We start from the raw sequence: 55603 nt of genomic DNA, 5'->3' as shown, positions 1-55603 counted from the left end.
AACTGGTGACGAGCTTGCGCAACTGGGTCGCCGGCTTCTCCTCGGACGCCAGGACTTCGCCGTAGCGGTAGGTCAGGTCGGTCAGGTAGTCCGAGATGATCGCGTTGACCATCTCGTCCTTGGACTTGAAGTGGTGGTACAGGCTGCCGGAGAGGATCCCGACCGAATCGGCGATCTCGCGGACGGTCGTGGCATCGATTCCCTTGGCTGCGAAAAGGTGGGCGGCGTTGTCGAGGATGACCGAGCGTCGGTCCTGGGTCGTCGACATATGGGTGCTCCCGGTTCCTCGAGCAATGTGTTGGTCAAGCGCTTGCTTTATATCACTTCGATGCCTTCAGCATGATAAAGCCAGCCTCCCTTGACCGGGGTGCTCGCAATGCCTAGGGTGGCGGCCAACCAAGCGCTCGTTCGGTGCCCGGAGCCCGCGCTGCGGATCCCGATCAGCCGAGAGGGGCTGCCCGATGCCCGACCCGATTCCCGCCGCCCCGTCCGGGCATCCGCCCGCCGCCCGGCCCGACCGGGCAGCCGGCCTGCTCGCCGGCCGTGTCGTCCTCGTCACCGGCGCCGCCGGCGGGCTGGGGGCGGCGTACGCGCGCGGCATCGCCGCGGCCGGAGGCCACGTGGTCGCGGTCGACGTCGACGCGGACGGACTCGAACGGCTCAGCGGGCAGATCGCCGCGGCGGACGGCCGGGGCTCGATCCGGGTCGCCGACGTCGCGGACTGGGCGAGCGCGCACGACGTCGTGCGTGACTGCCTCGCCGAGCACGGCAGGCTCGACGGTCTCGTCAACAACGCCGGCGTCTTCGCCATGGCCCGCGCCGGCGCCGAGTCCGAGGCCACTGTGCGCCGGATGCTCGAGGTCAACGTGCTCGGCGCCGTCGCCTGGGGCGACGCCGCCATCGCGGCGATGCGTATCCAGGGGCACGGGGTCCTGATCAACGTCACCTCGGGCGAGCAGATGGGCCGTGCCGAGACGGCCGTGTACGGGGCGACGAAGGCCGCGATCGCCACGCTCACCTACGCCTGGGCGGCCGAACTCGCCGAGGCCGGGATCCGCGTCAACGCGATCTCCCCGAACGCCCAGACCCGGATGGCCGAGGTGCTCGAGCGGTTCCGCGGCGTACCGAGCGGGCAGAACGCGGGCATCGCGCCCGAGGCCAACGTGCCGCTGCTGCTCTACCTGCTCTCCGACCTCAGCGCCGAACTGACCGGCCAGGTGCTGCGCTCCTACGGTCCCGAACTCATGCTGACGACCCACCCGGCGCTCGCCGAGCCCGTGCTGCGGGACACGGCGTGGACCCCGGAGCGCATCGCCGAGGCCGTCACGGCGCGGCTGCGACCGCACCTGGCGCCCCTCGGGGTACGCCGGGCGCGCATCGAATACCTCGACTGACCCGACGTCCGAGGCCGACCCGACGTCCGAGGCCGACCCGACGTCCGAGACCGACCCGACGTCCGACCCTCCGGACGACCGCCGAGCCGACAGGAGCCCGATGTCCGCCACGACCAACCCGGTCTGCGTCAGCGGCATGGCCGCGATGTCCTGGGCCCTGCCCGAGGAGATCGCGATGTACCGGCGTACCGGTGCCGACCTCGTCGGCCTGCAGCGCAGCAAGGTCGCCTCCTTCGGCGTGGCCGCTCTCGGTGACCTGCTCGCCCGGCACGACGTACGGCTCGGCTACCTCGTGCACAGCTTCACCGCCCACCCGGACGACGAGCCGGGCTGGGCGCAGCAGGTCGCGGCGTTGCAGCAGGGCGTCGTGGACGCCGGCCGGCTCGGGGCCGACCTCGTCTACCTCACCTCGGGCCCGTCGGCGCACCTGACGTGGGAGGAGGCGGCCGGCCGGTTCGCCGAGCGGATCGCTCCGGTCGTGGCCACCGCCCGCGAACACGGGGTACGCCTCGCTGTGGAGAACACGCTGCCGGTCAAGTGCGACCTCAGCTTCACCCACACCGCGCGCGACGCCGTCGCCCTGGCCGACCAATGCGGCATCGGCATCTGCCTCGACCTCTACTGCTGCTGGCAGGAGCGGGGCCTGACGGAGCTGATCCGCGACCGGGTCGGTCAGGTCGAGATTCTGCAGGTGTCCGACTTCCGGGTCGGCACCTCGACCTTCCCGAACCGGTGGGTGCCCGGGGACGGCGACCTGCCGATGGCCGGTCTGCTGGCGAGCGTGCTGCGGGCCGGCTACACCGGCGTCGTCGACGTTGAGTTGCTCGGCCCGGCCGTCGAGGCCGAGGGCGCCGAGCCGGCGCTGACCCGTTCGGTCGCGTGGACGCGTGCGCAGATCGCGGCGGCGCGTCCCTGAGCGCTCAGGGCGCGTCCGCCCATCGCGGCGCGCGTTTGGCGACGAACGCGGCCGCGCCCTCGGCCGCGTCCGGGCCGGCGAGCAGTTCGAGGGTCGCGAGCCGGTTGACCGCGGCGAGATCGCCCACGCGGGGGTCCAGGCTCAGGTGCATGAGCCGCTTGGTCGCCCGCACCGCGGCGGGGGAGTGGGTCGCGATCCGGGCGCCCAGCTGCAGCGCGCGCGGCAGGACCTCGTCGGCGGGGACCACGGCGTTGACCAGCCCCAGCTCGTGGGCCCGGGCCGCGGCAAGCGGTTCGGCGGTCAGTCCGAGTTCCAGCGCCACGGCGACCGGCAGGCGACGCGGCAGGTCGGTGCCGCCCTCGGTGGCGGCGATGCCGCGCCCCACCTCGGGCAGCGCGAAGTAGGCGTGCTCGGCCGCGACGACGAGGTCGCAGGCGAGGGCGAGTTCGAAGCCGCCGCCGACGGCGGGCCCGTTGACCGCGGCGATGACCGGCTTGCGGTAGCCGCCGCGCAGCAGCGTCAGCGGGCTGCGGGCCACGTCGACCAGGCGCCCCTCGGCCGCGGCGCGCAGGTCCATCCCCGCGCTGAAGGACAACTCGCCGGTGCCGGTCAGCACGATCGCGCGTACGCCCGGGTCCGCGTCGTACCGGAGCAGGGCGTCGGTCATCGCCAGGAGGGTGTCGGGATCGAGGGCGTTGCGCACCTGCGGCCGATTGATCCTGACGACTCCCACCGCGTTGACGCGCTCGCGCACCACGGTGTCCATCTTCCGCCCTCCTTGGCCACAGGGTCTTGACCCTTCCCCTGGGGCTGTTAGTGTACCAACCAAGCGCTTGCTACATGGCGACCTGGCCGCGGATGCCCGGCACGCGACTCGCCCTTCGCGCTGCTCACCACCGCTCGGGCAGTGCTCCGACAGACGCAACGATGAGGGACACATGGCCGACAAGACTCTGACCGCCCGCGACGTCGTGTCGCGGCTCGAATCCGGGATGACCATCGGCATCGGGGGCTGGGGCTCACGGCGCAAGCCCATGGCCCTCGTGCGCGAGATCCTGCGTTCCGACCTCAAGGACCTGACCGTGGTCAGCTACGGCGGGCCGGACGTCGGGCTGCTCTGCGCCGCCGGCAAGGTCAGGAAGGTCGTCTTCGGTTTCGTCTCCCTCGACAGCATCGCCCTCGACCCGCACTTCCGCGCCGCGCGGCAGAACGGCGCCGTCGAGATCGCCGAGTACGACGAGGGCATGCTCCAGTGGGGGCTGTACGCCGCCGGCATCCGCCTGCCCTTCCTGCCGACCCGCGCCGGGCTCGGGTCGGACGTCCTGAAGCACAACCCCGACCTCAAGCTCGTCCAGGACCCGTACGGCACCGAGCGGCTCGTGGCGATGCCGCCGCTGCGCCTCGACGCGGCCCTCGTGCACATGAACCGCGCCGACGCCCAGGGCAACGGCCAGTTCCTCGGGCCCGACCCGTACTTCGACGACCTCTACTGCCTCGCCGCCGACCAGGCCTTCATGTCCTGCGAGCGGATCGTGCCCACGGCTGAGCTGAGCGCCGCCGGGCACTCGGCGACCATCAAGATCAATCGCCAGCTCGTCGCCGGTGTCGTCGAGACCCCGAACGGCGCGCACTTCACCTCCTGCGCCCCCGACTACGAGCGCGACGAGGCCTTCCAGCGCGAGTACGTCAAGGCCGCCGGCGACCCGCAGGCCTGGGCCAAGTTCGAGCAGCGGTACCTGTCCGGTACCGAAGATGACTACCAGGCGGCCGTCGCCGCCCGAGCCGAGGAGGTCGCATGAGCAGCGCCGCCACCGAGTCCGTGGACCAGCCCACGGGCAGCGCCACCACCGCCGACGCGCCGGTGACCCGCGCCGAGTACTGCGCGGTCGCCGTGGCGGACACGTTCGCCGGCGACGGTGAGTCCATCGCCAGCGCCTTCGGCACGATCCCGGCCATCGGCGTCCGCCTCGCCCGGCTCACCGTCGCCCCCGACCTGCTGCTCACCGACGGCGAGGCCCACTTCGTCTCCGGCTCCTGGGAGATCGGCGCGGACCCGCACGCCACCGAGGGCGTCGTCATCGAGGGCTGGAGCCCGTTCCGCACCATCTTCGACCTCGTCTGGCACGGCAAGCGGCACGTCATGATGATCCCGGTCCAGATCGACGGACACGGCAACACCAACATCTCGGCCATCGGCGACTACACCCGGCCCAAGGTCCAACTGCTCGGCGTACGCGGCGCCCCCGGCAACAGCATCTACCACCCGACCAGCTACTGGGTGCCCAACCACTCCACGCGCAGCTTCGTCCGGACCGTCGACATGATCTCCGGCGTCGGCACCGACAGCGCCCGGGCCGCCGGCCCGGCCGCGATCGCGCACCACGAGCTGCGGCGCGTCGTCACCAACCTCGCGGTCCTCGACTTCGGTGGCCCCGACGGCACGATGCGGCTGCTCAGCCTGCACCCCGGCGTCACGCTCGACGAGTTCCACGCCGCCACCGGCTGTGCCGTGCACGTCGAGGGCGAGGTCCCGGCCACCCGCGAGCCGAGCGCCGAGGAGCTGCGCCTCATCCGCGAGGTCATCGACCCCCGCTCGCTGCGCGACCGCGAGATCCCGGCATGAGTCAGGGCCGCGGGATGCACCCGACGCTGCGTACCCGGGCGACCGACCTGTTCGGGGTGCGGTACCCGATCGTCCAGACCGGCATGGGCTACGTCTCCGACGTACGCCTGACCACCGCGACGGCCAACGCCGGTGGACTGGGCATCCTCGCGGCCGGCCTGCTCTCCTACGACGAGCTCGTGGAGGCCGTCGAGCAGATCCAGGCCGGCACGGACGCGCCGTTCGGCGTCAACATCCGTGCCGACCAGCCGGACGTCGTCAAGCGCATCGACCTGCTCATCTCGGCCGGGGTCAAGGTCGCGTCCTTCGCGCTGGCCCCCAAGCAGGAACTCATCGCCAGGTGCAAGGACGCCGGCCTCGTCGTCGTACCGTCGATCGGCGCGCGCCGCCACGCCGAGAAGGTCGCCGCGTGGGGCGCCGACGCCGTCATCGTGCAGGGTGGTGAGGGCGGCGGCCACACCGGCGGGGTGCCCACCAGCCTGCTGCTGCCCCAGGTCGTCGACGCCGTCGACATCCCGGTCATCGGGGCCGGCGGCTTCTTCGACGGCCGCGGCCTCGTCGCCGCGCTCGCCTACGGCGCCGAGGGCGTCGCCATGGGCACCCGCTTCCTGCTCACCAGCGACTCGCCGGTCCAGCCGTCGGTGAAAGACGTCTACCTGTCCAAGACGGTCAACGACACCGTGCTGACCCTGCAGGTCGACGGCGTGCCGCAGCGCGTGCTGCGCGCCGGCACGATTGACGAGCTGGAACGCACCTCCGCCGCCGGCCGGCTGCTTCGGGCCGTACGCAACGCCTTCGCCTTCCAGAAGCTGTCCGGCACGCCGTGGGGCGACATGGTCCGCGAGGGCCTGGCCATGCGCAAGGCCCACGACCTGACGTGGAGCCAGGTCGTCATGGCGGCAAACGCTCCGATGCTCTACCGGTCGGCCCTGCTGGAGGGCAGGACCGACCTCGGCGTCATGGCCACCGGCCAGGTCGTCGGACTGATCGACGACGTCCCGAGCGTCGCCGAGCTCATCGACCGCATCATCGACGAGGCCACCCGGACCCTCGACCGGCTCGGCGTGCCCGCGCCAGTCGCGTCGACCCCGGCCGGGCACAAGGAGGAGTAGTCATGGGAGCACTGCAGGGACGCGTCGTCGTCGTCACCGGTGCCGGCCGCGGCCTCGGCCGTGAGCACGCCCTGCTCGCCGCCGCCGAAGGCGCCTCGGTCGTCGTCGCCGACACCGGCGCCGCCGCCGACGGCACCGGCAGCGACCCCTCTGTCGTCGAGGCCGTCGCCGCCGAGATCACGAACGCCGGCGGGCGGGCCGTGGCCAGCACCGCGGACGTCGCCACCACCGAGGGCGCCCGCGAGCTGCTCGCGCTCGCCCGCGACACCTACGGACGCGTCGACGGCCTCGTCAACAACGCCGGCATCCTGCGGGACCGGATGTTCGTCAACATGAGCGAGGACGACTGGGACGCGGTCATCCATGGCCAGCTCCGCGCGACGTTCGCGCCGTGCCGGGTGTTCGCCGACCACTGGCGCACCGAGTCCAAGGCCGGCAACCAGCCGGTCGCCTCGATCGTCAACGTCTCGTCGACCTCGGGCATCATCGGCGCCGTCGGGCAGACGAACTACGGCGCGGGCAAGGCCGGCATCGCCGCCCTCACCGTCATCCTCGCCCAGGAGATCAGCCGCTACGGCGTACGCGTCAACGCGATCGTCCCGGTCGCGCGTACCCGGATGACCCAGGACCTGCCCGGCATCGGCGAGATGGTCGCCGCCCCGGCCGACCCCGCCGTGTTCGACGTCTACCACCCGGGCAACGTCTCCCCGCTCGTCGCCTGGCTGCTCACCGCCGACGTGCCGGTGACCGGCGAGGTGTACTACGCCAAGGGCGGCGAGATCCGCCGCTGCGCGCCGTGGAGTTACGACTGGACGATCGACAAGGGTGCCCGCTGGACCGTCGAGGAGATCGCGAAGGAGATGGCCGCCCGTGTCTGACACCGGTCACACCGACTGGGCCGGCCCGGCCCACGGGCTGCTCTCCGGGCGTTCGGTGCTCGTCACCGCCGCGGCCGGCACCGGCATCGGCTTCGCCACGGCGCGCCGCGCCGCGGAGGAAGGCGCGCGTGTCGCCGTCAGCGACCGCCACGAGCGCCGTCTCGCCGCGTCGGCCGACGAGATCGAGCGCCTCACCGGGACCCGGCCGCTCGCGGTGCCCTGCGACGTCACCGACCAGGCCCAGCTCGACCACCTCATGGACACCGTCGCCGCCGAGTTCGGCGGCATCGACGTGCTCGTCAACAACGCCGGCCTCGGCGGCACCGCCGCGGTGCAGGACATGACCGACGAACAGTGGGACTCGGTGCTGTCGGTGACCCTGACCTCGACGTTCAAGGCGACCCGGTCGGTGCTGCGGCACATGATCCCGGCCGGCAGGGGGGTCATCGTCAACAACGCCTCCGTCATCGGCTGGCGCGCCCAGAAGGGGCAGGCGCACTACGCCGCGGCCAAGGCCGGAGTCATGGCGCTGACCCGCTGCGCGGCCCTCGACGTCGCCGAGCACGGCATCCGGGTCAACGCGGTGTCCCCGAGCATCGCGATGCACGCCCATCTGGCCAAGGTGACCAGCGACGAGCTGCTCGCCCAGCTCTCGGCCCAGGAGGCGTTCGGCCGGGCCGCGACGCCGTGGGAGATCGCCAACGTGATCGTCTTCCTCGCCAGTGACTACTCGTCGTACATGACCGGCGAGGTCGTGTCCGTCTCGAGCCAGCACCCGTGACCACCCGCTGCGCGCCGGCGACCGTGCCGGCTCGCAGCGGACCAACGAAAGGAGCACGTCGTGGCCAACCCCGACGCGCAGGGCGTCACCGGCGCCCCCTTCCGGCTCGACGTCGAACGCGGCAAGATCCGCGAGTTCGCGCTGGCCACCGGCGCGGCTGACGCGGACTACCTGCGGGAGGAGAACCCGGTCGTACAGCCGACGTTCCTCACCACGACGTTCTTCTGGCAGGGCGAGGACTCCAACCCGTGGTCCGCGGTCGAGCTCGACCAGCAGCGCGGCCTGCACGCCGAGCAGCAGTACACCTTCTTCGGCGAGCCGCCCCGCGCCGGCACCCGGCTCACCTGCCAGTCGCGCATCGGCGAGATCTACACCAAGGTGGGGCGTCGCGGCGGGGAGATGACGTTCGCCGTGATGTACACCGACTTCCACGACGAGACCGGGCGTCTCGTCGCCCGCGCCAAGCTCACCGGTGTCGAGACGGCCCGCCCGCCGGCCACCGGGGACGGAGCGTCCGCATGAGCGACACGACGGCCACCGCCGGTCCCCGTACGATCGAGGTCGTCCTGCCCGTCCCGGCGACCCCTCCGGCGCGCACGTACGGCCCGGTGACCCGCACCGACTTCGTCCGCTACCAGGGCGCCTCGGGCGACATGAACCCGATCCACCACGACGAGGCCTTCGCCAAGGCGGCCGGGTTCCCCAGCCCCTTCTCGGTGGGCATGTGGCAGGCCAGCCTGCTCGGCACCTACGCCACCGACTGGCTCGGCGGCCCCAACGTGCGGGACTTCCGCATCCGGTTCCTGGCCCAGGTGTGGCCCGGCGACGTCCTCACCCTCGACGGCGTTCCGCTGCGCACCTACGTGCTCGAAAGCGAGGACGGCCGTGAGGGCCGCGTCGACGTCGAGCTGACCTGCCGGCGGCAGAGCGGCGACAAGGCCGTCACCGCGTGGGCGACATTCGTGCTGCCCCTCGACGTCGCCGTCGAGGCCGGCGAGCGGCCCGAGACCACCGAGGAGCAGGGATGAACCCCACGAGCCACCCGTCGGTGACGACGACCGTGCACGCCGACGGGATCGCCGAGATCGTCGTGGACAACCCGCCGGTCAACGCGCTGCCGGTGGCCGGCTGGTTCGCGCTCGCCGCCGCCCTCGACGCCGCCGGCGCCGACGAGTCGGTGCGGGTCGTGCTGCTGCGCGCCGAGGGCCGCGGCTTCAACGCCGGCGTCGACATCAAGGAGATGCAGCACACCGACGGCTTCACCGCGCTGCTCGGCGCCAACCGCGGCTGCTACGCCGCGTTCAAGGCCGTCTACGAGTGCCCCGTCCCGGTCGTCACCGCCGTCCACGGCTTCTGCCTCGGTGGCGGCATCGGCCTGGTCGGCAACTCCGACGTCATCGTCGCCTCCGACGACGCCACCTTCGGCCTGCCCGAGGTGGACCGCGGCGCCCTCGGCGCGGCCACCCACCTGTCCCGGATGGTGCCCCAGCACCGGATGCGCGCCATGGTCTACACCTCGGCCACCGCCACCGCCCAGGAGCTGCACGCGTACGGCTCGGTGCACAGCGTCGTACCCCGGGAGCGGTTGCGCGCGACGGCGCTCGCCGTCGCGACCAGCATCGCCGAGAAGGACCCCACGGTGATCCGCGCCGCCAAGGCCTCGCTCAACGGCATCGACCTGTGGGACGTCAACCGCAGCTACCGCTTCGAGCAGGGCTTCACCTTCGAGCTCAACCTCACCGGGGTCGCCGACCGGATCCGCGACGAGTTCGCCGGCACCGACAAGGCGGCGCGCCCGGGCAGCGAGGGCTGAGCCGTGCGGTCGATGGTGGTGCGCGAGCTCGGCGGTCCCGAGGTGCTCACGGTCACCGACGGGCCGCAGCCGCAGCCCGGACCGGGGCAGGTGCTCGTCGACGTCGCCGGCGCCGGGGTGAACTTTCCCGACGGCCTCATCGTCGCCGGCACCTACCAGACCAAGCCGGAACTGCCGTTCGTGCCCGGCTGCGAGGTCGCCGGCACGGTCGCGGCGCTCGGCGACGGGGTGACCGGCCCACCCGTCGGCACCCGCGTCGTCGGCTTCTGCGGCATCGGCGGCTACGCCACCCAGGTGCTCGTCGACGCGCGCATGGTCCACCCGTTGCCCGACGGCGTCGACCTCGTCGAGGCGAGCACGATCCCCGTGGTCTACGGCACGTCCTACCACGGCCTCGTCGACCGGGCCCGCCTCGCCGCCGGCGAGACGCTGCTCGTGCTCGGCGCCTCCGGCGGCGTCGGCCTCACCGCCGTGCAGATCGGCAAGGCCCTCGGCGCGACAGTGATCGCGGCCGCGTCGAGCGAGGACAAGCGTGAGCTGTGCCTGACGCACGGCGCCGACCACGCCATCGGCTACGACGACCTGACCGCGACGGTGCGCGCGCTGACCGGCGACGCCGGCGCCGACGTCGTCTACGACCCCGTCGGTGGCGACGCCGCCACCGCGGCGCTGCGCACCCTCGCGTGGGCCGGGAGATTCCTCACCGTCGGCTACGCGGCGGGCACGATCCCGCAGGTCAAGCTCAACCGGCTGCTGCTCACCGAGGGCGCGGTGCTGGGCGTCCTCTGGGGCGCCTGGGCAAGGCGCGACCCGGCGGCGAACGCCGCCAACATGACGACGGTGCTGGAGTGGATCGCCGCCGGCCGGCTGAGGCCGCACGTCAGCGAGGTCTTCCCGCTGGAGGAGGCCGCCCGCGCGCTCGGCACGGTGCTGAACCGTGGCGCTCGCGGCAAGATCGCCCTCCGCACGAACACAGGCAAGGAGTGACGGTGGCCGACGCGACCGACCTGACCCGGATGGACCTCGGCCCCGGCCCGCGCGCGAGCGAACTGCTCGCGACGTTGCGCACGTTCATGACCGAGCACGTCTACCCCGCCGAGAAGGTGTACGCCGCCCAGCTCGCCGCCGCGGCCCGCGAGAACGGCGGGGTGTCCCACGTCCTGCCGCCGGTCGTCGAGGAGCTGAAGGCGACGGCGCGCACGCTGGGGCTGTGGAACCTCTTCCTGCCCGACCTGTCCGGCCTCACCAACGTCGAGTACGCCTACCTGGCCGAGGAGACCGGACGCTCGCCCTACCTCGCCCCCGAGGCGATCAACTGTGCCGCGCCGGACACCGGCAACATGGAGCTGCTGCACATGTTCGGCACGCCCGAGCAGAAGCAGCGGTGGCTCGCCCCGTTGCTCGACGGCACGATGCGCTCCGGCTTCTCGATGACCGAGCCGGACGTGGCCTCCTCCGACGCGCGCAACATCGCCACCTCGATCGTGCGTGACGGCGACGAGTACGTCATCAACGGACGCAAGTGGTGGACGACCGGCGCCGCGGACCCGCGCTGCGCCATCCTCGTGCTGATGGGCAAGACGGACCCGGAGGCGGCCGTCTACCGGCAGCAGTCCATGATCCTCGTACCGGTCGACACCCCCGGGGTGACGATTCTGCGGTCGCTGCCGATCTTCGGTTACCACGACCAGCACGGCCACTGCGAGATCCGGTTCGACGACGTACGGGTGCCGGTGACGAACCTGCTCGGCGCCGAGGGCGAGGGTTTCGCCATCGCCCAGGCCCGCCTCGGCCCGGGCCGCATCCACCACGCGATGCGCTGCGTCGGCATGGCCGAGCGGGGCCTCGAGCTGATGGTGCGCCGGACGACGGCCCGCGAGGCGTTCGGCGGTCCGATCTCCGACCAGGGCGTGGTGCGGAACTGGATCGCCGAGTCCCGCATGGAGATCGAGCAGGCGCGCCTGCTCGTGCTCAAGGCGGCGTGGCTCATCGACCAGGTCGGGATCCAGGGCGCCGCGACCGAGATCGCCGCGATCAAGGTCGTCGCGCCCCGGGTCGCCCGCAACGTGCTGGACCGTTCGATCCAGGCACACGGCGGCGGTGGGGTCACCGACGACTTCCCGATCGCCCGGATGTGGGCCAGCGCCCGCATCCTCGGCATCGCCGACGGCCCGGACGAGGTGCACCTGCGCACGGTGGCGCGTACGCAACTACGCCGCTACCGCGACACGCCGGCGACGGTTTCCGCCGGGACGGGACGGGACTGAGATGGATCTGACCTGGTCGGCACAGGACGAGCAGTTCCGTGCGGAGGCCCGCGACTGGCTCACCGCGAACGTACCGCGGCAGCCGCTGCCCTCCGGCGACACCGCGGCGGGCTTCGCCGCCCACCTGGAGTGGGAGCGGGCACTGCACGCGGACCGGTGGTCGGTCGTGTCGTGGCCGCAGGAGTACGGCGGCCGCGAGGCCTCGATCTGGCAGTGGCTCATCTTCGAGGAGGAGTACTACCGGGCCGGCGCGCCGCAGCGGGTGACGCAGAACGGCATCTTCCTGCTCGCCCCGACGATCTTCGAATTCGGCACGAAGCAGCAGCAGGACGAGCTGCTGCCGCGGATGGCGGCGGCGCAGGACCTGTGGGCCCAGGGCTGGTCCGAGCCGGGCGCGGGCAGCGACCTGGCCGGGATCACGTCCCGGGCGGTACGGGACGAGCAGGCCGGCGGGTGGCGCCTGAGCGGGCAGAAGACCTGGTCGACCCGGGGCGCGTTCTGCACCCACCTGTTCGGGCTGTTCCGTACCGACCCGCAGGCGCAGCGGCACCGCGGACTGACGTACTTCCTCGTGCCGTTGGACACCCCGGGCGTGACGGTGCGCGGGTTCGACCGGCTCGACGGTGACGAGGGCTTCGCCGACGTGTTCTTCGAGAACGCGTTCGTACCGGACTCGGCGGTCCTCGGCGGCGTCGACCAGGGCTGGTCGGTCGCGATGTCGACGACCGGCTCGGAGCGGGGACTGACGCTGCGCTCACCGGGGCGTTTCCTCAAGGCGGCAGCCGCGCTCGTGGCGCTCGCGGGCGAGCGGGGCGAAGCGGCGACCGACCTGCTCCGCGACCGGGTGGCGCGCTCGTGGATGCAGGCGCACGCCTACCAGCAGTTCACGCTGGCTCAGGTCACCGACATCGTCGAGGGTCGCCCGGCCGGCGCACGTTCGAGCCTCAACAAGGTCTTCTGGTCCGAGCTGGACATCGCGTTGCACGAGACGGCGCTGGAACTGCTCGGCCCGGACGCGCTCGTCGACGGGCCGTGGACCCGCGGCTACCAGTTCTCGCTGTCGGGCCCGATCTACGCGGGCACCAACGAGATCCAGCGCAACATCATCGCCGAGCGCCTGCTCGGTCTGCCGAGGAGGTGATCACGCGTGCGTTTCGCTCCGAGTGACGAGCAGCGGGAGCTGGAGGCGGTCGTCCGTCAGGTGCTCACCGACCGGTGCCCGCCGCAGACGGTACGCGCCGGAGCCGGATCGGCGCAGGTGGCCGCACTGGCCGAGAGCCTGGCCGGTCTCGGCGTTGCGGGGCTGCTCGTGGCCGAGGACGACGGAGGGCTGGGCCTGGACGAGAACCACCTCGTGTCGGTCTTCGCGCAGATCGGGTACGCCGCCGCGCCGCTGCCGCTCACGGCGACCCTCGCGGTCGCCCCGGCGGTGCTCGCCGCGGGCGCTCCGGACCTGCTGGCGAAGCTCGTCGACGGGGGCCTCACGGTCGGCGTCGACCCTGCGGAGACCGGGCATGTCGCGTTCGGTTCCGGTGTCGACCTGGTGCTGCGCGGCGGCTTCGGTGGGACGGGGCGCATCGAGATTCTCGACGTGTCCGACGCGGCGGTCTCGACGTCGCCGTCGGTGGACGTCGCGCTGGACCTGACCGGGTACGCAGGCGCGCGGCTCGTGGCGGCAGTGGACGACCCGCAGGTGGTGCGGCTGGCCTGGGAGCGCGGGGTGCTGGCGACCTCGGCCGAGCTCATCGGGCTGTCCCGGCGGATGCTCGACCTCACTGTCGAGCACGTCCGCACCCGGGAGCAGTTCGGGGTGCCGATCGGCAGCTTCCAGGCGGTCAAGCACCACCTCGCCACGGCGCTGCTGCACCTGGAGTTCGCCGTACCGGTGGTGGCGACGGCCGGGTTCGAACTGGCCGCGGGCCTTCCGGGCCGGCTGCGCGCCCTGGCGACGGCCAAGGCGCTGGCGTCCGAGGCGGCGCACGTCGTGGGCCGGGCCGCCCTGCAGTGCCACGGCGCGATCGGTTACACCACCGAGTACGACCTGCACCTGTTCCTCAAGCGGTCGTGGGCTCTGGAGTCGTCGTGGGGCAGCGCCGCCTGGCACCGGGCGGCTCTGCTGGACGACCTCGGTGTCGGCCTGACCGGCGTGCGCCCCGCGTCCTGACCGCCGGCCCCGCACGACGTACACCGACCCGTGAGAAGGAGATCCAGATGAGCGAGACCAGCGGCGTGGCCCCGCAGGCGGCGGCGGAGGTCGTCCGGTACGAGACGCGGGGGCCGGTGGCCGTCGTGACGATGAACCGGCCGGAGTACCGCAACGCGCAGAACTCGGCGATGACCTACGCGCTCGACGACGCGTTCTACCGCGCGGCCGCGGACGACGAGGTGAAGGTCATCGTCCTGGCGGGCGCGGGGAAGCACTTCTCGGCCGGCCACGACATCGGTACGCCGGGCCGGGACATCGACTCGTCGTTCGACCGGCGGGCCGGACTGTGGTGGGACCATGTGGGCAAGGCCGGGGCCGACAGCCGGTTCGCCCGGGAGTCCGAGGTGTACCTCGGGATGTGCCGCCGCTGGCGTGAGCTGCCCAAGCCGATGATCGCGATGGTGCAGGGAGCGTGCATCGCCGGGGGCCTCATGCTCGCCTGGTCCTGCGACCTGATCGTCGCCTCGGACGACGCGTTCTTCGCCGATCCGGTCGTCCGCATGGGGATCCCCGGCGTCGAGTACTTCGCCCACCCGTGGGTGATGGGTCCGCGCTTCGCCAAGGAGTTCCTCTTCACCGGCGACCGGATGCCGGCGGCGCGCGCCGCCGAGCTGGGCATGGTCAACCGGGTGGTCGCCAGAGACGAGCTCGAGGCCGAGGTCATGGGGCTCGCCGCACGGATCGCGCAGATGCCGCGTCTGGGTCTCGCGCTGACCAAGAAGGCGGTCAACCAGGCCGAGGACCTCATGGGCCTGCGGGACGGAATGGATTCGGTGTTCGGGCTGCACCACGTTGCGCACGCGCACAATGCCGAGGTGGGCAGTGACTCCCTCGGTGGCCAGGACGCCCGGAGCATGCGTGACGCCGCGAGACAGGAAAGGTGATCGAAGCGATGAATATCGTCGTACTCGTCAAGCAGGTGCCTGATTCGGGCGCGGACCGCAGCCTGCGTTCTGACGACAACACCGTCGACCGCGGTTCGGCGAACAACGTCATCAATGAGATGGACGAGTACGCCATCGAAGAGGCGTTGAAGATCAAGGAAGCGCACGGTGGTGAGGTCACCATCCTGACGATGGGTCCGGACCGGGCGACCGAGTCGATCCGTAAGGCGCTGTCCATGGGCCCGGACAAGGCCGTCCACGTGGTGGACGACGCCCTGCACGGTTCCTGCGCGGTGGCCACCTCGAAGGTCCTCGCCGCCGCGCTCGGGCAGTTGGGCGCCGATCTGGTTCTGTGCGGTGCGGAGTCGACCGACGGCCGGGTGCAGGTGATGCCGCACATGATCGCCGAGCGGCTGGGCGTGGCCGCGCTGACCGGCGCGCGCAAGCTCACCGTCGACGGGTCCAGCCTGACCGTCGAGCGGCAGACCGAGGAGGGCTACGAGGTGGTCACCGCCTCGACCCCGGCTGTGGTCTCCGTCTGGGACACCATCAACGAGCCGCGGTACCCGTCCTTCAAGGGCATCATGGCGGCCAAGAAGAAGCCGGTGCAGACGCTCTCCCTGGGCGACCTGGGCGTGGCCCCGGCCGAGGTGGGCTTCGACGGCGCCACCAGCGCGGTGGTGGAGCACTCCAAGCGCCCGCCGCGTTCCGGCGGCGAGAAGATCACCGACGAGGGCGACGGCGGCGTGAAGCTGGTCGAGTTCCTCGCCTCCGAGAAGTTCGTGTGAGAGGTCACTGACATGTCTGAGGTTCTCGTCGTCGTCGAAGCCACCCGGGAGTTCGGCGTCAAGAAGGTCACCCTCGAGATGCTCACCCTCGCCCGCGAGCTGGGCACCCCGAGCGCGGTCGTCCTCGGTGGCGCCGGCGCCGCCGAGGCGCTGAGCGCCAAGCTCGGCGAGTACGGCGCGGAGAAGATCTACGCGGCCGAGGGTGAGGAGATCGACGGCTACCTGGTGGCCCCCAAGGCGACTGTGGTCGCCGACCTCGTCGCGCGGGTGCAGCCGGCGGCGGTGCTGCTGGCGTCGTCGCAGGAGGGCAAGGAGATTGCCGCGCGGCTGGCGGTGAAGCTGGACAACGGCATCCTGACCGACGTGGTCGGCCTGGCCGCCGACGGCACCGCCACGCAGGTGGCGTTCGCCGGCTCCACGATCGTCAAGGCGAAGGTCACCAAGGGTCTGCCGCTGGTCACCGTCCGGCCGAACTCGCTCAACCCGGTCCCGGCCGCGGCCAGCCCGGCGGTGGAGCAGCTGACCGTGTCGGTCACCGACGCGGACAAGCTGGCGAAGGTGGTGGAGCGGGTCGCGGAGCAGAAGGGCTCCCGCCCCGAGCTGACCGAAGCCTCTGTGGTGGTGTCCGGCGGGCGGGGTGTCGGTAACGCGGACAACTTCAAGCTGGTCGAGGAGATCGCCGACCTGCTCGGCGGCGCGGTCGGCGCGTCCCGCGCGGCAGTCGACTCCGGCTACTACCCGCACCAGTTCCAGGTCGGCCAGACCGGCAAGACGGTGTCTCCGCAGCTGTATGTCGCGCTGGGTATCTCCGGGGCGATCCAGCACCGGGCCGGCATGCAGACCTCGAAGACCATCGTCGCGGTCAACAAGGACGCCGAAGCGCCGATCTTCGAACTCGCCGACTACGGCGTGGTCGGCGACCTGTTCAAGGTCGTCCCCCAGGCCGCCGAGGAGATCCGCAAGCGCAAGTGACACAGTCGTGTCGGTCATGCTCTGGATGGAGGACGGCGAATGGTGGGGGCAGCAGCGATGCGGGTCGAGCCCGATGACGTGACGTCGGACTGGACGCGTCCGGGCGTGTTCGAGGTGGCCGCCGGGGTGTACCGCATTCCGCTGCCGCTACCGCAGGACGGTCTGCGATCGGTGAACGTGTACGCCCTGGCCGGTGACGACGGCCTCGTGCTGGTCGACTCGGGCTGGGCCATCACGGCGGCCCGACAGGCATTGGACGCGGCCCTGGCTGCCCTGGGCGCGGGCCTTGCGGACGTACGCCGGTTCCTCGTGACGCACGTGCACCGCGACCACTACGCGATGGCGGTGGCCGTACGGCGCGAGTTCGGCACCACGGTGAGCCTCGGCGAGGGCGAGGAACCCTCTATCCGCGAGCTGTCGACTCCGGGCCACCGGCCGATGTCCGAACACTGGCAGGCGCTGATGCGATGCGGTGCGGGCGAGATCGTCGAAGCGCTGCGCGCGCGGGCCGAGTCGGCGCGGCATGATCCGACGGACTGGGCGGCGCCGGACGACTGGTTGGCCGGGGGAACCGACGTCGTCCTACCGACCAGGACCCTGCGGGTGGTGGCGACCCCGGGACACACCCGTGGGCACGTCGTCTTCCTCGATCGCGACGCGGAGCTGATGTTCACCGGCGACCACGTCCTTCCGCACATCACACCGTCCATCGGCTTCGAGGCGGCGGCCGCGGCGCTGCCACTCGGGGACTACCTGGATTCGTTGCGGTTGGTCCGGTCTCTGCCCGACCAGCGGATGCTGCCCGCGCACGGCCCAGTCGGCCCGAGTGTCCACGCGCGCGTCGACGAACTCCTGCACCATCACGCGAAGCGACTCGACCAGGCGTGCGGGGTCGTGCGTGACGCGACGACGGCTTACGAGGCGGCGGGTCAACTGACCTGGACCAGGCGGGAGCGTGCCTTCGCCGACCTGGACCTGTTCAACCAGATGCTTGCCGTCACCGAGACGGCCGCCCACCTCGACCTGCTGGTGGCGCAGGGGCGGCTGAAGGCTGCCGACGTCGACGGAGTGCGCCGCTACGCCCCGGCGTGATTGCTCTGGACAATCCCGTTGGAGCCGGCCGCGGTGGGCGTAAGCGCGGTGATCACTTGGGTGCCAGCTGCAATCCGGCACCGATGATGACCATGGACTTCCGGGCTGCCAGCGGCTCCGACATGTAACTGTTGCCTGAACGGCCCGGACTGCTGGTTCGGGAGACCGCGTTGGCGAAGTGGTCGAGTCCGTAAATCGCAGCACGCACGACCTCCTCCATGAGCGGCCTGACGTAGCACAATCGCCGGATGAGCGGGCGGCGGCTTTCGACCTCCACTTGGAAGAGGTGTGGGCCGGGTGCTGCGCCGGAGTCGGCTGTGGCGCTTGAGCTGACTCAGCCGCCGTGAGTCTGGGCGGCAGCGAGCGCTGAGCTGAGAACCGGCACGCCTATCGTGGCGATCCAGAGGTCGCCGACGGTGACGTGGCTGCCTTGGCCTTCATGGCCCGGGTAGAGCAGTGCAGCTCGCTGCACGTGGAGTCGGCGGGCGTAGGTACTCAGCTGGTAGAGCTCGTCGGCCTTCGGTTTGGCCTGCCAGTGCCGGTACTTGGCGTCGTAAACCGCCACGGGCTTGTGCTGTTCGTCGAGGATGACGAAGTCCGCGTACGCGGTCATGGGCTGTGGGTCGTCGGTGAGCGCCACGGGGTGTTGAGCTGAAATTCGGTGTCCGGCTGGTAGTTGGTTCGCGAGCCAGTGGCCGACGTAGGTCTCCCAGACCTTCGTCATGTTGAACAGGACCGTGACGCCGGAGGCACCGGCGGCGGTCGGAAGCACGGTTTGGCCGGCGAGGACGAGCAATGCCAGCGCGTAGGCATTTTGGTATCGCGACGGTATGAAGGTCGGGCGGCGCTGCATCAGTCGTTGAGGGTCTGCGACTTGCGAGATCGACGCGAGGCATGGGCTGAGTGCTCGCAGCCGGGCCGACAGCGCCTGATCGGGGTAGTGCTGCTGTAGGAGCACTCGGTGCGCGGCGGCGATGGTCTGGTTGAGCTGAATGTCCTGGGTCAGGCGCTTGGCCTTGGTTACCAGGCGATCGGGGCGCCCGAGATACTTGGCGAGGTGGGTAGTCACATCGGGGCTGCCAGGGTAGGGCGATCGGGTGAAGGTTCGAGCTTGGTACTCCTTGGCTAAGCCAAATCCGACCAGGCGCTCTGTCTCCCGAGCGAAAGCGGTGGCGATGAGATCGACCAGGCCACGGCCGGCGCTGCCAGCGGCTGCGGTGTCGCGTAGCAGCACGGGCGGGCGTGTGGCAAGCTGCAGCAGCTCACGGAGATCCGCGAATGGAAAGCGGCTGGCGATGTCGACCGTGCGCAGGGAACCGAGCGTGAATCGTCCAACGTACGGCCCTGGTTGCACGTCATAGAGCCCGGGCTCCCCAGACGGCAGGATCTGCTGGATGATCCGGGGCTCGTCCCGTCGGGCCGCCGAGCCGCGGGTCAGCCGTCCCAGTTCGCCGGCTTCCCGCTCGGTGAGCGCGACCCGGCTGACCTTGTATTCGCGCAGGTGCAGCATTCAGCTTCGCTCGGCGATGAGGGCGCGGATATCGACGTCCAACCGGTCCAGATCTTCTGGCCGCTCGAACCAGTGCTCTGCCAGGTACGGGTACAGCTGGTAGGACCAGATGGTCTCGGCTGTTGCGGCGTCGATCTGCTCGACCATCCAGTACGAGTGGCCAGGGCTGACCGGTGACTGGCGACCAACTCGGTCGCGGATCATCCGGAACATGCCGAGCAGCAGGTCGGCGTCCACGTCGGAGCGCACGCTGGACCACCTGGTGAGAACGTCATCGCTGGGGTGCAGGTGGAAGGCGTTGAACCTGCGGCGCAGGGCGAAGTCAACGAGTGCGAGGCTGCGGTCTGCCGTGTTCATGGTCCCGAGGATGATGACGTTGGGCGGCACCGAGAACTGCCGTTGCGAGTACGGCAGCACTGCTGGTTTGACAGCCCGGTACTCGAGCAGGAAGAGCAGCTCACCGAAGACGGCAGCAAGGTCAGCTCGGTTCATCTCGTCGATGACGAGCACGAACACGTCATCGGGTGGGCCTTTGCGTGCCCGCTCGCACAGCTTCAAGAACACCCCATCGCGCGGGGTGTAGCGCAGGGCGCCGCCGTCGGCCAAGTCGGGCCGCAGGCCTTCGACGAAGTCTTCGTAAGAGTATGCCGGGTGGAACTGCACGAGTTCGACATGGTCGGGCGAGGTCGCGAGGTGATGGGCAAGCTTCAAGGCGACCCACGTCTTCCCGGTCCCAGGGGGCCCGAAGAACACCGCTTGACGCATCGGTCCGTGTAGCGCCGCAACCCATTTGTCGATCTGCTCCACGGGCAGGAAGCACTGGTCTGCCACCTGTTCAACGGTGAGTCGTCCGCTCGGAGGAACGTCGATAACCGTCGCTGTTTTGGCAACGGGCCCTGCGACGCTTGGTGCGGTGGCGGCCCGCATGATGTTTGTGAGCACCGCGTCCGCTTCTTGTGGCGCGACACCATACTGTTCACGCCACGTCCGCAGGGCCTGACAGAATCGCTCGTAGCCGACCTGACCGTCCGCTCGGAACGTCTTGCCCGATACGTGAGCGAGGCCCTTCATCGTGGCATTGATACAGACCCCGAACTGCTCCGGATCGCGAAGATACAGCAGCATGCTCGGCAACGACGAGCCTGCACCGGGCAGCACCGAACGGTCGGTGAACATGCGGCCGAGCAACGCCAATGCCTCGTCGGCCGGAGAGGACCACAGCTCCGCGACTACGCGGTTGAACCGGTCGATGTCTTCGGTCAGCTTGTTCATCACGGCCCCGGCGAAGCCGGGCGAAAACCGGTCCAGGCGCACCTGGCCGGTCTTCTCATGCCGGTTGAACAGCCGCCCCAGCTGCAATGCCTCGTCGACGCTCATGGAGCCAGCGCGTTTGTCGAGTAGGTCGCGGGCATCCGCCTCGGCCTCGACGCGTGCCGCCACGAACCGCTCGCCGAAGATCTCCCGAACCTCGGCTAGCGATTGGGGTGTCGTGCCAAGTGCTGACTGGGTATCGTTCCCCATCGCTCTCCCTGCGATCCAGTGGGCGCACTACGAATTGGCGGCGTCAGCGAGAAGACTACGCCCGCTGCCCGAACGCGCAGACCCCGCCGACGGGGGCTCCGGGACTGGCTTGATGAAAGCCACCTCGCATCGGCCTGACATCGGGCATCAACTGATGGATCCGCGGGTTGCCGACTCACTGGCCCTGCTCGGCGCAGCTGAAGCGTGTCTCCATCAGGTCGAAACTGTCAGCAGCAAATTCTGTCGCGGCCGCAAGCGCCTCGCGCTTCGTTGTCCGTCCCCTCGGAGCCTGGCGGCATTCTCGCTCACCTCCGCCGGCCGCAGCAGGTCCTCGACCGGGTCGCAGTCGAGCGCGCTGGGCCACGTGCGTGGGTTCACGTGTGCCGACCCGACGTCGATACACGTAGGCCAACCGCAGGTCGGCGCCGCCGATGGGGTGTGGCCGACGTCAATCCCGTGTCGGGGCGAATAGTAGATCGGCAGGGCGGTGTCGAGCCCATTGACTCCACTGCCACCACCGGGCAGTCGCGCCAGAGCTCATCGAGCTGGCCAAGGCGCGGGGCGGGATCGGTCGAGTCACCGGGCACCGCGTGGCGCAGCAGCGCCGCCGTGGTCCGCAGCTCACGCAGGGCGTCCCGGCTGGATGCCCGTGCCTGAGCCAACGCCGCGCGCCGCGTCTGGACGCTGGTCGAAGGCGGCCACAGGCACTCCCGTCTGCACGTTCACCGCCGCTATCGGGTGCGCGACCGCATCTTGGAACTCCCGCGCCAGCCGCAACCGCTCCTGCTGCACTCGCGGGTGCGCCTCCCGTTCCCGGTCTGCGGCGGCCCGCGCCTCTCGTACGGCGAACTCGGCCAGCAGCTCCCGGCACCCCCCCGCACCGCCTCGCCCGCAGCGACGCGACTGCCGGCCACAGCATGTCCGCGACCGGAGCTTTGGATCGGCCGCCGACCGGCGCGCGCTTTGCCGACGCCGGGCTCCGGCCTGGTGCGATCGGCCCGCTGGTGACACTCTGCTGAGATGGGAGACCAGCCAGGAGGCCCGCTCACCGACTCCGAAGTGGCAACCATGTTCCGCTTGCTGGCGCGGTTTGCTGAGCACGATCTGGACCAATGGGACAACTGGCGATTGAACACGTCCCACGGGCCGGTGTACGTCAATGTCAGCCGAGCGCTGGGACCGGGCTGGCAGGACGAGATGTTCACCCCTGTCTGGCCGCTGCTCCCACGCTTCACGGAGGCCGACCGGGGCGACGCCTCTGGCGGGTAGGGCCTCCGGCGCGACGACATCGGCTCCAAGCTCGTGAAGATCCTCGATGCCCAGGGCCACGAAGCGGTGGCGGCGTCGCCGAAGACCGGCGTGAACACGCTGACCGGCGAAGGAGTGGCGGAGGCGCTGACCGGTGCCGCGGTGGCCGAACGCTCGCTGGTTCCCGCCGACGGCGCCCGCATCGCCGGTACGCGCCTGGACGAGTGGCGAACGCGGGCGAGCCACGGTCAGTGAATCGGCGCGAGGGCCGATACGCGATGCCGCTGTCGTCCGACGGATCGAGGCGCGTTGCGGCCGCCGAGTACTACGTGAGACGCACGCCTTTGGACGTCAGGTATTCGATGAGCCCTTCGGCCGAGCTGACCAGATGGTCGGTCATCATGTGCTCGACCCGTTCCCCGTCGCCTGCCCGCATCGCCGCGAGAATTCCCTCGTGGTCGGCGTTCGAACGCTTCCTCCACTGCGGCACTTCGAGCAGGTAGTCGCGCGGCACGTTCAGCGAAACCACCCTGATCGCGGCCATCAGTTTGCGGGACCCGGAAAGCTTGTTGATGTGCCGGTGGAACTGCCAGTTGAGGTCGGCGAGGTTGGTGCGTTCGGAGTTCTCGTGGTAGCTCTCCATGCGCCGGTGCAGGTCTTCGAGGACCGCGTAGTCCGCCTCGGTGGCGAACTCGATCGCCCGCCGCGCGGCGAGCCCGTTGAGCATGCCCTCGATGAGGAACGAGTCGCGCAGGTCGGCCTTGTTCAGCGGCGCGACGACTGTGTGGCGGCCGCCGTCGAGTTCGAGCAGGCCGTCGTAGACCAGCTCGCGCAGGGCGTCACGCACGGGCATGCGGCTCGTGCCGAAGTGCTCGCAGAGTTCCTGTTGCGACAGTCGTGTGCCGGGCAGCAGCCGGCCGAAGAAGATGTCCTGCCGGAGGGCGGCCGCGATCTGGGTGCCCAACGGATCTCGCTGGATCACCGCTCGGGCGCTGGCGCTGCTGTCGATGCCCACCTGTCCGCCTCTCTCACGTGGTGAACGTGTGCACGGTATCCGGTGCCGGGGAGGATTCACGAATTTGCCATGCCCAATGGGGGCGAGTATGGCCCGACACGGCCTATCCGGCTCGACCGGATTCGGCGATGTCGGTGAGCATGCGGTGCCGGCGGACCGCGTGCTCGAAGTCCGGTACGGCGCCGTCGCCGGCCGCCAGCAGGGCGTACGCCTCAGCGACCGGACCGGCCGGCGCGGCCAGGCCGGATGAGCGGTCGTAGCGGGCCGGGACGGGCAGGTCGGTGAGCTCGCGGTCGTCGTCCCGCCCGCCGCGGATGCGGACGGGGCCGTGTTGCAGGTGCCCGGGGCAGGTCACGAGCAGTTCGCCCGAGGTCCCGGTGATCTCCCAGCGGAGTCCGTCGCCGCGTGCCGGTCCGCCCCGGTAGTGGACGGTCGCCACGGCGTCGTCGTCGACGAGCCCGACCGCCACGACCTGGTCGTCGGTGCGTTTCTCGGCGATCTCGCCGGTGCGGGCGTGGCGTACCCGGGGTAGCCGGTTGGCGGTCAGCGCGCGTACCGGCCGCAGCTCACCGAGGACGGCGCACAGGGCGTCGACGGCGTGTCCGAACGGCACGGACAGCAGCGTCGCTCCGTACGCGGGGTCGAGGGTGTAGGCGGCGTACGAGCCGTAGGTCGGTCCCCACAGCCCGCCGGCGCCGGTCATCGTGGTCGACAGCACCCGGCCGACGTAGCCGTCGGCGATCAGGTCGCGCAGGTACCGGATCGGCGCCGCCGACCGGGCCTGGAGACCGACGGCGGTGCGCGTCCCGCGCGCGGCGGCGGCGAGTTCCTCGGCTTCGGCGAGGCCGGTGCCCAGCGGCCATTCGCAGAGCACGGGTTTGCCGGCCGCGAGCGCCGGCAGCAGGCAGGCCCGGTGCCGGTCGGCCCGCACGGCGACGACGATCAGGTCGACACCTTCGTCGGCCGCCAGGTCCTCGACGGTGGCGTACGCCCGGGGGACGCCGTACCGTCGCGCGGCCTCGGCCGCCGCGGTGGCGTCGCTGGCCGCGAGCGCCCGCAGCTCGTAGCCGGGCACCGCGGCGAGCGCCGGCAGGTGGGCCCGTGCGGCCCAGCCGCCCTTCGCGCTGAGACCCACCAGGCCCACACCGAGAACGTCTGTCATGGGACGACACCCTAGCGCCATTTTCCGTTGCCCGTATCCGGGATTCGGTATACAGTCTGCCCACGACCGATCACGACGGACAGGGGCCGAGCGTGCATGAGGTGGGGATTGCCGATGTCTCCGGATACGTGCCGGCATACCGGCTCGACGACTACCTGACGCGCGAGACAGCGAGCTCGCCGGACGTCTCGGTGCCCGGCCCGGACGAGGACGCGTTCACTCTCATGTGGGAGTCGCTGACCGGCCTGCCCCGTGTCGAGGCGGAGGGCCCGGTACTGCTTCGCGTGCCCGACAGTGACATCGAGACGCGGGCGCTCGTGGCGCACGCCCGGGCGACCGGCGTGCTCGGGGAGCCGGCGGCAGTGGTTCCGCTCGCGCCCGACGCGGGGGCACCGGACCTGCTGGCGCTCGCCGCCCGGCTGGCGCAGCCCGGCCTGGGCCTGCTGGTCGACCACCGCCGCCCGGCCGGGGCCGGCGCGCCGGCGACGGCCTCCGCCGCGGCCGCCGTCCGCTTCGGCCCGCCACGGGTGGCCCGGGTGGCCGCGGTCGCCGCCCGTCACACGCTGACATTCGACAGGTGGCGTACCGGTCCGGCACCGGACCAGCAGGACGCGCGGTTCGTCGAGGAGGCGCTCGTCGCGGTCGAGGGCGACGCGCTGCTCGCCGACTTGCTCAAGGCCGCCGGACGGACCACCGCCGACCTCGCCGGTGTCGTCGTCACGTGCGGCACCCGGCTGCGCGGCGCGCGCTGGGCCAAGCGGTGGGAGGTGCCCTCGGTGTGGCAGGCCGGCGGCGGCACGGGAGGCCCCGGCGCCTCGGCCGCGCACGCGCTGCTCACCGCGCTCGACCGGCTGCGCGCCGCCGGACCAGACGGCGCGGTGGCCGTCCTCGACCTCGGCTGGGGCGGCGGCGGCGCGGTCCTCACCGCGGGCACCGACGCCGCGGAGGAACCCGCGGAGCCGGCCGCGAGCGCGGCGCGCGGCACGAAGGCGTACGGCCTCGCCGCCTGGCACGGTCGCGCCACCGAAGCACCCGGGCCGTGGACGTCGCCGGCCGAGCTCTGGCGGGAGATGCCGGCCCTGCTCGGACCCACCGGCTATCGATGCTCCGACTGCGGCGGCATCGGGTTCCCGCGAGCCGGCGTCTGCGAGCTGTGCGGGTCGTTCGAGGTCGCCGACCAGCCGTTGCGGCGCACGGGCGTCGTGGCGACCCACTCGGTCGACCACCTCTTCGACTCGTCCGACCCGGTGCAGATGGTCGTGGTGGACCTCGACGGCGGCGGCCGCTTCTTCGGGCAGGCGGTTCGCGACGTGCCACGCCGGCTCGCCGTCGGCGACCGGGTCCGGCTCGTGCTCCGCCGGCTGCACACCGCATCCGGCCTGCCGCACTACTTCTGGAAGGTCGATCTCGATGGGTGAAGACGTCGTCGCCATCGGCGCGGCGAGCACGAAGTTCGGCGAGTTCTTCGACCGCGGCTACGCCGACCTCGTCCGGGACGTGGTGCGTGCGGTCACCGCCGACGCCGGCATCACGCTCGCCGACGTCGACGCGGCCTGGCTCGGCACCGCGTTCGCCTACACCTACTCCGACGAGGGCAACGCCGGCACGTCGCTGGCCGAGCCGATCGGCATGCACGGACGGCCGGTCACCCGGGTCGCCGCGTACTGCGCGTCCGGACTGGACGCCATCCGGCAGGCCGTGGCCGCCCTGCGCGCGCACACGTGCGACGTCGCGCTGGTCGTCGGCGCCGAGAAGATGCGCGACGTGGGCCCCCGCGGCAGCCTCGTCATGCAGCACGTCAACCGCGGTCATCCGGTGCTCAGCAAGGGCCGGACGGCGCCGGGCATCTTCGGGCTGGTCGCCGAGCGGTACCGGGCCGTCTACGGGGACCCGCGACCGGCGATGACGGCGGTCGCGATGAAGAACCACGCATACGGTGAGCTCAACCCCCGGGCCCACTTCCGCCGGGCCGTCTCGGCGGAACAGGTGGAGGCGGCGCCGCCGCTGTCGGGCCCGATCGGCCTGCTCGACGCCTGCCCGACCACCGACGGCGCGGCGGCGCTGGTCCTGGTGCGCGAATCCGACTCCCGCGGTCGACGGGCGGCCGCGATCAGCGGCATCGCGATGTCCAACGACCTCGGGTACTTCACCGCCAACACGAGCTCCCGCTCGGACCTGCTGGGGTTCGAGTCCACCCGGTCGGCTGCCGCGAGCGCGTACGAGCAGGCGGGCGTCACCCGGCCGTTCGACGAGATCGACGTCGTCGAACTGCACGACTGCTTCACGATCACCGAAGTGGTCAACTACGAGGACCTCGGCCTGTGCGGCAAGGGGGAGGGGCGTGACCTTGTGCTGAGCGGCGCCACCGGGCCGGGCGGCGCGCTGCCGGTCAACACCAGCGGCGGCCTCAAGGCCTGCGGGCACCCGATCGGCGCGACCGGCGTACGGATGGTCGTCGACGTGTGCGACCAGGTGTGGGGCCGCGCGGGCGTTCGGCAGGTGCCCGGCGCCCGCACGGGTCTGGCCCACGCGCTCGGCGGTCCGGGATCGCTGGCCTGCGTCGCCGTGGTCACCGACGCCGGTCCCGCGCGGGCGGCGGCGTGACGGCGGCGACCGGCGCGGGTCCGAACGGACGGTCGCCGGACAAGGTCAGCACGCTCGCGGCCGCGGTCGAGACGCACGTGCGCCCGGGCGACGTCGTGCACGTCGCGTACGCCGACGCCCGCCCCAACGCGGCGCTGCACCAACTGGTCCGCCGTTTCGCCGGCCGGCCCGCCGGGTTGACGCTGGTCACCGCCGGTCTGGTCAGCAGCCAGCACGCGCTCGTCGAACTCGGCGTGCTCGACCGTCTGGTGGCCTCGTTCGCCGGCGAGAACCTCCCCGCTCCCCGCCCGAACCGGGCGTTCCAGCGGGCGGTGCGCGAGGGCCGGATCGAGGTGGAGAGCTGGTCGCTGTGGTCGCTGACGGCCCGCCTCATGGCCGCCGCGCTGGGCGTGCCGCACCTGCCCGTCCGGTCGCTCGCCGGCAGCGACCTCGGCGCCGCGCTGCACGGCCGCGGATTCGCCGAGGTGGCCGACCCGTTCGGCGGGCCGCCGTCCGGTGTCGTCGCCGCCCTCCGGCCCGACGTGGTGCTGCTGCACGGCGTGGCCGCCGACCGGGCCGGCAACGTGGTGCTCTCCGCGCCGTACGGCGAGGGGGCGTGGGGCGCGCTCGCGGCGCGGCGCGGCGCGATCGCCTCCGTCGAGCGCATCGTCGACACCGAGACGATCCGCGAGCACGCGGCCCTCGTGCGCGTACCGGCGCACGCAGTCCTCGCGGTCTGCGAGGTGCCCCTGGGCTCGCACCCGTACGGGCTGTTCAACCCCGGCCTCGACGGGGTCGCCGGCTACGTGCCGGACGAGGAGTTCATGGCCGAGGTGGTGCGGGCGTCCAACGACCCGGCCGAGTTCCGCCGGTGGATCGACGAGTGGCTGCTCGGCACCGCCGACCACGACGCCTACCTGGCCAAACTCGGGCCGAACCGGATAGCCGCGCTGCGGGCCCAGGCCGAGGAGGACGGCTGGCGCTCGACGCTGACCGCCGCGGCCGATCCGCCGGACCGGTGGACCGACGCGGAGGCGATGGTCGTCACGGCCGCCCGCCGGATCGCCGGGCGGGTCCGCAAGCAGGACTTCGACGCGGTCCTGGCCGGCGTCGGCCAGGCCAACCTGGCCTCGTGGCTGGCGGTCACCGGCCTGCAGGCCGTCGGCGCCGACGTGGAGCTGATGGCCGAGATCGGCATGTTCGGCTACCGTCCCCGCCCCGGCGAGCCGTTCATCTTCGCGCACCGCAACCTGCCCACGTGCGCACTGCTCACCGACGTCGCCACCGTGCTCGGCGCGTTCGTCGGCGGGCCGGCCACCCGGTCGCTGGGCGTGATCGGCGCCGGGCAGGTCGACGCCGACGGCAACACCAATTCGACGTACGCCGAGGACGGCAGCTACATCGTGGGCTCCGGCGGCGCCAACGACATCGCGACCTCGGCCGAGGAGGTGCTGGTGACAGTGGCGCACGGCAGCCACCGCCTGGTCCGGCGGGTGCCGTACGTGACGTCGCCCGGTCACGGTGTCCGTACCGTCGTCTCCACCGCCGGGGTGCTGGAGCGGGTGGACGGACGGTTCGTGGCGACGGCGTTCGTCGCGCGCTCCGGCGAGTCGGACGCCGAGGCGGTCGAGCGGTTGCGCGCCGGCTGCGGCTGGGACCTCGACATCGCCCGCGGCGTCGCCCGCGAGCCGGATCCGACGTCCGCGGAGCTGTCCGCGTTGCGCCGGTACGACCCGGCCCGGACGTTCCTCGGCCGGCTGCACGGAAAGGCGGACGGCGATGCCTCTGTACGCGCTCGGTGACCGGACGCCGCGGATCGACCCGTCGGCGTACGTGCACCCGGACGCCGTCGTGATCGGCTCGGTGGAGCTGGGACCGGAGTCGAGCGTGTGGCCGGGCGCGGTGCTGCGCGGCGACTACGGCGTGATCCGGGTCGGCGCCCGGACCTCCGTCCAGGACGGAACGGTCCTGCACAGCGTGGCGGACCACCCCACGGAGATCGGGGCCGACTGCGTCGTCGGGCACCTGGCGCACCTGGAGGGCTGCGCGGTCGCCGACCGGTGCCTGATCGGCTCGGGCTCGATCGTGCTCAACCGGGTGCGGATCGGCGCCGGCAGCGTGGTGGCCGCCGGCGCGCTCGTCCGGGAGGGCGCCGAGGTGCCGCCCGAACGGCTCGCGGTCGGCGTACCGGCCCGCCTGCGCGACCTGCCCGCCGGCCAGGAGGACTGGCAGGCACACGCGGTGCGCGCCTACGTCGAGAACGCGGCCCGCTTCCGACGCGAGTTGCGGCGGATCGACACCTAGCCCTCGCGGAGGAGGAACTGATGCCCGAGGAAGTGCTACTGGAACGCGCGGACGGAGTCGCCCACCTGGTGCTCAACCGTCCCGACCGGCTGAACGCGATCGACCCGGCCACGTTGCGGCTGCTGCGCGAGCACATCGCCACGATCGAGGCCGACCCGGGAGTGCGGGCGGTCGTCGTGCGCGGCAACGGCCGGGTGTTCAGCGCCGGCGCCGACATGCACGCCCTCGGCGACATCGTCGGTGACCCGGCGGCGTTCGCCGCCTTCATGCAGGACTGGCACGACGCGTTCGACGCGGTCGCGGCGTGCAGCCGGCCCACCGTCGCGGCGGTGCACGGGATCGCCTTCGCCGGCGGCTTCGAGCTGTTCCAGGTGTGCGACGTCGCGGTCGTCGCCGACGACGCCCGGCTCGGCGACCAGCACGCCCGCTACGGGCTCTTCCCCGGCGGGGGCAGCGCCCAGCGCCTGCCCCGGCTGATCGGTGACCGGCGGGCCCGGTGGCTGCTGCTGTCCGGTGAGGAGATCCCGGCGGCCGACGCCGTGGCGGCAGGCCTGGCCAACGAGGCGGTACCGGCCGACCGGGTCGTCGCCCGGGCGAGCGAGATGGCCGCCCTCCTGGCCACCCGCAGTCCGCTCGCCAGCGCGGCGATCAAACGCGCGCTGGCCGCCGGCGCCGGACTCGACGTGGGCGCGGCCCTCGCCGCCGAACGCCCGATCGCGCTGGCCCACATGGCCTCCGCCGACGCGCGGGCCGGCCTGGACGCCTTCTACCGACGTGTGGCCCCGAGATTCCCCAGCAACCAGGGAGAGGCATGAGCAGCTACAGCGACATCCTGTACGAGGTCGCCGACAACGTCGCGACCATCACCATCAACCGGCCGGAGCGCCGTAACGCCTTCCGGTCGGAGACGCTCGACGAGCTGATCGACGCGTTCCGGGCCGCGGAGGCCGACCGTGAGGTGGGCGTGATCGTGCTGACCGGCGCCGGGGACAAGGCGTTCTGCGCCGGCGGGGACATCCACTGGGAAGAGGCGTCCGACGAGTCCGGCGCCATCCAGATGGCCCGCCGTACGACGATCCTGTCCCTGGTCATGCGCGGCTGCGGCAAGCCGATCATCGCGCGGGTGCGCGGCTTCGCCGTCGGCGGCGGCAACGAGTTGCAGATGCTGTGCGACCTCACTGTCGCCTCCGAGGACTCCCGCTTCGGGCAGTCCGGGCCGAAGATGGGCTCGGTGCCGGTGTGGTGGGGCACGCAACTGCTGCCGCGGATGGTGGGCGAGAAGAAGGCCCGCGAGATCATCTTCCTCTGCGAGCAGTACACCGCGCGCGAGGCGCTCGACATGGGCTTGATCAACAAGGTCGTGCCGGTCGAGGAACTCGACACCACGGTACGCGCGTGGTGCGACCGGATGCTGACGCTCAGCCCGCAGGCGCTGCGGGTCGCGAAGATCTCGCTCAACTACGAGTCCGACCAGTTGTGGCCGTCGGTGCTGCACGGCAACCAGATGATCTCGTTCATCCACGGCACCGAGGAGTTCCACGAGGGCACCCGCGCCTTCCTGGAGAAGCGCCCGCCGCAGTTCGGCAAGTTCCGCAAGTGAGGGGAGACGCAGGTGCGGTGTGACGGCAAGGTGGCGCTCGTGGTGGGCGCCGGCAGCGGCATCGGGGCATCGGCCGCCGAGGTGTTCCACGCAAACGGCGCCACAGTGGCGGTCGCCGACATCAATCTCGCCGGGGCGCAGGACACGGCGGCCCGGCTGGTCGAGGCGGGCGCCAAGTCCTCCGCGTTCGCTGTCGACATCACCCGCCGGGACCAGACCGAGGACCTGGTACGCGACGTGCTGGCCGAGTACGGGCGCATCGACATTCTGGTCAGCACGGTCGGGTGGTCGGACACGACGTTCCTGGTGGACGAGGACGAGGCGTACTGGCGCCGGATCATCGACATCAACCTGATGGGGTCGATCTTCCTGTGCCGGGCGGTGCTCGACCACATGATCGAGCGGCGCTCCGGGTCGATCGTGCTGACCAGCTCCGACGCCGGGAAGGTCGGCACCATGGGGGAGACGGTGTACGCGGCGGCCAAGGCCGGCGTGATCGGCTTCGTCAAGTCGCTGGCCCGGGAGGTCGCCCGGCACCAGCTGCGGATCAACGCGATCTCGCCCGGGCCCACCGACACCCCGCTCATCCGGGCCCAGACCGACCAGCGGGTGATCGAGAAGATGGTGCGGGCGGTGCCGCTCAAGCGCATGGGCGAGCCCGTCGAGCAGGCAAACGCCCTGGTCTTCCTGGCCTCGGACGCCGCCTCGTACATCACCGGCCAGACGGTGAGCGTCAGCGGCGGCCTCACCATGACGTCGTAGCGGCCATGTCCACGATGGACGACATCGAGCTGTCGGCCGAGGACCGGGCACTGCGCGACCTGGTCCGGCGGCTGGCGCGGGAGCGGATCGCCGGGGAGGCCCGGCGGATCGACGAGGCGGAGGAGTACCCGCACTCGTCGATGCGGCTGCTCGGCGAGGCCGGGCTGTTCGGGCTGCTGATCCCGGAGCGGTACGGCGGCCAGGGCGCCGGCATGCGCCAGTACGCGCTGGTCACCGAGGAGCTGGCGCGGGCCTGCGCGGCCACCACCACCGCGTTCATCACGCAGACCCACGCGATGCTGCCGATCCTGGCCGTCGGCGACGACGAGCAGAAGCGCCGGTGGCTGCCCGGCCTCGCCGCCGGGCGGGCGCTCGGCGCGATCGCCATCACCGAGCCGGAGGCTGGCACCGACGTGCCGGCGCTCGCGACGCGGGCGGTCCGCGACGGCGACGGGTACGTCGTCTCCGGCCGGAAGATGTTCATCACCAGCGGCGGCGTCGCCGACCTGATCACGCTGTTCGCCCGTACGTCGCCGGGACGCGACGGGATCAGCGTCTTCGTCGTCGACGCGCGCTCACCGGGAGTACGGCCCGGCCGGCCACTGGCGAAGATGGGCATCCGCGCGTCGAACACGGTCGAGCTGGCGTTCGACGAGGTGCGTGTGCCGGCGACGGCCCGGCTCGGACCCGAGGGGGTCGGCTTCCACACGGCCGTGCACGTGCTGTCCGACGCGCGGATCAGCACCGCGGCCCAGGCGGTGGGCATCGCGCAGCGCGCGTACGACATCGCCGACGGGTTCACCCGGCAGCGGCGGCAGTTCGGCCGGCCGGTGCGGGAGTTCCAGGCCGTGCAGTTGCGGCTCGCCGACATGTACATCGCCGTGGTCACCGCCCGGCTGATCGTGCAGCGGCTCGCCCGGTTCGTCGACGCGGCGCCGGACGGGAACCGGGCGGTCGAGGCCGCCGCGGCGAAGGTCTACTGCTCCGACGTCGCGATGCGGGTCGCCGGCGACGCCGTGCAGCTGATGGGCGGCTACGGCTACATGCGCGAGTTCGAGGCCGAGCGGTGCATGCGCGACGCGAAGATCACGCAGATCTACGACGGCACCAACGACGTCAACCGGCTGGTGCTGGCCCGGCAGCTCGCGAAGCGGTCGGCATGACGCCGCTGTCGGGGCGGGTCGCGGTCGTCACCGGCGCCAGCCGCGGGCTCGGCCGGCAGTCCGCCCTGGCACTGGCCGGGGCGGGCGCCGCCGTGGTGGCCGCCGGCCGCGACCGCGCGGCGCTCGACGAGACGTGCGCACTGGTCGAGTCGGTGGGCGCCTCGGCCCTGCCGGTGGTCTGCGACGTGACCGACGAGGCGCAGGTGGACGCCCTCACCCGGTCGGCGGTGGACCGGTACGGGCGCATCGACGTGCTGGTCAACAACGCCGGCGTCGCGTCGGAGCACAGGGCGCTGGAGCTCGACGTCGCGGAGTTCCGCCGGGTCCTGGAGACCAACGTGATCGGTACGTTCCTGCCGGCCCGGGCGGTCGCCGCGCACATGCGCGACCGGGGCGGCGGCGCGGTGGTCAACATCGGGTCGGTGATGGGCCGCTCGGGAACGTCCGGACTGTCTCACTACGGCGCCAGCAAGGCCGCCGTCTTCCAGCTCACCCGCGGCTGGGCGGTGGAGTGGGCCCGGTACGGCATCCGCGTCAACTGCCTCGCCCTCGGCTACTTCCCGACCGGCATCAACCGGGACCGGCTGGCGGAGGAGGGGGTGGCCGAGCGCGTGCTGGCGCGGGTGCCGGCCCGCCGGTTCGGCGTCCCGGCGGAGATCGGACCGACTGTGGTCCACCTGGCGTCCGACGCCAGCCGCTACATGACCGGGCAGGTCGTCTACCTGGACGGCGGTATGTCCGCACGCTGAGGAGGTACGCGAGATGGCGGGACCGTTGACGGGTGTCCGCGTGGTGGAGCTGGCCGGACTGGGACCCGCGCCGTACGGCGTGATGCTCCTGGCCGACCTCGGCGCCGACGTCGTCCGGGTCGACCGGGCCCCGTCGGATCCGGCGGATCTGGGCCGGCTCATGGCCGGCTGCTGGCGGGGCCGGCGGTCGGTGGCGGTGAACCTCAAGCACGACGCGGGCCTGCAGATCCTGCTCGACCTCGCCGACGGCGCCGACGTCCTGGTCGAGGGTTTCCGGCCGGGCGTGGCCGAGCGGCTAGGCTTCGGGCCGCAGGTGTGCCTGACCCGCAACCCGCGGCTGGTCTACGCGCGGATGACCGGCTGGGGCCAGGACGGGCCACTGTCGACCGCGGCCGGTCACGACCTCAACTTCCTCGCCGTCGCCGGCCTGCTGCACGGGATGGGGCGGGCGGACGCCCCGCCTCCACCGCTGCCCGGCTACGTCGGTGACTTCGGTGGCGGCGGGGCCTTCCTGGCGATCGGCGTGCTGGCCGCGCTGCTGGACCGGCGGCGGACCGGGCTGGGTCAGGTGGTCGACGCCTCGGTGCTGGACGGAGCGGCGTCGCTCGGCTCGTTCGTGTACGGCCTGGCCGCAATGGGCGAGTGGACGGACGAGCGGGAGGCCAACCTCAGCGACGGCGGGTGCCCCTTCTACGACACGTACCAGACCGCTGACGGCGGATTCGTGGCGGTGGGCGCGCTGGAGCCGCGCTTCTACGTGGAGATGCTGCACGGCGTCGGCCTGGACCCGGCCGTGTGGCCGCAGCACGACCGGACCCGGTGGCCGGCGTTGCGGTCCGCGCTGACCGCGCGGTTCGCGACGTCCACCCGGGACGAGTGGGCGCGGCGGTTCGCGGGGCGGGACGCCTGCGTCAGCCCGGTGCTGCGGCTGGCCGAGGCGCCGCACCATCCGCACAACGTCGCCCGGGGGGTGTTCGAGGAGGCGGCGGGCCGGTGGCAGCCGGCGCCGGCTCCGCGGCTGTCCCGTACCCCGCTATCGGCCGGACGGCCGGCGCCGCGGGTCGGCGAGCACACCGCCGCGGTGTTGGCCGAGCTGGGCCGAACGGCGGATGACGTGGCACGTCTTCGGTCGATCGGCACGGTCGAGGAAAACTGAATACTGGACACTGGATACCGTTTTTCCTATGCTCCTGAGGCAGCCCGGTTGAGGCGACGAGTCCGGCCGACAGGGCGATGAGCTGGTGCTCTTCCGCCCGGTGACCTTCGGAGCCGGCCTGGCGAGCGACGGCTTCACCCGACGCCTTCCGCGTCGTCCGCCGTCGCGGCCACAGTTTGGAGGCAGCTCATGGTGCGAAAGTCGGTTACGGCGATCGCCCTGTTGGCGTTGGCGCTTGCGGGTTGCACAACCACCTCGAGTGAGGGCGGCGGCACGCAGGTCAGCACACAGGGCGTCACCGACACGGAGATCTACATCCAGGGATTCGGCCCCATCACCGGTCCGGCCAGCTGGGTCGGCCTCGGCAACCGCGACGGCTTCGCCCTCGCGGTCAAGGAGATCAACGCCGCGGGCGGTGTGCACGGCCGGAAGATCCGGTTCGAGTTCCACGACGACGCGTTCCAGGTCGCGCAGGCCCAGCAGGTCGCGCGGCGCATCATCCAGCAGGACAAGCCGTTCATGGTGTACGCCGGCACGGGCAGCACGACCTTCCTCGCGGTCGCCGACCAGCTGCGGCAGAGCGGACTGCCGGTCTACAACGGCTTCTCCGGCAGCGAGGCCGCCCGCAAGACCCCCGAGGTCAACAACATGTTCCACGGCGAGGCCGTCTCCACCAAGTGGGTCGCGCCCAGCATCGCCGACATGGTCGCGGACAACCTCAAGGCCACCCGGGTCGCGATCCTGCACGAGGACGGCGAGTGGGGCCGCACGCTGTGCGCCCAGGTCGCGACCGAGCTGCAGGGCAAGAGCGGCCTGCAGGTGGTCGCCAACGAGACGTACCCGGCCGCCGGCAACGACTTCACCGGCCAGCTCGTGGCGATCCGTAACGCCAACCCGCAGGTCGTCGTCAACTGTGGCCTGTTCCCGGCCGCGAAGATCATCCTGCGGCAGGCTCGCGAGCTGGGGCTGAAGGCCCAGTTCGTCGGCGACGCGGGCCAGGCCAACGCCACCGTCTGGACGGGCAACGAGGCGGCCGCCGAGGACTGGCTGTTCAACTGGTACGAGCCGCAGTTCCTCACCGACACCACCGGCGCGCAGGGCGAGTTCCTGCAGAAGTACAAGGCCGAGTACCCGTCGGCGCCGACCGGACGGCCCAACCACGCCGACAACTTCTCCTACACCGCTGCCTATCTGCTCAAGAGCGCGCTGGAGGAGGCCGGCAAGGACCTCACGGCGGAGAAGTTCATCGAGGCGCTCGCCGCCGTCAAGGACGCCAGGCCGACGCCGATCAGCCCCAACGTCAGCTGCGCCAACGAACGCCACGAGTGCTTCGTCGACCTGGTCTGGATGCGGGTCCAGGGCGGCAAGGCGGTACCGGTGGACGACGCCGGCCTCGCCCAGATCGCCGGCAAGGTCTCCGGCTCCTGACTCAACCCCTCCCGGGCCCGGCCGCACCGGCCGGGCCCGCGGCGCAAGCGAGGTACTGATGTGACAGTCATCCAACTGCTTGTCAACTCGCTCACGCTCGGCGCGATCTATGCGCTCGTGGCGCTGGGTCTCGTACTGGTCTTCAAGTCCTCCGACCTGGTCAACTTCGGGGCCGGCGACTGGGTGCTCGCCGGCGCGTACATCGCGCTCGCCCTGCTGACCGCCGGCCTGCCCCTCTACCTGGTGCTGATTCTGGCGCCGCTGGGCGGCGCGCTGATGGGGCTGGTCATCGACCGCGCGGTGTTCCGCCGGATCATGAGCGCCTCACCGTGGACGTTCGTCGTCGCGAGCCTCGCGGTCGGCGGGCTGCTGCGCGAGCTCGCCGTCCTGCGCTACCAGTCCAACCACTTCCCGTTCCCGCCGGTGCTGTCCCGCGACCCGGTCGAGGTCCTCGGTGTACGCATCACACCGCAGAACCTGTGGGTGCTCGGCGCGACGGTCGTCGTGGTGACCGCGCTGCTGCTGTTCTTCCGCTACACCACGTACGGGCGCGCGCTGGAGGCGGTCGCGCAGAACCGGGTCGGCGCCCAGATCGTCGGCATCAACCTGAGCCGGGCCCTGATGGTCACCTGGGCTCTCGCCGGCGCGGTGAGCGCTGTCGCCGCCGTCCTGATCGCCCCGTCGACAGACGTCTCACCGGAGATCGGCCTGCTGCTGGTCAAGGGATTCGTCGCGGCGGCGCTCGGCGGCCTGGACAGCCTCCAAGGCGCGGTGATGGGCGGCGTCGCGGTGGCCGCGATCGAGACCTTCACCCAGGTCTACCTCAACCAGGCAGCCGTCGACGTGGTCGTCTACGGCCTGCTGCTCGTCGTCATGTGGGTGCGGCCGGCCGGCCTGCTCGGCCGCCGCGTGGTCCGGAGGGTCTGAGCGGATGAGCAACCAGACCGTAGGCAGCACCGAGAAGGCCCCGGCGGCCACCGTCCCGGCGCCGGCGCCGCAGACGGCCGGCGACGGCCGTCTGCCACGCGCAGCCCGGGCCGCGGCATGGCTCCTCGTCGGAATCGTCCTGCTGGCGCTCCCGCTGCTGCTACCACCGTTCCGGACCTATCTGGCCACAGTGGTCCTCGTCTACGTCATCGCCGTGGTCGGCCTCAACGTCGTGATGGGCTTCTCCGGGCAGATCTCCATCTCGCACGCGGCGTTCATGGGGGTCGGCGCCTACACCACGGCCGTGCTGATGGGACGGTGGGAGCTGCCGTTCCCGCTCGCCGCGCTGGCCGGCGTCCTGCTCGCCACCCTGCTCGGCTACGTGGTCGGCCTGCCGGCGCTGCGCATCGCGGGGCACTACCTGGCCCTGGCCACGCTGGCGTTCCAGCTCATCGTGCAGAGCGTCATCTTCAACTGGGAATCGGTCACCAACGGGCCACGCGGCATCGCCGTACCGCCCGCAGTGGTCGGGGTGTTCCCGCTCGCCGACCGCAACCTGTACTACCTCGTCCTCGTCGCCGCGCTGCTCAGCCTGCTCTTCGTCCGCAACGTGGTGCGTTCCCGGGTCGGGCGGGCGTGGCGGGCCATCCGGGACAAGGAGATCGCCGCGTCCGTGTTCGGCGTCGACGTGGCCCGGTACAAGACGCTCGCCTTCGGGGTGAGCGCCGCATACGCGGGCCTGGCCGGCGCGATGTTCGCCATCACCGTCGGATTCCTCGACCCGGCCGCGTTCAACCTGTGGGAGTCGGTCAAGCAGCTCACCATGGTGCTCTTCGGTGGGCTCGGCACGCTCGTCGGCCCGCCGCTCGGCGCGACGCTCCTCGTCCTCGCGCCGGAGTTCCTGACCCCGTTCCGTGAGCACTCGCTGCTCGTGTTCTACGTCGTACTCCTGCTGGTCCTGATCTTCCTGCGGGGCGGACTCGCCTCCGGGGTGAGCCGGACCGCCGCGTGGGTGCGGCGCCGCCGCTCCGGCGCGCCGCCACCCGACGCCGCCGTCACCGCCGGCGCGGTGACCGCGGTCCGCGACCGGCCGGCGCCGCCGGCCGAGCGGCCCGCGGAGACCGGCGGTCCGGTGGGGGAGCCGATGCTGACCGCCGACGGCGTCACCGTGCGCTTCGGCGGGCTGATCGCGCTCGAGGGTGTCGACCTGCGGGTACGTGACGGCGAGATCAAGGGGCTGATCGGCCCCAACGGCGCCGGCAAGACCACCTTGTTCAACGTCCTGACCCGGGTCTACCCCGTGCACGAGGGGTCGGTCACCTTCGCCGGGCGCGACATGCTCCGGCTGCGCCCGCACCAGGTGGTCGGCGCCGGGCTGGCCCGCACGTTCCAGAACGTGGAGATGTTCCGCTCGATGACCGCGCTGGAGAACGTGCTCGTCGGGCGGCACCACCGCGACGTCTGCGGACTGTGGCGGACCGGGCTGCGCCTGCCGTCCGCCCGGGCGGAGGAGCGGCGGGCCCGCGACGCCGCGCGGGCGGCGCTGGCGACGCTGGGCCTGGAACGCTACGCGGACACCCCGGCCGAGAGCCTGCCGCTCGGCGTGCAGCGACGACTGGAGATCGCCCGGGCGATGGTCGCCGAGCCGCGGCTGCTCATGCTCGACGAGCCGGCGTCCGGCCTCACCGCGGGCGAGGCGGCCGCGCTGATGGACGACGTACGCCGGATCCGTGCCGCCGGGGTCACGGTGCTGCTGATCGAGCACAACATGCGGTTCGTGATGGGCCTGTCGGACTCGGTCACGGTGCTCGACCACGGCCGGGTCATCTTCGACGGCTCACCACAGCGGGCGCAGAGCGACCCCGCGGTGGTGGCCGCCTACCTGGGCGAGGTGGAGTCATGACAGCGCTGCTCGAACTCGATCGCGTGACTCTCGGCTACGGCAAGATCGTCGTCGTCCACGAGTTGTCGCTGCGCCTGGACGCGGGGCGGATCGTCTCCGTCCTCGGCCCCAACGGCGCCGGCAAGACCACCACGGTCCGCGGCGTCGCCGGTCTGCTGCCGCTGCGCGGCGGCGAGGTACGGCTGGGCGGAAAGCGGGTCAGCGGCTTCCCGCCGCACCGCATCGTCGCCGAGCGGCTGGCCTACGTACCCCAGGGGCGCGAGCTGTTCGCGGACATGTCGGTGCGGGACAACCTGCGTCTCGGCGGCTTCACCATGCGCCGTCGTGACATCCCGGCCCGGATGGAGGAGCTGTTCGAGTTCTTCCCGCGGCTGCGCGAGCGCGCCGGGCAGACCGCGGGCAGCCTGTCCGGCGGCGAGCAGCAGATGCTGGCCATCGCCCGGGCGCTGATGCCCCGGCCGACGGTGCTGATGCTCGACGAACCGTCGGCCGGGCTGGCGCCGCGCACCATGCGGCACGTCTTCGACATCGTCGCCGACGTCGCGCGTTCGGAAGGCGCCGCGGTGCTGATCGCCGAGCAGAACGCGCACCAGGCGCTGCGCGTCACCGACCACGCCTACGTGCTGAACACCGGCGTGATCGAGGCGTCCGGCCCGCCGGCGGAACTGCTCGCCGACGACCGGATCCGGGCCGCCTACCTCGGTGACGCGGTCGAGAAAGGACCGGTCTGATGGTCGCGGTGGTGACCGGCGCGGCCGGGGCGATGGGCGGCGCCATCGCGGCGGAACTCGGCGCACGCGGGCACGCACTGGTACTGGCCGACATCTCCGGCCGCCGGCTCGCCGAGGCCGCGGACCGGTTGACCGCGCACGGCCGGGCGGCGCACCCGTACCGGTGCGACGTCACCGACCGGGCCGAGGCCGAGGCGCTGGCCGCGGCGGCGCTCGCCGCCTTCGGCCGGGTCGACGTGCTGGTCAACGTGGTCGGCGGCTACCGCGGCCGGATGTACGAGGACGTGCTCGACATCCCGCTGGACCGGTTCGACGAGGCCATGCGGCTGAACCTGCGCGGCACGTTCAACCTCACCCAGCTGTTCGGCCGGCACATGCGCGAGCGCGGCCACGGCCGGATCGTCAACATCTCCTCGGTGGCCAAGGACGGGGCGTCCGGCCAGGCCGACTACGCCGCTGCCAAGGCGGGTGTCGTCGCGTTCACGCGCAGCTGCGCGCTCGAACTCGGCCCGGCGGTCACCGTCAACGCCGTCGCGCCCGGCGTCATCCGCACCTCGGTGATGGAGCGGATCCCGGCCGACGTCCAGGCGCGCTACCGCGAGCGGATCCCGCTCGCCGACTTCGGTGATCCGGTCGACGTGGCCAGGGCCGTGGCGTTCCTCGCCGGGGACGACGGCCGGTACGTCACCGGCGAGGTGATCCACGTGTCAGGAGGGTTCTTCGGATGTCTGTGACCGTACCGGGTGTCATCACCTCGGCCAGTGACGTGTACACCCCCGAGCGGATCGCCGCGTTCAAGGCGTCCGGGCAGTGGCGGGACCAGTTGATCGTCGACTTCCTCGACCGGCACCGCAGACAGCGCCCGGACCGGACCGCGGTGGTCGACGAGAACGGCCGGATCACCTGGGCCGCCCTCGCCGACCGCGTCGACCGGCTCGCCGCGGCGTTCGTGGACGCCGGGCTGCGGCCGGGCGAGTTCGTGGCCGTGCAGATGCCCAACCGGATCGAGTTCGTGGAGATCTACCTCGCGATCCAGCGGGCCGGCCTGCGCGCGCTCACCATGATGTCCATCTACCGGGAGCACGACGTCGCGTACATGCTGCGCACCACCGGCGCCCGGGCGTACATCGTGCCGGACACGCACCGCCGGTTCGACTTCGTCGCGATGGCGCAGCGGCTGCGCTCGCAGGCGCCCGACCTGCGTACCGTCATCGTGCTCGGCGAGGCCGGCGAGGGCATGGTGCCGTACGAGCGGTTCCTGGCCGAACGCGCGCCGGCCCCCGGTGCCTTCGCCCACCTGCGGCCCCACCCGGACCAGGTGTCCAAGGTGAGCTTCACCTCGGGCACCACCGGGCTGCCCAAGGGCGTCGTGCACACGCACAACACCGACCTGTCGCCGCCCACGATGATCGCCGGCGCGCTCGGCCTCGGCCCGGAGACGCCGATCTGGATGCCGAGTCCCATCGCGCACGCCACCGGCCTGCTGTTCGGCGTCTACGACTCGCTGCTGTGCGGGGCCAAGCTCGTGCTGCAGGACCAGTGGGATCCGCAGCGCGCGCTGGAGATGATCAGCCGGGAGCGGGCCACCTTCACGGTGAGCGCCACCCCGTTCATCGGCGACCTCGTCGAGCAGGACAACCTCTCCTCGTACGACCTGTCGTCGTTCCGCTACTTCGTCTCCGGCGGCGCGCGGGTGGCGCCGGCGCTCGTCGAGCGGGCCCGCTCGGAGCTGGGTTGCCTGTTGCTGCGGGTCTTCGGCCAGTCCGAGGCGCCGCTGCACACGCTCAACTTCCCGGACGACCCGTGGGAGAAGGTGACCGGCCGCGACGGCCGTCCGTTCGACGGCATCGACGTCACGATCGTGGACCCGGCCGACCGCGCGACACCCGTGCCGGTGGGTGAGGTCGGCGAGTACTCCACCGCCGGGCCGCACGTGTTCCTCGGCTACTACGGCAGCCCGGAAGCCACGGCGGAGGCCCGCGACGAGTCCGGCCGCTACTACAGCGGCGACCTCTGCACCGTCGACGAGGACGGCTACGTGCTGTACGTCGACCGCATGAAGGACATCGTCAACCGCGGTGGCGTGAAGATCAGCGCGCTGGAGGTCGAGAACCTGCTCGCCGCCCATCCGCTGGTCCAGGCGGCGGCCGTCGTGGCCGTACCCGACCAGCGGCTCGGCGAGCGGGCCTGCGCCTTCGTGGTCACCCGGGGCGGCGCGGAGCTGACCCTGGCGCAGATCTCCGCGTTCCTCGACGAGATGGGAGTCACCCGGCAGAAGTGGCCGGAGCGGCTCGAGGTGATCGAGGCCCTGCCGGCCACCCCCACCGGGAAGATCCAGAAGAACGTGCTGCGGCAGCGGCTCACTGCCGATTCGGCGTCGTCCGGCCGGGCATGACCCGAGCCGGCGTCGCGCCGCGGCTGGGGGTGCCCGACGCCGTCCTGTGGCTGAGCGCAGCCGCCGGCGTCGGCACCCTGGTCGTGCCGGCCGCGCGGCCCTACACGGCGCCGCTGCTCGTCGCCGGAGTGGTGGTCGTCGCCGCGACGGCCTGGCCCACGCTGCGCCCGCCGGTACGCCGCACGGTGCTCGCCATGATGCTCGCCGGCGCCGCGCTCTGCCTGGTGGCAGGCGCCCGCTGGTCGGACGTGTCGGCCGCGTTCGCGACGATGTGCGGCGTCTTCTCGTTCGTCGCCGTGGTGCGGCTGCTGGAACTGCCGATGCTGCGTCGCGGCTACCACACGGCGATCGCCGAGGTCACCCTCGTGCGGCTGCGCCGGACCCGCGCGGTCTGGTCCGCGGCCACGCTGACCTACCTGCTCTCGCTGGCGCTGTCGTTCGGCGGGGTCGCCCTGGCGTACCGGTCGGTGCGGGCGATGGACTCCGCCGCCGACGAGGCGGGCTCGGCCGGAGTCGTGTGTCGCGCGTTCATAGCGGCCAACCTGGTGACGCCGCTGTCGCCACCGCTGGCCGTGGTGCTCACGCTCACCGGCCTGACCTGGACCGGCTTCCTGCCGTACGCGCTGGCGCTGGGCCTGGTCGCCGCGATGCTGGTGCCGCTCGGGCCGGTGCCGCGGGCCCGGGCGCTGCCCGCGCCGCGACCGGAGCGAGGACGGCTTGCCGCGGGGTTCGCGGCGATGATCGGCTGTGTCGTGGTGGTGCTCGTCGCGCTGGAGATGGTTACGCCGCTCAGCCATCCGGCCGCGACGATGACGGCGGTCCTGCTCGTCGTGCCGCTCTGGGAACGCGGGACCCGCCTGCCGGCCCGCGCCGTGGCCCTGGCGCGCTCGGAGGCCGGCTCCTGGCGCGAGCAGTTCCTGCTCTTCGGCGCCGGTGGCTTCGTGGTCGCGGCGGCCGGCCGGTGGACGGCCGACGGAGCGGTCGGCCGGCTGCTCGACGCCGCCGGGCTGCCCGCGTGGGCGCTGCTGGCCGGTGGCGCGCTGGCCATCACCGTGCTGGGGCTGGCCGGGCTGTACCCGCTGACCACCCTCATCGTGGTGACGACGGTGCTCGCCCCGCTGGGCACGGGCGCGTGGCCGGCACTGGTCGCGGCGGCAGCGCTGGTGGGCACGATGGCGGCCTTCGTGTTGTCCCCGCTCAGTGGCCTGACCCTGCTGGTGTCGGCGCTGAGTGGGCGCAGTGCCGTCCACATCGGGCTGCGCTGGAATCTCCCGTTCGGCCTGGCGCTGCTGGGCGCCGGCGGCGCCGCGATCGGCCTGTTCGCGGCAGTGACCTGAGAGGAGTCGCATGCGCACGGAGACGGAGGTCCTCGGGGACCTGTGGCGGGTCTGGGGCGCCTGGGGCGCGGATCTCGACGAGGAACGGTGGACGGCACCGACGCGCTGCGCCGGGTGGGACGTGGCCGCGCTCTACGCCCACGTCTCGCAGGGTGTCGGCGGGCTGGCGGCGCTGGTGCGGCGGCGCCGGGCCGAGGGTCCGCCGGAGCACGGCGACGCGGTGGCCCTGCTGCGCGCCCTCAAGCCGGACGAGCACGTCGCGGCGGACCTCGCTGCCCGCAACGCGGACGCGGCGGTGGCGGACGCCCGCGCGGCCGGTACCGCGGCGCTGGTGCGGCGGCTGGCCGAGGACGGCCCCGCGGCGGTGGCGCTGGCCGCGGCCGAGCCGGACCAGACGGTCGAGTACTTCCGCCGGGGCACCACGACGGTGCGGGCAGCGACCGTCGTCCGGCTCGTGGAGGCCACCGTCCACCTGCTCGACCTCGCGGCGGCGCTGGGCCGCGAACCGGAGCTGCCGGACGGGGCGACCGAGCACACGGTGCGTTTCCTGACCGGCATGGCGCCGCCGCTCGCCCTCATCGAGGTGGCCACCGGCCGGCGGGCGCCGGACATCTTTCCGGTGTTCGGCTGACCGGTCAGCGCAGCGCCGGCACGACCTCGGCCGCGAGCCGGCGCAGCTGCCCGCGCGGGTCCGGCCCGGCGATGTTGAACACGACATCGGTCATGCCGGCCTCGACGTACGGGGCCAGGTACTCGCGGATGTCGTCGGCGGTGCCGTAGGCGCTGTACCGCTCGAAGCTGTCGAACGGCAGCCCGTACGCCGTGGCAAGGTGGTTGGACACGGCGTCGCGGGCCGCCTCGCGGGTGTCGGCGATGGTGGTGAAGAGATTCAGCGCGAACGCGAAGCCGGAGAGGTCGCCGCGGATCGTGCCCACGGTGTCCGTGGCCGCCTGGAAGCGGCCGGCGCTGACCCACACCGGGAACCAGCCCTCGGCGCCCCGGGCCGCGCGCTCGACGACGGCGGACGCGCGCCCGCCGAGCCACAGCGGCACAGGTTGCTGCACCGGCAGCGGCTCCATCGTGAACGCCGGCAGGTCGACGATGCGCCCCTGGTACGGCTCGCCGCTGCCGGCCAGCAGGCCCCGGACGGCGGCGGCCGTCTCCTCGAAGCGGCGGGCCCGCCGGCCGGGGTCCACGCCGAGGGCCCGGTATTCCTCGGGGTTGTCGCCGCCGATGCCCGCGCCCAGCACCAGCCGGCCGCCGGAGAGCACGTCGACTGTCGCGACGTCCTTCGCGGTCAGCGCCGGATGACGCAGGTTCAGCAGGTAGACGCCGGTGCCGAGGCGGACCCGCCGGGTCACCGCGGCGACCGCGGCCAGCGCCGGCAGGGGCGAGAGCATGCCGACGTTCCAGAGGTAGTGGTCGCCGACCCAGACATGGTCGAGGCCGAGCTCCTCCGCGTCACGGGCCATGTCGAGCACCGATGCGGGCTCGATCGGACCGCTCGCGGAGTAGGTGGGCAGGAAGCATCCGACGTTCACCATGACGACCCCCTTCAGCAAAAACAGCATACGGGATACAGTATGTCGACCGCTAGGAGCCGTCTCATCGACCGACGGAGGCCCTCATGACCCTCGTACCGTCCGCGGCCCCCGCCGAGCAGGTCCTCGAGCCGCTCGACGGACCTGAGCACGACGCGGTGAACCGCGCCCGGGAACTCGTCGCCCGGATCGACGACGAGACAGCTGCCGACCTGGCCGCCCGCACCGAGTTTCCCGCTGACCTGTGGGACTGGGTCGCGGAGCACGACCTGCACCGGGTCGGGATCGCCGAGGAGTACGGCGGTGAACCGGCCGACATCGTGGCGAAGATGCGCATCGCCGAGGTGCTGGCCGAGCGGGTCGGGGTGCTGGCCTGGGTCTGGGGCATCTCCAACTGCTTCGCCGCGCCGCTGCTGGCCGCGCTGGCCGACGAGCCCACCCGCAAGGAACTGCTGCCCGGGCTGGCCGCCGGCCGCCGGCGCTTCGCGTTCGGGGTCACCGAGCCGGGCGGTGGATCCGACCTGTTCGGCGCGCTGGACACCACCCTGGACGACGGGCGGGTCAGCGGACGCAAGCGCTACTGCACCGCCGCGGCCTCGGCCGACCATCTCTTCCTGCTGGTCCGGGAGGCCGGGGCGCCGGCCGGCGGCACGAGCGGACTGGCATTCGCGCTCGTGCGCACGGACGCGCCCGGGCTGTCGATGTCCCGGGTGCCGACGCCCAGCTTCGCGTCCTCGTTCGGCACGTACGAGGTCGACCTCGACGGGGTGGCCGTCGACCACGCGTTCACCGGTCCGGCGGTCAAGGCGGCGCTGCGCACGGTGCTGGTGGAGGAGCGGCTGTTGATCCCGGCCATCGTGGTCGGCGCCGCGCACGGCGCGCTGCGACGCGGCCTGGCCTACGCGGCCCGGCGCACCGCGTTCGGCACCCGCGTGGACAGCTACCAGGCGCTCCAGCACCAGGTCGCCGACGCGGTCATGGACCTCGAGACGGCCCGCCACTACGCGTACGCCATGGCGCGGCGGTGGGCGGCCGGCGCGCCGGTCACGGTCGGCGCGGACGTCGCGAAGTCGCGCAGCGTCGACGCGGCGCAGCGGGTCGCCGACGTAGCGGTGCAACTGATGGGCGGCATCGGCTTCACCCGCTGGGGCGGCGTCGAGCACGTGTGGCGGGACCTGCGCGCCTTCCGGCTCGCGCCGATCACCGAGGAACTCGTGCGCAACCGGGTGGCCCGGACACTGGGGATGGGCCGTGACTGATGGCGTCGCGCCGCTGCTCGCCCGCCTCGGGCTGCGGGTGCCGATGCGCGACGTCGATCAGGCCGGTGTCATCTACTACCCGGCCCCGCTGGCCTGGCACGAGCAGCTCTACACCGGCTGGCTGGACGCGATCGGCCATCCGCTGAGCGGCCTGCTGCGGGTCGGCGAGGCGACGGCCACGGTGAGCGCGAACGCCGACTACCGCGCGCCGGTCAGTCTCGACGATCGGGTCGACCTGGAGCTGCGGTCCGGGCCGGTGGGGCGCAGCTCGTTCACGCTGTGCTCGACCGGATTCCGCCGGCCCGACCGGCGCGAGGCGGTGCGCGTACGTACGGTGCACGTGTGGTCGCGGCTCGATGGTGGCCGGCTGCGGGCGGCCCCGATGCCGGACTGGCTGCGCGAGGCGCTGTGCGGCGGGGTGGTGGCCGATGCCGGCTGACCGCACCCTGGCCGACCGCTACCTGGGCGGACGGTGGACGCCGGCCTTCGACGCGATCGCGGTTGAGGCACCCGGGGTGCTGGAGGCGTACCTGCGTCTGGCGGCCGTGCCGTGGCGCGGCCGGGAGCTGCCGGTGGCGCTCAAGGAGCTGATCTGCGTGGCGCTGAGTGCGGCGCCGGGTCACCTCTATCCGGCCGGGGTGCGCATGCACGTCGCCGGCGCGCTGCGCGCCGGCGCCCCGCGCGCGCACGTCATGCACGCGGCGGCGGTGGCCGGCTCGGTCGGCATCCGGGCCGCGACGCTGGCGTTGCCGATCCTCGCCGACCTCGCCGGCCCGGCCGCGGACGGCGAGGTCGGGCTGCCGCCGGTCGACGCCGCGCTCGCCTCGGCCCACACCGAGGTGGTCGACGCGGGCGGGGCGGCGGGGCTGCCGGCCGTCGACCGGGAGCTGATCGCGGTCGCCGTCGCGGCGGCGGTCACCCTCGCCGACGCGGATGTCGTCCGCGAGCACATCCGGGCCGCCCTGGACCTGGGCGCCACACGGGGGCAGGTCGCCGAGGCCGTCGCGCTGGCGTGCGGCATCGGGCTGCACGGCTGCCTGCTCGTCGCCGACGAACTCGCGGCGGCGCCATGACCGCCGCCGGATCAGGTCAGGTCGACGCCCTTCTTCTCCAGGTAGCGGACGAGGTCGCGGCCGGCCTCGGCCACGTGGTCGCGCATCAGGCCGGCGGCCTGTTCGCCGCGGCCCGCCGCGATCGCCGCGATGATCTGCGCGTGCTCGTCGTTGGCCCGGTCGATCCACTGCGGGAACTCCAGGAGCAGATCGCGCGGAATCGTGACCGCCAGGGCCCGCAGCGCGACGATCAGGCGGCGCGACTGCGCCATCTGGTTGATCCGCCGGTGCAGGTGCCAGTTCAGATCGGCGGCCAGCTGGGCGTCCTCGGCGGCGCCGCACATCTGTGCGTGGCGCTCGGCCAGCTCGGCCAGGTGGGCCGGGTCGGCCCGCTCGGCGACCCGCCGCGTGGCGATGCCGTGCAGCTGGCCCTCGATGAGGAAGCTGTCCTCGATGTCGTGCCGGCGCAGGGGCGCCACGACGCTGTGCCCGCCGCCGTCGCCGGTCAGGAATCCTTCGTACGTCAGCTGCCGCAGGGCGTCGCGGACCGGCATCCGGCTGGTGCCGAACCGCTCGCACACCTGCGTCTGGGCCAGCTTGGTGCCGGGCGCGAGTCGCCCGAACAGGATGTCGTGCCGCAGCGCGTCGGCGATCCGCTGGCCGAGCGGCGTGCGGTCGAGCCGTTCCGACGTCAGACTCACAGGTCCTCCTCTGCGGCTGGTTTGTTCGTTTCCGCCGCTTACTGCCATTTTGCCGCACCGCGTCCGGAGTCGCGGTCATCCCGTCCCTTCCAATATCCCGTATACCGGCGCTTGAGCTGAAAGGGATCCACACGTGTTCTTCGACATGTTGCCAACGGAGCTACGGGACCTCGCGGCGGTCGCCCGCGACGTCGCGACGGAGCGGATCGCGCCGCTCGTACCCGAACTCGAGCGCGGCCGCACGTTCTCACCGGAGCTGCGCAAGATCCTGGCCGGCGCCGGCTTCACCGGGCTCGTGGTGCCCGAGCGGTTCGGCGGCGTCGACACCGACGTCCGGGCCGAGGTTGTCGTCCTCGAGGAGATCTCCAAGGTCTACCCGAGCGCGTCCACCGTGCTGACCGCGACCTGGTTCCCGACCAAGGTGATGGTGCGGGCGGCCGACCGGCCCGACGCGCCGGCCTGGCTCCCCGGCGTGCTGCGGGACGTGGCATCCGGCGACCGGCTCGGCGCGATCGCGGCCACCGAACCCGAAGCCGGGTCGGACCTCGGCGGCGTGGCGACCACCGCGCGGCGCGACGGCGACGAGTGGGTGATCAACGGCAGCAAGCGGTTCATCACCAACGGCGGCCACGCCGACTTCTACGTCGTCGTCGCCCGGACCGGCGGTCCCGGGCCGCGCGGCGTGTCCGCCTTCTACGTCGAGGCCGACCGGCCCGGGGTCGAGGCGGTGCGGTTCGAGGAGAAGATGGGCCTGCACGCCTCGGCGACCGCCGAGATGGTCTTCGCCGACGTCCGGGTGCCGGCCGACCACCTGCTCGGGCCGGAGAACGGTGGCTTCCCCCTGCTGATGCAGGGCTTCGACGAGGGCCGCATCGTCGTCGCCGCCCTCGCGCTCGGCATCGCCGAGGGCGCGTTCGACGCGGCCGTCCGGTACGCCGGCGAGCGGCGGCAGTTCGGGCGGCCGATCGCCGCGTTCCAGGGCATGCAGTTCCTCATCGCCGACATGGTGATCCCGTTGCACGCCGCCCGGTCGCTGGTCTACGACGCGGCGCAGGCCTACGTCGACGGCCATCCGGACGCCGCCCGGCTGGCCTCGATCGCCAAGACGTACGCGAGCGACATGGCGATGGCGGTCACGACCGACGCCGTCCAGGTGCACGGCGGCTACGGCTACGTCACCGACTTCCCGGTCGAGATGTTCATGCGCGACGCCAAGATCAACCAGATCTACGAGGGCACCAACCAGATCCAGCGGATGATCATCGCGCGTTCCTACTTCCCGGACGTCGCCCGATGACCACGCCGGCCCCCGAAGCGCGAGGCGACGTCACCGGGCGGCTGCGCGACCGCGTCGCCGTCGTCACCGGGGCCGGATCGCTCGGCGGCGGATGGGGCAACGGGAAGGCGGCGAGCGTGCTGTTCGCCCGGGCCGGCGCCCGTGTCCTCGCCGTCGACCGGCGCGCCGACGCGGCCGAGCAGACGGCCGCGATCGTACGGGCCGAAGGCGGCGAGTGCGAGCCGTTCACCGCCGACGTGTCCCGCCCGGACGGAGTCGCCGCGCTGGTCGAGGCGTGCCTGCGCCGGTACGGGCGGGTCGACGTGCTGCTCAACAACGTCGGCGTCGGCGTCGTCGCGGGTGTCGAGGACACCGAGCCGCGGCAGTGGGACCTGGTCCACCGGATCAACCTCACCTCCGCGTACCTCACCACGCGGGCCGTCGTTCCGCACATGCGCGAGCAGGGCGGCGGTTCGATCGTCAACATCTCGTCGGTCGCCTCGCTCGGCGCGACCGGCGACCGGCTGACCGCGTACGGGGTCAGCAAGGCCGGGCTCAACCACCTCACCCGCGCTGTCGCCGCCGAACACGCGGCCACCGGTGTCCGCTGCAACGCCGTTGTGGTGGGTCTGGTGGACACGCCGACCGTGTACGCCGGCCAGCCGGACGCCGACCCGGCGGTCCTGCGCGCGCGCCGGGCCCGGCGCTGCCCGACCGGCGCGATGGGTGACGCGTGGGACGTCGCCCACGCCGCGCTGTTCCTGGCGAGCGAGGAGGCCCGGTACGTCACCGGCGCCCTGCTCGTCGTCGACGGAGGACTGTCGCTGCGCTTCGGCGCGGCGGTGTAGGCAACGAGAGGAGCACAGATGAGCGAACGCCCGTACGGCATCGTGGACGCCTGGGCGATGCCCTGCCACCCGCCGATCTCCGACCGGTGGAACTCCGATCCCAAACGGACCCACGGAATGGCGCTGTTCGGCGCATCCGGCTTCGGCGGCTGGTCGATCGACGAGCAGGTCGAGGAGATGGACCGGTGGGGCGTCGAGATCGCCGTGCTGTCCGCCATCCGCGAGGCCGACGATGTGAAGATCAGCAACGAGGAGGTCGCCGCCTGCGTCGAGAAGTACCCGACGCGGTTCCGCGGCAGCCTGGCCGTCGATCCGCGCCGGCCGATGGCCGCGCTGCGGGAGATGCAGACATGGGTACGCGACTACGGCTTCGTCAACGTGAAGGTGTGCCCGTACGCGTACGGCTACGACAACCCGCCGAACAGCAAGCTGTGGTACCCCATCTACGCCAAGGCCTGCGAGCTCGGCGTCTCCGTCACCATCCAGGTGGGACACACCGGGCCGCTGCTGCCGTCGGAGCCCGGCCGGCCGATCTACCTCGACGAGGTGGCGCTCACGTTCCCCGAACTGACCATCGTCGGCGCGCACATCGGGTGGCCGTGGGAGGAGGAGATGGGCATGCTCGCGTGGAAGCACGACAACGTGTACGTCGACACGTCGGCCCACGCGCCCACCCGCTACCCGGACCGGTTCGTCCGGTTCCTCAAGCGCCGGGCGCCGCACAAGGTGCTGTTCGGCACCGACTACCCGGCTCTTCGCTACGACCGCGCGGTCGGCGAGGTGTCCACCCTTGATCTTCCGGCCGATGTCGAGCGGATGTTCCTGCGCGACAACGCCTGGAAGGTCTTCGGCCTGGACCGGAGCTGAGGGAGGGAACGTGCTGCATCCGTACGCCCATTACCTGCGGCGCGCCGCGCTGCTGTTCCCGGACCGGCCGGCGGTCGCGGATCCGGCCCGGGACGTCGAGCTGACCTGGCGGGAACTGGCCGACCGGGTGGCCCGGCGTGCCGCCACGCTGGCCCGGGCCGGTGTCGGCCCCGGCGACCGCGTCCTCGTCCGGCAGGCCAACACGCACGGCTACCTGGAGGCGGTGCTGGCGGCGGCCTGGCGGGGGGCTGCGTACGTGCCGGTGCTGGGGGTGCTCTCCGCGGGGGAACGCCACTACATCGAGGAGACCGTGGAGCCGGTGGCCGTGCTCGACGCAGCCGACCCCGGCCCGCCCGGCGATCACGGCGGTGAGGCCCCGGTGGACGTGCCGCCGGGCGCTGTCTCCCAGGTCCTGTTCACGTCCGGCTCGTCCGGCCGGCCCAAGGGCGTCGTGCACAGCTTCGACAGCACGGCCGGGGCGATGGGGGCCTGGGCCGCCGTGACGAAGGCGGGGCCCGACCAGGTCGTCCTGGTCACCACGCCGATGAGCCACGCCGCCGGGCGGCTGGTGGAGTCCGCCCTGGTCGCCGGTGGACGGGTGGTGATCGCCGAGTCGCCCAAGCCCGGTCCGGTCGCCGCCGCGATCGAGCGGTACGGCGTGACCCACATGCTGCTGGTGCCGACGGTGCTCCAGGACCTCGTGGACGGCGCCGCCGGCGGCGACCTGTCGTCGTTGCGGCAGGTGGTGTACTCGTCGGCCCCGGCGTCACCGTCGCTGGTGCGGCGGGCACACGAGCGGCTCGGCCCGGTCGTGGCGTCGGTGTACGGCTCGACGGAGGTGCCGGCTCCGGTGACGGTGCTGGACACGGCCGACCACGAGCGGGCGATGGCCGGCGCCGCGCATCTGCTGACCTCGTGCGGGCGGGAACACCCGTGGGGCGTGCAGACGCGCATCGTCGACGACGACCTGCGCGAGGTGCTGCCCGGCGAGGTCGGACAACTCGCCCTCTGCACGCCGTGGCTGGCGTCCGGCTACTGGCGTCAGCCGGATGCCTGGGCCGAGCGGCTCCGGGACGGCTGGTTCCTCACCGGCGACCTCGGCCGGTACGAGGACGGCTACCTCTATCTGGTCGACCGGCGCGACGACATGATCATCTCCGGCGGCTACAACGTGTTCCCGACCGAGGTCGAGCACGTGCTCGGCGAACACCCGAGCGTGCGCGAGGTGGCGGTGTTCGGCGCGCCCGACGGACGGTGGGGCGAGGCGGTGGTCGCCGCGGTGGCACTGCGGCAGCCCGCTCCCGCCGACCCGCCGGCCGCGCTGATCGCCCACTGCCGCGACCACCTGCCGCGCTACAAGGTGCCGAAGCGGATCGTGGTGCTCGACGACCTGCCCAAGTCGGGGCACGGCAAGCTCTCCCGCCGCCTGACCCGGCAGCGTGTCGTCGGCGACAGCGCGGTCGTCCATGGCGCGGAGTGAGGTGTCGCGTTCCGCAGCCGGGAGTACGGCCCGTCATCCGCCTGTCAGGGCAACGCCGTCGGGTGGCGGGTCGGTGAACAGCTCGGCGAGCCGGGCCCTGGTCCGGTCGGTGAGGATCTTGGTGGCGTCTTCTCCGAGTGGTGTCAGCGCATGCTGCCGTACCGCGGGGTGTTGTGCCGGCGCGGGGCAGATGAACACCGCGAGGATCCGCAGGGCCCGCAAGGCTTCTTCGTTGGAGATGAGGTCGAGCAACGGTACGCCGGAGAATGCCGCCACCTGGAACCCGCGCCACGCCTTGTCGACGATCAGGCCGACGACGGCTTCGGTGACGTTCGGCCGGCCGGCTTGCAGCGGCGAGCGCAGGATCATGTGCTTCACCTGACCGGGGATGCTGTCGAAGCCGCGCCGGGTCGCCTCGACGACTCGGGCCATGGCGATGAAGAGGTCACACCAGCCGTGGTGGGTGAGGTCGCGCCTGACGCCCCGGGCATCTGCGGCGGCGCGATCGAGCTCCGGTGTGATCTCCCGCCATGCTCCGCGCGCCATCTCTTCGGCGAGCGCGGTCACCTGCTCGGCGGGGGACGGGTAAGCCTCGGTCTCGCCCCCGGCGTGCGGAGGTGGGGTGGTGGCGAGCCAGTCTGCGATGTCGGCGCGCGCGAGGTCGGTGGCGACCTCCCTGTTGACGCGGTCCTTCTGCGCGCGCTGTGACCGATCCTGCGTCCAGGACAGCTTGTTCTCGAAGAACTCCCGTCGCCCTCGACGGCCTGCATCGTCCTGGTTGACGAGGTCGAGCCATCCCTGCACGCCGTGCTGAGAGCCGCCGCACTCGCTGCAGACGCAGCGATGTTTTTCAGCCTTCGCGCAACGAGGGTTGTGCCTGTCGGCGTCCATGTCGGGGCCACCTCGCTCATCCGGCAGGCCCGGGTCGCGGCACGGCCGGAACGTTACTCAATGCGATTTGATCGATACCTCACGTTACTTGTCGACCGACGTCAATGGAAGCTGGAACAGCGATGCGGCCTGCCGGAGAAGCGTTGGCTCGGTTCGGCTGCGCCATATCGCATCAGCCGGAAGTTCGTGGGCGGCTGCTCACCGGAGAATCAAAGCGCCTGGATGTACGGTCCTTCGTCATGAGCTATGACCTGATCTTCGTACCCCGAGGTGACGACCAGTCCTGGGAGGACGCCCTGGAGGCGGCGGCGGAGGCCGACAGCGACGAGCGTCCGCGCGCCGAGGCGTGGAACGGGATCGTGGCGGCGGCGCGGCAGGTGCTCGGTGAGGTCTCCGTGTTCGAGGGGGCCGACAACTACGAGCTGACGCACGAGCCGACCGGCGTCCAGGTCAGCTACTACGCGGACGAGGTCAGTGTCACCGTGCCGTACTGGTACCGGGGCGGTGACGCCCGGGCCGTCGTCGCGGCGGTGCACCAGCTCGGCGCGGTCGTCGAGGCGGTCACCGGTCTGTCCGGCTACGACCCTCAGGTGGAGCTGCCGTTGGCCGAGGCCGCCGCGCGGCCGGAGCTGGCCGTCGCGGCCTTCGACGAGGTCGCCGAGTCCTTCGCGAGGCGCGGGATCTCCAGTCCCAGCAACGGCTGAACGCCTGCCCGCACGCCGGCAGGTCGCAGTGGCGGGGCGCTGTCGGATCGGCTGCGGCGTGCGACGCTCGTGGCGTGCGTGCCGTCTTCGTCTTCCCGGCCATGGCGCAGGCCGCCGTCGTCGCCCTGCTCGACCGGCTGTCGCCGGATCAGAGACATCCGTGGCTGGTGGACGGATGCCTGTACCCGGATCTGACCGACGAGGACGAGCACCTGTACGCGGACTGGGAGCCGGCGGCGGTGCGGGCCCTGAGCCGCGCCCGCGGTGACCGGCCCAGGTGGGCGGTGCAGGTCGACGTCTCGGGCCGGGTCGACGGGACGGTGGAGGTCCGTCGCCTGACGTTGACGCTGCTCGGTCGGGGCGGCGTCGCGATGGACGACTACTCCGACCATGTCTGGACGGCGGAGCAGATCGCCGCCGACGCGACTGTGGACGGGCTGCGCTTCTTCGACTTCAGAGGCCACTACGAACGGAACCGGCTCGCCCGGTAGCCGGCCGACCGGGCAGCTTCCCGCCGCGCTCAGCCGCCGACGCACCCCGTCACCGCCCGGCCAGTTGGTGCCACGAGGAACATTGGCGGTGGGCGATGGCATCCTGATGGGCCCGGATGATTCTCGTCCGGATATTCCGTCGCCGCATTGAGAAAAGCGCAGCCCCGAAAACCGGGGAACTGGATTGTGGCGTCGGAATGGATGCCCTCGGCGTAGTAGAGCATGTTCGGTCCCGGCGACTGCCGTCCGCCGCACCGCACTCTCAGCTTCTTCTCAGGCGAAGAATTGTGGGAACCGGTTGCGCGAAGTCGAGTCCTCGCATAGCGGCGGGAGGGCGCGCAGTCTTCGCGGCAGCGTTTTCCGAATCCCGCTGACAGGCGTTCCGTCAGTGCCGGATATTTGTTTTGCAAACGTCGAACCGGCGGCGCCGGCCGGTCGCCCTGTGCTGTCTGGCTCTCCGTGGCAGATCACCCGAAAGGAATGTCAGATGAACGCTGCGCCTGACCCGACCGGAATGCCCACCGTCGTCCTCGTTCACGGGGCATTCGTGGACGGGTCCAGCTGGAACGGGGTGATCGCCGATCTCCGGCGCCGCGGCTACCCGGTCATCGCGGTCGCGAATCCGCTGCGCAGCGTGCGGGGGGGGACGCCGCCTACCTGCGCGCGCTCGTGGACAGCCTGCCCGGGCCGGTCGTGCTCGCCGCCCACTCGTACGGCGGCGCGGTCATCACCGAGGCCGCGGACGGCGCGGCCAACGTCCGGGCCCTGGTGTACGTCGCCAGCTTCAGCCCGGACGTCGGCGAGTCGGTGGCCGACCTGAACGCACGGTTCCCCGGCAGCATGCTCGCCGACAACATCCAGGCGGTGCCGATTCCCGCCCAGGACGGCAGCGCGGACATGGACCAGTACGTCAAGCAGGAGACCTACCCGGACTTCTTCGCCCCCGACGTTCCCCGGGACACCGCCGCGGTGATGGCGGCCACGCAGCGGCCGACCGCGGCGAACACGCTGACCGACAGCGTGACCCGGGCCGCTTGGCGGAGCATTCCGTCCTGGACGCTGGTCACCGGCCAGGACCTGGCGATCCCGCCGGACCTGCAGCGCTTCCTGGCCGAGCGGGCCGGGTCCACGACCGTCGAGGTCGCCGCGTCGCACGCGGTGACGGTCTCCCAGCCCGGCGCCGTCGCGGACCTCATCGACACCGCCGCCCGCGCCACGTCGATGTGACGTCACCCGGTCAGCAACCCGGTGTCGGTGGCAGGCGCTGATCAGA

General features: G+C 72.1%; 58 protein-coding genes (2 of these 58 cut by a window edge). 48 read left to right on the top strand and 10 right to left on the bottom strand.

Annotated features, from left to right (window positions below):
- Positions 1-268, bottom strand: the 5' portion of a protein-coding gene (locus tag DQE82_RS25450) for a TetR/AcrR family transcriptional regulator (RefSeq protein ID WP_113974406.1). 320 nt of this gene lie to the left of the window's left edge; 268 of the gene's 588 nt are visible here — the first part of the coding sequence; it begins with the start codon at positions 266-268; the stop codon falls past the left edge of the window.
- Between the two features lie 193 nt (positions 269-461).
- On the opposite strand from DQE82_RS25450, the gene DQE82_RS25445 reads away from it, so the two are divergent.
- Both DQE82_RS25445 and DQE82_RS25440 read left to right on the top strand, forming a co-directional pair.
- A complete protein-coding gene (locus tag DQE82_RS25445) occupies positions 462-1394 on the top strand; it encodes an SDR family NAD(P)-dependent oxidoreductase (protein ID WP_113974404.1) in 933 nt (310 codons plus the stop codon).
- A 100-nt stretch (positions 1395-1494) separates the two neighbouring features.
- Complete coding sequence (locus tag DQE82_RS25440; RefSeq protein ID WP_113974402.1) at positions 1495-2310, top strand: sugar phosphate isomerase/epimerase; 816 nt, start codon at positions 1495-1497, stop codon at positions 2308-2310.
- Between the two features lie 4 nt (positions 2311-2314).
- On the opposite strand, the gene DQE82_RS25435 is transcribed toward DQE82_RS25440, so the two are convergent.
- Entirely contained in the window at positions 2315-3076 is a 762-nt protein-coding gene (locus DQE82_RS25435; protein ID WP_113974400.1) for an enoyl-CoA hydratase/isomerase family protein, read from the bottom strand.
- A 172-nt stretch (positions 3077-3248) separates the two neighbouring features.
- On the opposite strand from DQE82_RS25435, the gene DQE82_RS25430 reads away from it, so the two are divergent.
- From DQE82_RS25430 to DQE82_RS25355, 16 genes are read left to right on the top strand one after another with little or no spacing between them, the layout of a single operon-like run.
- Complete coding sequence (locus tag DQE82_RS25430; protein WP_043324819.1) at positions 3249-4109, top strand: CoA transferase subunit A; 861 nt, start codon at positions 3249-3251, stop codon at positions 4107-4109.
- Complete coding sequence (locus DQE82_RS25425; RefSeq protein ID WP_205797172.1) at positions 4106-4933, top strand: CoA-transferase subunit beta; 828 nt, start codon at positions 4106-4108, stop codon at positions 4931-4933. The genes DQE82_RS25430 and DQE82_RS25425 overlap by 4 nt, the downstream gene beginning before the upstream one ends.
- Positions 4934-4947: 14 nt before the next feature.
- Complete coding sequence (locus tag DQE82_RS25420) at positions 4948-6045, top strand: nitronate monooxygenase family protein (protein WP_051611028.1); 1098 nt, start codon at positions 4948-4950, stop codon at positions 6043-6045.
- 2 nt (positions 6046-6047) lie between these two features.
- Positions 6048-6923 carry an SDR family NAD(P)-dependent oxidoreductase gene (locus tag DQE82_RS25415; protein WP_113974398.1) on the top strand — a complete coding sequence of 292 codons (876 nt, stop codon included), beginning with the start codon at positions 6048-6050 and terminating at the stop codon, positions 6921-6923.
- Complete coding sequence (locus DQE82_RS25410; protein ID WP_113974396.1) at positions 6916-7704, top strand: SDR family oxidoreductase; 789 nt, start codon at positions 6916-6918, stop codon at positions 7702-7704. Before DQE82_RS25415 ends, DQE82_RS25410 begins: the two co-directional genes overlap by 8 nt.
- 60 nt (positions 7705-7764) lie before the next feature.
- Positions 7765-8226: a MaoC family dehydratase N-terminal domain-containing protein gene (locus DQE82_RS25405; protein ID WP_113974394.1), complete on the top strand. Its 462-nt coding sequence runs from the start codon at positions 7765-7767 to the stop codon at positions 8224-8226.
- Positions 8223-8732, top strand: a complete 510-nt coding sequence (locus DQE82_RS25400) for a MaoC/PaaZ C-terminal domain-containing protein (protein ID WP_113974392.1) — start codon at positions 8223-8225, stop codon at positions 8730-8732. The genes DQE82_RS25405 and DQE82_RS25400 overlap by 4 nt, the downstream gene beginning before the upstream one ends.
- Positions 8729-9517, top strand: a complete 789-nt coding sequence (locus DQE82_RS25395; protein WP_043324815.1) for an enoyl-CoA hydratase family protein — start codon at positions 8729-8731, stop codon at positions 9515-9517. The genes DQE82_RS25400 and DQE82_RS25395 overlap by 4 nt, the downstream gene beginning before the upstream one ends.
- 12 nt (positions 9518-9529) lie before the next feature.
- A complete protein-coding gene (locus DQE82_RS25390; protein WP_113974474.1) occupies positions 9530-10504 on the top strand; it encodes an NADPH:quinone oxidoreductase family protein in 975 nt (324 codons plus the stop codon).
- Positions 10505-10533: 29 nt separating this feature from the next.
- Positions 10534-11784 carry an acyl-CoA dehydrogenase family protein gene (locus DQE82_RS25385; protein WP_113974473.1) on the top strand — a complete coding sequence of 417 codons (1251 nt, stop codon included), beginning with the start codon at positions 10534-10536 and terminating at the stop codon, positions 11782-11784.
- 1 nt (position 11785) lies between these two features.
- Entirely contained in the window at positions 11786-12925 is a 1140-nt protein-coding gene (locus DQE82_RS25380) for an acyl-CoA dehydrogenase family protein (RefSeq protein ID WP_064446326.1), read from the top strand.
- Positions 12926-12931: 6 nt separating this feature from the next.
- Positions 12932-13948, top strand: a complete 1017-nt coding sequence (locus DQE82_RS25375; protein ID WP_113974390.1) for an acyl-CoA dehydrogenase — start codon at positions 12932-12934, stop codon at positions 13946-13948.
- Positions 13949-13995: 47 nt separating this feature from the next.
- Entirely contained in the window at positions 13996-14874 is an 879-nt protein-coding gene (locus tag DQE82_RS25370; RefSeq protein ID WP_113974388.1) for an enoyl-CoA hydratase, read from the top strand.
- A gap of 8 nt (positions 14875-14882) precedes the next feature.
- On the top strand, positions 14883-15662 hold the full coding sequence (locus DQE82_RS25365; RefSeq protein ID WP_113974472.1) for an electron transfer flavoprotein subunit beta/FixA family protein: 780 nt from the start codon (positions 14883-14885) through the stop codon (positions 15660-15662).
- Positions 15663-15674: 12 nt separating this feature from the next.
- Positions 15675-16634, top strand: a complete 960-nt coding sequence (locus tag DQE82_RS25360) for an electron transfer flavoprotein subunit alpha/FixB family protein (protein WP_113974386.1) — start codon at positions 15675-15677, stop codon at positions 16632-16634.
- A 57-nt stretch (positions 16635-16691) separates the two neighbouring features.
- Complete coding sequence (locus DQE82_RS25355) at positions 16692-17726, top strand: MBL fold metallo-hydrolase (RefSeq protein ID WP_113974471.1); 1035 nt, start codon at positions 16692-16694, stop codon at positions 17724-17726.
- 334 nt (positions 17727-18060) lie between these two features.
- On the opposite strand, the gene DQE82_RS25345 is transcribed toward DQE82_RS25355, so the two are convergent.
- Both DQE82_RS25345 and DQE82_RS25340 read right to left on the bottom strand, forming a co-directional pair.
- Entirely contained in the window at positions 18061-19236 is a 1176-nt protein-coding gene (locus DQE82_RS25345) for a hypothetical protein (RefSeq protein WP_113974382.1), read from the bottom strand.
- A complete protein-coding gene (locus DQE82_RS25340; protein WP_113974380.1) occupies positions 19237-20757 on the bottom strand; it encodes an McrB family protein in 1521 nt (506 codons plus the stop codon).
- Between the two features lie 1068 nt (positions 20758-21825).
- Here DQE82_RS25340 and DQE82_RS25335 point away from each other — a divergent pair.
- Both DQE82_RS25335 and DQE82_RS31220 read left to right on the top strand, forming a co-directional pair.
- The gene (locus DQE82_RS25335) at positions 21826-22026 is read left to right on the top strand and encodes a hypothetical protein (RefSeq protein ID WP_167435559.1); all 201 of its coding nucleotides are present in this window, start codon (positions 21826-21828) and stop codon (positions 22024-22026) included.
- Between the two features lie 33 nt (positions 22027-22059).
- On the top strand, positions 22060-22260 hold the full coding sequence (locus DQE82_RS31220) for a hypothetical protein (RefSeq protein WP_208635240.1): 201 nt from the start codon (positions 22060-22062) through the stop codon (positions 22258-22260).
- 70 nt (positions 22261-22330) lie between these two features.
- Here DQE82_RS31220 and DQE82_RS25325 read toward each other — a convergent pair whose 3' ends face one another.
- Positions 22331-23020 carry a GntR family transcriptional regulator gene (locus tag DQE82_RS25325; RefSeq protein WP_051611019.1) on the bottom strand — a complete coding sequence of 230 codons (690 nt, stop codon included), beginning with the start codon at positions 23018-23020 and terminating at the stop codon, positions 22331-22333.
- 103 nt (positions 23021-23123) lie between these two features.
- A complete protein-coding gene (locus DQE82_RS25320) occupies positions 23124-24182 on the bottom strand; it encodes a Gfo/Idh/MocA family protein (protein ID WP_104113718.1) in 1059 nt (352 codons plus the stop codon).
- Positions 24183-24283: 101 nt separating this feature from the next.
- Between DQE82_RS25320 and DQE82_RS25315 the strand changes: the two genes are divergently transcribed.
- The 18 genes from DQE82_RS25315 to DQE82_RS25230 all read left to right on the top strand — a co-directional run bounded on the left by DQE82_RS25315 (position 24284) and on the right by DQE82_RS25230 (position 43851).
- Positions 24284-25600, top strand: coding sequence for a Zn-ribbon domain-containing OB-fold protein (locus DQE82_RS25315; RefSeq protein ID WP_147265165.1), 1317 nt, complete (start codon positions 24284-24286; stop codon positions 25598-25600).
- Complete coding sequence (locus tag DQE82_RS25310) at positions 25593-26786, top strand: thiolase family protein (protein WP_043324802.1); 1194 nt, start codon at positions 25593-25595, stop codon at positions 26784-26786. Before DQE82_RS25315 ends, DQE82_RS25310 begins: the two co-directional genes overlap by 8 nt.
- Positions 26783-28567 carry a CoA-transferase gene (locus DQE82_RS25305; RefSeq protein WP_113974377.1) on the top strand — a complete coding sequence of 595 codons (1785 nt, stop codon included), beginning with the start codon at positions 26783-26785 and terminating at the stop codon, positions 28565-28567. Before DQE82_RS25310 ends, DQE82_RS25305 begins: the two co-directional genes overlap by 4 nt.
- A complete protein-coding gene (locus tag DQE82_RS25300) occupies positions 28545-29069 on the top strand; it encodes a gamma carbonic anhydrase family protein (protein ID WP_113974375.1) in 525 nt (174 codons plus the stop codon). The genes DQE82_RS25305 and DQE82_RS25300 overlap by 23 nt, the downstream gene beginning before the upstream one ends.
- Positions 29070-29089: 20 nt before the next feature.
- On the top strand, positions 29090-29884 hold the full coding sequence (locus DQE82_RS25295) for an enoyl-CoA hydratase/isomerase family protein (RefSeq protein WP_113974373.1): 795 nt from the start codon (positions 29090-29092) through the stop codon (positions 29882-29884).
- Entirely contained in the window at positions 29881-30669 is a 789-nt protein-coding gene (locus DQE82_RS25290; RefSeq protein ID WP_043324800.1) for an enoyl-CoA hydratase-related protein, read from the top strand. The genes DQE82_RS25295 and DQE82_RS25290 overlap by 4 nt, the downstream gene beginning before the upstream one ends.
- Before the next feature lie 12 nt (positions 30670-30681).
- On the top strand, positions 30682-31431 hold the full coding sequence (locus tag DQE82_RS25285; protein WP_043324799.1) for an SDR family NAD(P)-dependent oxidoreductase: 750 nt from the start codon (positions 30682-30684) through the stop codon (positions 31429-31431).
- Positions 31432-31436: 5 nt separating this feature from the next.
- Positions 31437-32594 carry an acyl-CoA dehydrogenase family protein gene (locus DQE82_RS25280; protein WP_199496106.1) on the top strand — a complete coding sequence of 386 codons (1158 nt, stop codon included), beginning with the start codon at positions 31437-31439 and terminating at the stop codon, positions 32592-32594.
- The gene (locus DQE82_RS25275) at positions 32591-33343 is read left to right on the top strand and encodes an SDR family NAD(P)-dependent oxidoreductase (RefSeq protein ID WP_113974371.1); all 753 of its coding nucleotides are present in this window, start codon (positions 32591-32593) and stop codon (positions 33341-33343) included. The genes DQE82_RS25280 and DQE82_RS25275 overlap by 4 nt, the downstream gene beginning before the upstream one ends.
- Before the next feature lie 13 nt (positions 33344-33356).
- The gene (locus tag DQE82_RS25270) at positions 33357-34499 is read left to right on the top strand and encodes a CaiB/BaiF CoA-transferase family protein (protein ID WP_113974369.1); all 1143 of its coding nucleotides are present in this window, start codon (positions 33357-33359) and stop codon (positions 34497-34499) included.
- 192 nt (positions 34500-34691) lie between these two features.
- Entirely contained in the window at positions 34692-35927 is a 1236-nt protein-coding gene (locus DQE82_RS25265) for an ABC transporter substrate-binding protein (RefSeq protein ID WP_158560009.1), read from the top strand.
- A 60-nt stretch (positions 35928-35987) separates the two neighbouring features.
- A complete protein-coding gene (locus DQE82_RS25260; RefSeq protein WP_113974365.1) occupies positions 35988-36854 on the top strand; it encodes a branched-chain amino acid ABC transporter permease in 867 nt (288 codons plus the stop codon).
- A gap of 4 nt (positions 36855-36858) precedes the next feature.
- Positions 36859-38757 (top strand): ATP-binding cassette domain-containing protein, encoded by a 1899-nt coding sequence (locus tag DQE82_RS25255; protein ID WP_113974363.1) that lies wholly within the window; start codon positions 36859-36861, stop codon positions 38755-38757.
- Positions 38754-39488, top strand: coding sequence for an ABC transporter ATP-binding protein (locus DQE82_RS25250; protein WP_104113709.1), 735 nt, complete (start codon positions 38754-38756; stop codon positions 39486-39488). Before DQE82_RS25255 ends, DQE82_RS25250 begins: the two co-directional genes overlap by 4 nt.
- Complete coding sequence (locus tag DQE82_RS25245) at positions 39488-40222, top strand: SDR family NAD(P)-dependent oxidoreductase (RefSeq protein ID WP_043324794.1); 735 nt, start codon at positions 39488-39490, stop codon at positions 40220-40222. The genes DQE82_RS25250 and DQE82_RS25245 overlap by 1 nt, the downstream gene beginning before the upstream one ends.
- Positions 40213-41883, top strand: coding sequence for an AMP-binding protein (locus DQE82_RS25240; RefSeq protein WP_084789432.1), 1671 nt, complete (start codon positions 40213-40215; stop codon positions 41881-41883). Before DQE82_RS25245 ends, DQE82_RS25240 begins: the two co-directional genes overlap by 10 nt.
- A complete protein-coding gene (locus DQE82_RS25235; protein WP_113974361.1) occupies positions 41880-43220 on the top strand; it encodes a hypothetical protein in 1341 nt (446 codons plus the stop codon). The genes DQE82_RS25240 and DQE82_RS25235 overlap by 4 nt, the downstream gene beginning before the upstream one ends.
- A gap of 10 nt (positions 43221-43230) precedes the next feature.
- Positions 43231-43851, top strand: a complete 621-nt coding sequence (locus tag DQE82_RS25230) for a maleylpyruvate isomerase family mycothiol-dependent enzyme (RefSeq protein ID WP_113974359.1) — start codon at positions 43231-43233, stop codon at positions 43849-43851.
- Positions 43852-43855: 4 nt separating this feature from the next.
- On the opposite strand, the gene DQE82_RS25225 is transcribed toward DQE82_RS25230, so the two are convergent.
- Positions 43856-44791, bottom strand: coding sequence for an LLM class flavin-dependent oxidoreductase (locus DQE82_RS25225; protein WP_051611005.1), 936 nt, complete (start codon positions 44789-44791; stop codon positions 43856-43858).
- 56 nt (positions 44792-44847) lie between these two features.
- On the opposite strand from DQE82_RS25225, the gene DQE82_RS25220 reads away from it, so the two are divergent.
- From DQE82_RS25220 to DQE82_RS25210, 3 genes are read left to right on the top strand one after another with little or no spacing between them, the layout of a single operon-like run.
- Positions 44848-46020, top strand: a complete 1173-nt coding sequence (locus tag DQE82_RS25220) for an acyl-CoA dehydrogenase family protein (protein WP_043324790.1) — start codon at positions 44848-44850, stop codon at positions 46018-46020.
- Entirely contained in the window at positions 46013-46459 is a 447-nt protein-coding gene (locus tag DQE82_RS25215) for a thioesterase family protein (RefSeq protein WP_113974357.1), read from the top strand. Before DQE82_RS25220 ends, DQE82_RS25215 begins: the two co-directional genes overlap by 8 nt.
- Complete coding sequence (locus DQE82_RS25210) at positions 46449-47093, top strand: carboxymuconolactone decarboxylase family protein (RefSeq protein WP_158560008.1); 645 nt, start codon at positions 46449-46451, stop codon at positions 47091-47093. Before DQE82_RS25215 ends, DQE82_RS25210 begins: the two co-directional genes overlap by 11 nt.
- 11 nt (positions 47094-47104) lie before the next feature.
- On the opposite strand, the gene DQE82_RS25205 is transcribed toward DQE82_RS25210, so the two are convergent.
- Entirely contained in the window at positions 47105-47773 is a 669-nt protein-coding gene (locus tag DQE82_RS25205; RefSeq protein WP_199496105.1) for a GntR family transcriptional regulator, read from the bottom strand.
- A 133-nt stretch (positions 47774-47906) separates the two neighbouring features.
- On the opposite strand from DQE82_RS25205, the gene DQE82_RS25200 reads away from it, so the two are divergent.
- From DQE82_RS25200 to DQE82_RS25185, 4 genes are read left to right on the top strand one after another with little or no spacing between them, the layout of a single operon-like run.
- On the top strand, positions 47907-49070 hold the full coding sequence (locus DQE82_RS25200; protein ID WP_199496104.1) for an acyl-CoA dehydrogenase family protein: 1164 nt from the start codon (positions 47907-47909) through the stop codon (positions 49068-49070).
- Positions 49067-49897, top strand: a complete 831-nt coding sequence (locus DQE82_RS25195) for an SDR family NAD(P)-dependent oxidoreductase (protein ID WP_051610999.1) — start codon at positions 49067-49069, stop codon at positions 49895-49897. Before DQE82_RS25200 ends, DQE82_RS25195 begins: the two co-directional genes overlap by 4 nt.
- 18 nt (positions 49898-49915) lie before the next feature.
- On the top strand, positions 49916-50764 hold the full coding sequence (locus DQE82_RS25190; protein WP_113974350.1) for an amidohydrolase family protein: 849 nt from the start codon (positions 49916-49918) through the stop codon (positions 50762-50764).
- Positions 50765-50774: 10 nt separating this feature from the next.
- Positions 50775-52244: a class I adenylate-forming enzyme family protein gene (locus DQE82_RS25185; RefSeq protein WP_158560007.1), complete on the top strand. Its 1470-nt coding sequence runs from the start codon at positions 50775-50777 to the stop codon at positions 52242-52244.
- A 33-nt stretch (positions 52245-52277) separates the two neighbouring features.
- Here DQE82_RS25185 and DQE82_RS25180 read toward each other — a convergent pair whose 3' ends face one another.
- Complete coding sequence (locus tag DQE82_RS25180) at positions 52278-53135, bottom strand: hypothetical protein (protein ID WP_140946067.1); 858 nt, start codon at positions 53133-53135, stop codon at positions 52278-52280.
- 239 nt (positions 53136-53374) lie between these two features.
- Here DQE82_RS25180 and DQE82_RS25175 point away from each other — a divergent pair, with 239 nt between their 5' ends.
- The 3 genes from DQE82_RS25175 to DQE82_RS25160 all read left to right on the top strand — a co-directional run bounded on the left by DQE82_RS25175 (position 53375) and on the right by DQE82_RS25160 (position 55557).
- Positions 53375-53839 carry a hypothetical protein gene (locus DQE82_RS25175; protein WP_113974347.1) on the top strand — a complete coding sequence of 155 codons (465 nt, stop codon included), beginning with the start codon at positions 53375-53377 and terminating at the stop codon, positions 53837-53839.
- Between the two features lie 74 nt (positions 53840-53913).
- Complete coding sequence (locus DQE82_RS25170) at positions 53914-54330, top strand: hypothetical protein (RefSeq protein WP_113974345.1); 417 nt, start codon at positions 53914-53916, stop codon at positions 54328-54330.
- A gap of 543 nt (positions 54331-54873) precedes the next feature.
- On the top strand, positions 54874-55557 hold the full coding sequence (locus DQE82_RS25160; protein ID WP_370446809.1) for an alpha/beta hydrolase: 684 nt from the start codon (positions 54874-54876) through the stop codon (positions 55555-55557).
- 41 nt (positions 55558-55598) lie between these two features.
- Here the strand turns inward: DQE82_RS25160 and DQE82_RS31215 are convergent, their stop codons facing one another.
- Positions 55599-55603, bottom strand: the 3' portion of a protein-coding gene (locus DQE82_RS31215; RefSeq protein ID WP_223201123.1) for a hypothetical protein. The gene runs 172 nt beyond the window's last position; 5 of the gene's 177 nt are visible here — the last part of the coding sequence; its start codon lies beyond the right edge, outside the window; its stop codon occupies positions 55599-55601.

Source organism: Micromonospora sp. LHW51205 (genome assembly GCF_003315815.1).
GTDB classification, from domain to species: Bacteria; Actinomycetota; Actinomycetes; order Mycobacteriales; family Micromonosporaceae; genus Micromonospora; species Micromonospora chalcea.
This window is presented reverse-complemented; position numbering and strand designations above follow the sequence as displayed.

What these genes read in the sequence shown, in the direction of transcription:
- DQE82_RS25445 (WP_113974404.1), top strand. Translation starts at nt 462, where the DNA reads ATGCCCGACCCGATTCCCGCCGCCCCGTCCGGGCATCCGCCCGCCGCC.
- DQE82_RS25440 (WP_113974402.1), top strand. Translation starts at nt 1,495, where the DNA reads ATGTCCGCCACGACCAACCCGGTCTGCGTCAGCGGCATGGCCGCGATG.
- DQE82_RS25435 (WP_113974400.1), bottom strand. Translation starts at nt 3,076, where the DNA reads ATGGACACCGTGGTGCGCGAGCGCGTCAACGCGGTGGGAGTCGTCAGG.
- DQE82_RS25430 (WP_043324819.1), top strand. Translation starts at nt 3,249, where the DNA reads ATGGCCGACAAGACTCTGACCGCCCGCGACGTCGTGTCGCGGCTCGAA.
- DQE82_RS25425 (WP_205797172.1), top strand. Translation starts at nt 4,106, where the DNA reads ATGAGCAGCGCCGCCACCGAGTCCGTGGACCAGCCCACGGGCAGCGCC.
- DQE82_RS25420 (WP_051611028.1), top strand. Translation starts at nt 4,948, where the DNA reads ATGCACCCGACGCTGCGTACCCGGGCGACCGACCTGTTCGGGGTGCGG.
- DQE82_RS25415 (WP_113974398.1), top strand. Translation starts at nt 6,048, where the DNA reads ATGGGAGCACTGCAGGGACGCGTCGTCGTCGTCACCGGTGCCGGCCGC.
- DQE82_RS25400 (WP_113974392.1), top strand. Translation starts at nt 8,223, where the DNA reads ATGAGCGACACGACGGCCACCGCCGGTCCCCGTACGATCGAGGTCGTC.
- DQE82_RS25395 (WP_043324815.1), top strand. Translation starts at nt 8,729, where the DNA reads ATGAACCCCACGAGCCACCCGTCGGTGACGACGACCGTGCACGCCGAC.
- DQE82_RS25390 (WP_113974474.1), top strand. Translation starts at nt 9,530, where the DNA reads ATGGTGGTGCGCGAGCTCGGCGGTCCCGAGGTGCTCACGGTCACCGAC.
- DQE82_RS25385 (WP_113974473.1), top strand. Translation starts at nt 10,534, where the DNA reads ATGGACCTCGGCCCCGGCCCGCGCGCGAGCGAACTGCTCGCGACGTTG.
- DQE82_RS25380 (WP_064446326.1), top strand. Translation starts at nt 11,786, where the DNA reads ATGGATCTGACCTGGTCGGCACAGGACGAGCAGTTCCGTGCGGAGGCC.
- DQE82_RS25370 (WP_113974388.1), top strand. Translation starts at nt 13,996, where the DNA reads ATGAGCGAGACCAGCGGCGTGGCCCCGCAGGCGGCGGCGGAGGTCGTC.
- DQE82_RS25365 (WP_113974472.1), top strand. Translation starts at nt 14,883, where the DNA reads ATGAATATCGTCGTACTCGTCAAGCAGGTGCCTGATTCGGGCGCGGAC.
- DQE82_RS25360 (WP_113974386.1), top strand. Translation starts at nt 15,675, where the DNA reads ATGTCTGAGGTTCTCGTCGTCGTCGAAGCCACCCGGGAGTTCGGCGTC.
- DQE82_RS25355 (WP_113974471.1), top strand. Translation starts at nt 16,692, where the DNA reads ATGCGGGTCGAGCCCGATGACGTGACGTCGGACTGGACGCGTCCGGGC.
- DQE82_RS25345 (WP_113974382.1), bottom strand. Translation starts at nt 19,236, where the DNA reads ATGCTGCACCTGCGCGAATACAAGGTCAGCCGGGTCGCGCTCACCGAG.
- DQE82_RS25340 (WP_113974380.1), bottom strand. Translation starts at nt 20,757, where the DNA reads ATGGGGAACGATACCCAGTCAGCACTTGGCACGACACCCCAATCGCTA.
- DQE82_RS25335 (WP_167435559.1), top strand. Translation starts at nt 21,826, where the DNA reads ATGTTCCGCTTGCTGGCGCGGTTTGCTGAGCACGATCTGGACCAATGG.
- DQE82_RS25320 (WP_104113718.1), bottom strand. Translation starts at nt 24,182, where the DNA reads ATGACAGACGTTCTCGGTGTGGGCCTGGTGGGTCTCAGCGCGAAGGGC.
- DQE82_RS25310 (WP_043324802.1), top strand. Translation starts at nt 25,593, where the DNA reads ATGGGTGAAGACGTCGTCGCCATCGGCGCGGCGAGCACGAAGTTCGGC.
- DQE82_RS25300 (WP_113974375.1), top strand. Translation starts at nt 28,545, where the DNA reads ATGCCTCTGTACGCGCTCGGTGACCGGACGCCGCGGATCGACCCGTCG.
- DQE82_RS25295 (WP_113974373.1), top strand. Translation starts at nt 29,090, where the DNA reads ATGCCCGAGGAAGTGCTACTGGAACGCGCGGACGGAGTCGCCCACCTG.
- DQE82_RS25290 (WP_043324800.1), top strand. Translation starts at nt 29,881, where the DNA reads ATGAGCAGCTACAGCGACATCCTGTACGAGGTCGCCGACAACGTCGCG.
- DQE82_RS25280 (WP_199496106.1), top strand. Translation starts at nt 31,437, where the DNA reads ATGTCCACGATGGACGACATCGAGCTGTCGGCCGAGGACCGGGCACTG.
- DQE82_RS25275 (WP_113974371.1), top strand. Translation starts at nt 32,591, where the DNA reads ATGACGCCGCTGTCGGGGCGGGTCGCGGTCGTCACCGGCGCCAGCCGC.
- DQE82_RS25270 (WP_113974369.1), top strand. Translation starts at nt 33,357, where the DNA reads ATGGCGGGACCGTTGACGGGTGTCCGCGTGGTGGAGCTGGCCGGACTG.
- DQE82_RS25255 (WP_113974363.1), top strand. Translation starts at nt 36,859, where the DNA reads ATGAGCAACCAGACCGTAGGCAGCACCGAGAAGGCCCCGGCGGCCACC.
- DQE82_RS25250 (WP_104113709.1), top strand. Translation starts at nt 38,754, where the DNA reads ATGACAGCGCTGCTCGAACTCGATCGCGTGACTCTCGGCTACGGCAAG.
- DQE82_RS25245 (WP_043324794.1), top strand. Translation starts at nt 39,488, where the DNA reads ATGGTCGCGGTGGTGACCGGCGCGGCCGGGGCGATGGGCGGCGCCATC.
- DQE82_RS25240 (WP_084789432.1), top strand. Translation starts at nt 40,213, where the DNA reads ATGTCTGTGACCGTACCGGGTGTCATCACCTCGGCCAGTGACGTGTAC.
- DQE82_RS25235 (WP_113974361.1), top strand. Translation starts at nt 41,880, where the DNA reads ATGACCCGAGCCGGCGTCGCGCCGCGGCTGGGGGTGCCCGACGCCGTC.
- DQE82_RS25230 (WP_113974359.1), top strand. Translation starts at nt 43,231, where the DNA reads ATGCGCACGGAGACGGAGGTCCTCGGGGACCTGTGGCGGGTCTGGGGC.
- DQE82_RS25225 (WP_051611005.1), bottom strand. Translation starts at nt 44,791, where the DNA reads ATGCTGTTTTTGCTGAAGGGGGTCGTCATGGTGAACGTCGGATGCTTC.
- DQE82_RS25220 (WP_043324790.1), top strand. Translation starts at nt 44,848, where the DNA reads ATGACCCTCGTACCGTCCGCGGCCCCCGCCGAGCAGGTCCTCGAGCCG.
- DQE82_RS25210 (WP_158560008.1), top strand. Translation starts at nt 46,449, where the DNA reads ATGCCGGCTGACCGCACCCTGGCCGACCGCTACCTGGGCGGACGGTGG.
- DQE82_RS25195 (WP_051610999.1), top strand. Translation starts at nt 49,067, where the DNA reads ATGACCACGCCGGCCCCCGAAGCGCGAGGCGACGTCACCGGGCGGCTG.
- DQE82_RS25190 (WP_113974350.1), top strand. Translation starts at nt 49,916, where the DNA reads ATGAGCGAACGCCCGTACGGCATCGTGGACGCCTGGGCGATGCCCTGC.
- DQE82_RS25180 (WP_140946067.1), bottom strand. Translation starts at nt 53,135, where the DNA reads ATGGACGCCGACAGGCACAACCCTCGTTGCGCGAAGGCTGAAAAACAT.
- DQE82_RS25175 (WP_113974347.1), top strand. Translation starts at nt 53,375, where the DNA reads ATGAGCTATGACCTGATCTTCGTACCCCGAGGTGACGACCAGTCCTGG.